The organism is Pseudoalteromonas sp. GW168-MNA-CIBAN-0100, from assembly GCF_040309225.1.
GTDB lineage: Bacteria > Pseudomonadota > Gammaproteobacteria > Enterobacterales > Alteromonadaceae > Pseudoalteromonas > Pseudoalteromonas arctica.
In genome coordinates, this window is record NZ_JBEOOL010000016.1 from 1 (window position 1) to 57,671 (window position 57,671).

Genomic DNA, 57,671 nt, shown 5'->3' on the forward strand with positions numbered 1-57,671 from the left:
ATTATTGACCCCGTAGGTGATACTAACAACACCACCCCAACTATTTCAGGCACCGCAACGGGTGAGCCAGAGGGCACGGTTGTTACTATTACCGTAACTGATGAAGCAGGTAATCCACAAACTATTACCACAGAAGTACAAGCCGATGGCACCTTTAGTGTTGATGTACCAAATGAATTAAGTGAAGGCGAATTTACCGTTGAAGTATCGGTTACCGATACCGCAGGTAATGAAACCACAGCAACAACAACAGGCGAAGTTGATACTGCCGCGCCAACAGTTATTATTGACCCCGTAGGTGATACTAACAACACCACCCCAACTATTTCAGGCACCGCAACGGGTGAGCCAGAGGGCACCGTTGTTACTATTACTGTAACTGATGAAGCAGGTAACCCACAAACTATTACTACTGAAGTACAAGCCGATGGCACCTTTAGTGTGGATGTACCGAACGAATTAAGTGAAGGCGAATTTACTGTTGAAGTATCGATTACTGATACCGCGGGTAATGAAACCACAGCCACAACAACGGGAGAAGTTGATACCACAGCGCCAATAGTTACTATTAATGCACTAGGCGATACGAGTGATACAACACCGACCATTTCAGGCACAGTTAGCGGGGAGCCTGCTGGTTCAACCATAACTTTAACAGTGACCGATGCTAATGGCGCAGTACAAATAATTTCAGCACAAGTAATTGCTGATGGAAGTTGGACTGCAGAAGTATCCGCGGCTTTAGCTGAAGGAAGCTACTCTGTAGATGCAAGTATTAGTGATAGCGCTGGTAATGAAGGCACAGCAAGTGCTTCAGGCACAATTGATACAAGCGCATTGACCATTACCATTGATATTATTGGCGAAACTAACGATCAAACACCTCAAATAAATGGTGATACTTTTAATGCACAAGCTGGCTCTCAAGTTGAAGTTCAGATCACTGACTCAGCGGGTGCAATAATTACTTTAACCACAGTTGTTGATGAAAACGGTCTTTGGAGTGTTACTCCGCCTGCAAATTTAGCTGAGGGCACCATTTTAATTAGTGCAACAGTAACAGACATAGGTGGTGGAACGGCTAATGCAGAGCTTGATGCTGTAATTGATATTACGCCTCCAACCATACAAGTAAATGAACTAGAAACAAGTAATGATACAACACCGGTTATTTCTGGTAACACAACAGACGTAGTTGCAGGCACAGTTATAAATTTAACGGTTACTGATTCTCAAGGGGTTGTTCGCACATTTAGCACTACAACGGATGTAGAAGGTAATTGGAGTGTTGAACTTTCTCAAGAGTTGGCCTCGGGCGATTATTCTGTAGAAGCTGAAGTATCTGATGCTGCAGGAAATAGCGCTTCAGATACGGCTACAGGTAACATAGATACATCAGGACCTAGCTTAACCGTTGACTTTGAAGCTGTAACCAACGACTCAACGCCTACTATTTCAGGCACTAGTGATGCAGACGTTGGTACCAGTATCACGGTTGTTATTACAGATGAAAATGGAGTTGAACAAACACTTAGCACCACAGTAGATGCAAATGGTAACTGGGAAGTAACTCCACAAACAGATTTAAATGAAGGTGATAACACCATCGAAGTGAGTGTATCTGACGAAGCAGGAAATACGACAACAGTTACAGATACAATTACGTTAGACACACAAGCGCCAATACTCACCATTCAAAACGTAGGCGATGTCAGCGATTTAACACCTGAGCTGCAGGGCACTAGTAATGAAATTGGCGGCACCGTAACACTGACCATCACCGACAGCCAAGGCGCTGAGCAAACCTTCACCACCACCGTTGAAAGTGATGGCCACTGGAATATTGAAATTCCAGGTGCCCTTGCACAAGGTGACTTTAGCGTTGTTGCCAGCATTACTGATGCTGCAGGCAACGACACCACGGCCAACAGTAGTGGTAATGTAGATACCATTACACCGGTTATCACCGTTGATGCACTGGGTTTAGGCAACGACAGCACCCCAGTTGTTAGTGGTACCTCAACAGAGCCTGAAGGCACCGTTGTGAATATTGTTATCACAGACAGTAACGGCGATGAAACACCAATTACAGCCACAGTCGATGCGAACGGCAACTGGCAAGCAATCAGCCCTGAATTACCAGAGGGCAGCTACAGTGTGCAAGCCAGCATTACCGATGCCGCAGGTAACACCGATAGTGCCGTGCAATCGGGCACCATTGATAGCCTCGCGCCAACGCTTGTGCTTGATACCGTGGGCGCAACGAACGATAGCACCCCGACTATCAGCGGAAGTACCAATGCGCCAGCGGGGACTGTTATTAGCATCAGCGTGAGTGATGGCACCACAACAGAAACGTTCACCGCGACAGTACAAGCTGATGGCAGCTGGTCAGCGGATGTACCGAATGCACTGAGCGATGGTGAGCTCACCATTGAAGCTAGCGTTAGTGATAACGCCGGTAATACCACTACATTAAGTGAAACCGCAACACTCAACACCACGGCCCCAAGCATTAGTATTAATGCATTGGTTGATACCAACGACACTACCCCAACCATTAATGGTACAAGCGATGCGGCAGATAACACCACCATTAGCTTAACGTTTGAAGACAGTGCAGGGAATATTACGACTGTTGATACGACGGTAACGGGTGGCGTCTGGAGCGTTGATGCACCAACTGATTTAGCCGAAGGTGAATACACGGTGACCGCAGAGGTAGACGATGGCCTAGGTAATATCGGCAGCGCCACCGAAACAGGTCAGATAGACTTAACCGCACCGAGCCTTGTTATTACCGACAACGGCGTAGGCAACGATACCACCCCAACTATTACCGGTACTAGCGATGCACCGCAAGGCAGTACGGTAACGGTTATAGTGACAGATACCAGTGGCACACCACAAACAATGAGCGCCACTGTACTTGCCAATGGCACGTGGTCAATCCCTGTACCGGTAGCACTTGCAGAAGGTGCATACACCATTAGCGCGAGTGTTGAAGACACCGCTGGTAATGAAGCCACCGCCACAGGCACTGGTGAAATAGATACCACCGCACCGACACTTGTACTTACCAGCTCAGGCTCAAGTAACGACATCACCCCGACACTCAGTGGCACAAGCGATGCCGTTGAAGGCACGGTTATTAACTTCACCGTAGTGGACGATCAAGGCAATACACAAACCTTCACCACCACTGTGGGTGCTGATGGCAACTTCTCAGTTGAAGTACCGATTGCACTGGCAGAAGGGCCGTACACGATCACCGCCAACATCAGCGATGTGGCAGGTAACAGCACCAACATTACAGGCATTGGCACCATTGATACCACAGCACCAAGTGTGAGTGTGGATGCGCCAGTACTCACCAACGACACCACACCAACTGTGACTGGCACCAGTGATGCACCTAACAGCACCATTACGGTTACATTTACAGACGCAGCAAATGCCACCCAAAGCATTGATGTACAAACCGATGCAAATGGTAACTGGAGTGCGACACCAACAGGTACATTAGCTGAAGGTAATTACAGCGTCAGCGCCAGCATTACCGATGCCGCAGGCAATACAGGCACGGGTACAGACAGTGGCGAAGTAGATGTTACACCACCAGATTTAGCGTTTACACCTACCTTCTTATTAGGTTCATTGGTGTTATTAAACGGTACCTCTGATTTACCGGCTGGCAGTGAAATTACCATTACCGAGCAACTGGTAGGCGGTGGCGTAGGACTAAGTTACACCACAACCACAGATGCCAATGGTAACTGGTCATTAACTGGTATCGACATCTCATTACTGAACTTAGGCTCCGTGATCGCAACAGCGACCGATGCAGCAGGTAATACCCGTACAATTAGCTCAGATGACTTTGATAATACACCGCCGACACTCACTGTTGATGTTGCAGCACAAAGCGACAGCAACACGCCAATCATAAGCGGTACAAGTGATGCGGGTGAAGGCGCGCAAGTCACTATTGTAGTGACCGATAGCGATGGTAATTCACAAACTATCACCGCCCTTGTGGATGCAAACGGTGATTGGATCGCCACTCCAACCACACCGCTAAGCGAAGGTGAAACGACCATTGAAGTAAGTGTGCGCGACAGTGTCGGCAATGAAACCACCGTGAGTGACACCACGACTATCGACACGCAAGCGCCACTACTCACCATTCAAAACGTAGGCGATGTCAGCGACTTAACACCAGAGCTTCAGGGCACCAGTAATGAAATTGGTGGCACCGTAACACTCACCATCACCGACAGCGAAGGTGCTGTGCAAACCATTGATACGATAGTTGACAGCGATGGCCACTGGGCTATTGAAATTCCAGGTGCCCTTGCACAAGGTGATTTTACTGTAAGCGCGAATATTACTGATGCGGCAGGCAACGACACCACTGCCAACAGCAGTGGTAATGTAGATACTATTACACCCGTTATCACCGTTGATGCACTGGGTTTAGGCAACGACAGCACCCCAGTTGTTAGTGGTACCTCAACAGAGCCTGAAGGCACGGTTATCAACATTATTATTACCGACAGTAACGGTGATGAGCACCCAATCACCGCCACCGTCGGTGCAAACGGTAATTGGCAAGCAACCAGCCCTGAATTACCAGATGGCAGCTACACCGTACAAGCCAGTATCACCGATGATGCAGGCAACACAGGTGGCGCAGTTCAATCAGGCAACCTAGATACCTTAGCGCCGACACTGACGTTAGACACAGTCGGTGCCACGAATAACAGCACGCCAACAATTAGCGGGACATCGAACGCGCCAGCAGGCACGGTTATAACGATTAACGTCACGGATGCAGATAATACAGAAACGTTTACCGCAACAGTACAAGCCGATGGCAGTTGGTCAGCAGATGTACCGAACGCGTTAACTGATGGTCCACTTACTATCGAAGCAAGCGTTAGTGACAGTTCAGGCAACACCACTACATTAAGTGAAACCGCAACACTCAACACTACGGCCCCAAGCATCAGTATTAATGCATTGGTTGACACCAACGACACCACCCCAACCATTAATGGTACAAGCGATGCGGCAGATAACACCACCATTAGCTTAACGTTTGAAGACAGTGCAGGGAATATTACGACAGTTGATACGACCGTAACGGGTGGAGTATGGAGTGTCGATGCACCAACTGACTTAGCCGAAGGCGAATATACTGTCACCGCACAGGTAGACGATGGCCTAGGTAATATCGGCAGTGCCACCGAAACAGGTCAGATAGACCTTACTGGTCCGAGCCTTGTTATTACCGACAACGGTGTAGGCAACGACACCACGCCAACAATTGCAGGTACCAGCGATGCACCGCAAGGCAGTGAAGTAGCCATTGTTGTCACCGACAGCAGCGGCGCAGCGCAAACAATGAGCGCCACCGTACTAGCCAATGGTACGTGGTCAATCCCTGTACCGGTAGCACTAGCAGAAGGTGCATACACCATTAGTGCAAGTGTTGAAGATGCCGCAGGCAACGACACCACCGCCACAGGCACTGGTGAAATAGATACCATTGCACCGACACTTGTACTTACCAGCCCTGGTTCAAGTAATGACATCACCCCGATATTTAGCGGAACAAGCGATGCGGTTGAAGGCACGGTTATTAACTTCACCGTAGTGGATGATTTTGGTAGCTCACAAACGTTCACCACCATTGTGGATGCTGATGGCAACTTCTCAGTGGAAGTACCGACTGCACTGGCAGAAGGGCCGTACACGATCATCGCCAACATCAGCGATGTGGCAGGAAACAGCACCGATATTACCGGTAACGGCACCATTGATACCACAGCACCAAGTGTGAGTGTAGATGCGCCAGTATTAACAAATGACAGCACGCCCACAGTGACAGGCACCAGTGATGCACCTAACAGCACCATCACGGTGACGTTTACAGATGCAGCAAATGCCACTCAAAGCATTGATGTACAAACAGATACTAACGGTAACTGGAGTGCGACACCAACAGGTACATTAGCTGAAGGTAATTACAGTGTCAGCGCCAGCATCACTGATGCAGCGGGCAACACAGGTACAGGTACAGACAGCGGCGAAGTGGATGTAACTCCGCCAACCCTTGCCTTTACACCAACCTTTGAACTTGGTTTATTGGTTACCTTAAGTGGTACGTCTGACTTGCCAGCAGGCAGTGAAATTACGATTACCGAGCAACTGGTAGGCGGTGGTATTGGTGCAACATATACCACTACAACGGATGCGGATGGCAACTGGTCATTAGTCGGGTTGGATGTATCGTTACTTGATGTTGGCTCAGTGATCGCAACAGCGACCGATGCCGCAGGTAACACGCGTACAATTAGCTCAGATGACTTTGATAATACACCGCCGACACTCACTGTTGATGTTGCAGCACAAAGCGACAGCAACACGCCAATCATAAGCGGTACAAGTGATGCGGGTGAAGGCGCGCAAGTCACTATTGTAGTGACCGATAGCGATGGTAATTCACAAACTATCACCGCCCTTGTGGATGCAAACGGTGATTGGATCGCCACACCAGCGACACCATTAAGTGAAGGTCAAAGCACCATTGAAGTAAGTGTGCGCGATAGTGTCGGCAATGAAACCACCGTGAGTGACACCACGACTATCGACACGCAAGCGCCACTACTCACCATTCAAAACGTGGGCGATGTCAGCGATTTAACACCAGAGCTTCAGGGCACCAGTAATGAAATTGGTGGCACTGTTACACTCACCATCACCGATAGCGAAGGCATCAATCAAACCCTTAGCACTGTTGTAGGCAGCGATGGTCACTGGGCAATCGAAGTATCGACAGCCCTTGCACAAGGTGACTTTAGCGTTGTTGCCAGCATTACCGATGCCGCAGGCAACGAGAGTACCGCAAACAGCAGTGGTAATGTGGATACCATTACACCGGTTGTCACCGTTGATGCACTGGGTTTAGGCAACGACAGCACCCCAGTGATTAGTGGTACCTCAGCAGAGCCTGCAGGCACGGTTATAAACATTGTTATTACTGACAGTAACGGTGATGAACACCCAATCACCGCTACTGTGGATGCAAACGGTGATTGGCAAGCAACTAGCCCTGAATTACCAGATGGAAGCTACACCGTACAAGCCAGTATCACCGATGATGCAGGCAATACTGGCGGTGCAGTTCAATCAGGCAACCTAGATACCTTAGCGCCGACACTGACGTTAGACACAGTAGGTGCCACTAATAACAGCACCCCAACAATCAGCGGAAGCAGCAATGCGCCAGCGGGCACAGTGATAAACATCAGTGTAAGCGATGGCACCACAACCGAAACGTTCACCGCGACAGTACAAGCCGACGGCAGTTGGTCAGCAGATGTGCCGACAGCATTAGCTGATGGAGAGCTTACTATTGAAGCCAGCGTGAGCGATAACGCCGGAAACACCACCACATTAAGTGAAACCGCGACACTCAACACCACCGCGCCGAGCATTAGCATTAATGCCTTGGTTGATACCAACGACACCACACCAACCATTAATGGTACAAGCGATGCGGCAGATAACACCACTATCAGCTTAACGTTTGAAGACAGTGCAGGGAATATTACGACTGTTGATACGACCGTAACGGGTGGTGTATGGAGCGTCGATGCACCAAGCGTACTAGCCGAAGGCGAATATACGGTCACCGCAGAGGTAGACGATGGCCTAGGTAATATCGGCAGTGCCACCGAGACAGGTCTGATAGATCTAACAGGTCCGAGCCTTGTTATTACCAACAACGGTGTAGGCAACGACACCACGCCAACGATTGCAGGCAGTAGTGATGCACCGCAAGGCAGTACGGTAACGGTTATAGTGACAGATAGCAGTGGTGCAGCGCAAACAATGAGCGCCACCGTACTTGCTAATGGTACGTGGTCAATTCCTGTACCGGCAGCCATTGCAGAAGGTGGATACACCATCAGCGCAGGCGTGAGCGATGCAGCAGGCAATGACACCACCGCTACAGGCACCGGCGAAGTAGACACCACCGCACCTACACTTGTACTTACCAGCCCAGGTTCAAGCAACGACGTAACCCCGACACTGAGCGGCACAAGCGATGCGGTTGAAGGCACCGTTATTAACTTCACCGTAGTGGATGATTTAGGCAATACACAAACGTTTACTACCACTGTTGATGCCGATGGCACCTTCTCAGTCGAAGTGCCTACAGCACTTGCAGAAGGACCGTATAGTATTGAAGCCAGCATCAGCGATGTTGCCGGTAACAGCACGGACATTACAGGTAACGGCACAATAGACACCGCTGCACCAAGTATTACTGTGGATGCGCCAGTATTAACAAACGACAGCACGCCAACCGTTACTGGCACCAGTGATGCACCTAACAGCACGATTACGGTTACGTTTACAGATGCAGCAAATGCCATCCAAAGCATTGATGTACAAACCGATGTTAATGGTAACTGGAGTGCGACACCAACAGGTACATTAGCTGAAGGTAATTATAGCGTCAGCGCCAGCATCACTGATGCTGCAGGCAATACAGGCACTGGCACAGATAATGGTGAACTAGATGTAACCGCTCCGGAGCTTGAAATTATTCCATCGTTTTTATTAGGAAATTTGGTTTCTCTTTCGGGGGATTCTGATTTACCAGGAGGCTCTGTGATCACTATTACAGAGTACCTAGTTGGTGGGTTAGTTGGTGCAACTTATACAGCAACGACAAATCCTGATGGCACGTGGGGGCTTGCAAACATAACAGTACCTTTACTAAGTCTTGCTTATGTCACAGCCAGTGCTAGTGATGCCGCTGGTAATGTCAGAACAATCAATACGCTTGATTTTGATAACGTAGCGCCAGAACTAACCGTTAGTGTTGATGCACTTTCAAACGATAGTACCCCAGTAATTAGCGGCACCACTGATATGGGGCAAGGCACTGTAATTAATATGACGGTTACCGATAGTGCAGGGCAAAGCCAAGAGTTTACGGCGATTGTTCAAGCCGGTGGCGACTGGTCTGTTGCTGTACCTGCAGAGCTAGCGCAAGGTCAATATACCGTTGTTGCAGAGGTTAGAGACAGTGTTGGTAACTTAACAACGCAGCAGGCTCAAGGTGAAATAGACAGTGTTGATCCTACATTAATTGTGAACGAAGTTAACGCGACAATAGATACAACACCTACAATTTCAGGAACAAGTAATGAGATAGGTGCAGATGTAAGCATTATTATTGGTGGTCAAACACTAACAGCAACTGTGGGTACTGATGGCAATTGGCAAGTAGATGTCCCCGTAGCACTTGTTGATGGTGATTATACGGCGCAAGTAAGTATTACCGATGACGCTAATAATATCAGCAGCACGACTATTGATTTAACAATTGATACCCAAGTACCTGTTATTGTACTTAATGATATAACTGTATTTAACACTAATACACCAATTGTAAGTGGTACTTCAACTGAACCACAGAATACGGTGGTCGATATAGTCATTACAGATAGCAACGGTGATATACATACTTTAACCGCAATAGTTGATGCTAGCGGCGATTGGCAAGTTACAGCGCCAAGCTTGCCAGATGGCGATTATGATGTAGAGGTAAGTATTACCGATGATGCTGGTAATACAGGCTCTGATACAGGTTCGAGTTTTGTTGATACTCAAGCACCAAGTATTACTATAAATGCATTAGGTACAATTAATAACAGCACGCCAACTATTTCAGGCACATCCAATGAACCTGAAAACACGAGTATTACAGTAACTGTGACCGATGGAGATAGTACCGAGACTTACACAACTGTTGTTGGCGCAGGAGGTGCTTGGAGTGTAGATATAACCGACGCACTGACTGATGGTGAAGTTATAGTTTCTGCAACTATTATCGATACCGCAGATAATAGTGCTTCAGCAAATGCTACCGCAACGCTAAATACTAATGCGCCAACAATTAATATTAATACAATGGTTGATACGAACGATCAAACACCAGCAATATCAGGCACAAGTAGTGCAATAGATAACTCGGTGATCACAGTCGTTATAACTGACGTTAATAACGTTTCACATACTGTAACTACGACGGTAGTAGGCGGTATTTGGAGTGTTGATGCGACCGATATTCTACCTGAAGGTGAATTTACTGTTTCGGCAAGTGTAACTGAAGGAAGCTTAACGAGTAATACAACAGGTAGCGGTGTTATCGATTTAACCGCGCCAACGCTTAGTATTACTCCGCTTGTAACTTTAAATGATACAACGCCTACAATTTCAGGCACAACAACCGCACCGCAAGGCGCATTAGTTATTATTTTAATTACTGATAGCTTAGGTGCAGAGCAAACGGTTAATGCTACGGTTGGTGCAAATGGCACATGGTCAGTCGCTGCAAGTACAGAGTTGAGTGAGGGCGCTTACACGGTTTCAGCTTCAACCACAGATACTGCCGGTAACCCTGTAAACACAAGTACTACAGGGGTAGTTGACATAACAGCGCCAGTTGTAACTATTAGCGATATTGTTGGAAGTACTGATCTAACTCCAAGTATTTCTGGAAGTGTGACAGGTGCCAATGTGGGTGATGCTGTTGCAGTGGTATTCACTGATGCACAAGGTAATGAGCATACTGTAAATACAACAGTTCAAACTGGTGGTGTATGGTCTGTAGAGGCAACTAGCTCTCTATCACAAGGAGATTATTCAGTTGAAGTCTCTGTTACTGATAGCGCGGGTAATACCGGGGACGCAACAAATACAGCAACTATTGATACAATTGCTCCCGAAATTAGTATTGATCAAAGTTCATTAATACTTACCCAAGACAGCACGCCATTAATTAATGGCACATCAAACGAGCCAAATACAAACGTTGTAGTTACCTTTACTGATTCTGCTGGAGTTTCTCATCAAATGACCGTTCAAACCGATGGCAATGGAGACTGGCAAGCGGCTGCTAATAATATTTTAGCTGACGGTGTTTACAGTGTTAGTGCAACTATTAGCGATGCTGCGGGCAATACTTCGGTCGACAATAAAACCGGTGGTGAGGTTGATACCGTGGGACCAGAGCTAACAATTGTGCCTTCGTTCCTATTAGGTCAGTTGGTTTCTTTATCTGGCACATCTGATTTAGGTGAAGGTAAAACGGTCACTGTTACTTTAGAGTTAGCTGGCGACTTAGCTGATTTAACTTATGATGTAACCACTGATGCAAATGGCGACTGGGTGCTGGTAGGCTTGGCGGTAAATGTTATTGGCTTATCTGTTATTAAAGCTTCAGCTACTGATGAGGCAGGTAACACAACCACAGTAACCACTGCAGACGTAGATGCTTCAACCCCAGTACTAAATGCGGTAGTCGACTTTGTAACTGGGCAGGGCGATTTACCAATAATTAGTGGTACGACCGACCAAGCACCAGGCACTGAAGTGCTAGTTAGAGTGGTAGATAGCGAAAATGTAGTACAAGAGCTTACGGCTATAGTTCAAGCCGATAATACGTGGGCTGTACAGGTTCCTCAATCATTAGCTGAAGGTACATTTAGCGTAACAGTTGACGTGTTAAGTGAAGTCGGCATTACTACCACGCAACTACTTACCGGAGTGGTGGATACAATATCGCCAACACTTGGCTTACAGGTTATTGGCACAACATCAGACTCCACGCCAATCATCCAAGGTACCAGTGATTTAATTAACGGTGTTGTTGAAATACAACTTGATGGTGGTTCAGTGTTAACAACCACGGTCGATGCGCTAGGGATATTTACACTCGAGGTAGACGCACTTACTGAAGGGCAGCACGTTGCTAATGTGAGTATTACTGATGATGCAGGAAACGTAGTTACCGATACTCTCGAGTTTGTAGTGGATACACTAGTACCAGTGGTTGATATTTTACCATTGACTATTAGCGATACCGATATATTAACTATTTCAGGCAGTTCTGAAGAGCCTGAGGGTACAGACATTGACGTAACTGTTATTGGTAGTAATGGTGATGAAACAGTATTTGATGCTGTAGTTGGAAGTGATGGTACTTGGTCTTTAGTAACAACTAGCTTACCAGATGGTATATACACTGTTTACGCAAATATTACTGATGCTGCGGGCAATGTAGGCGAGTCTGTTACAGAACAAGTAACTATAGATACCATTCCACCAGCGTTAGAAATAGATGCGTTTGGAGTACTTAATACCCTAACACCAACAATTACAGGCTCCAGCGATGAGGAAGTAGGAAGTTTAATTACAGTAAATATCACTGACTCAACAGCCGCAGTACAAACAGTTACTACTACTGTTCTTGGAGATGGTACTTGGTCTGTCATTGCTCCTTTATTACCTGAAGGAGAAATTACAGTTGAGGCCATAAGTACCGATAGCGCTGGCAATACAACCACTGTAAATCAAATAGGTACTGTCAGTACAACCCTGCCAAGTTTGTTGATAAACCCAATAATTGATACAAGCGATACAACACCTACCATTAGCGGCACAACAGATGTATTAAATGGCAATGTAGAAGTCGTTATTACTGATAGCAGTGGTACCACAACAACCTATAACACCACGGCTATAGCAGGTATATGGAGTTTAATACCTACAGTACCGTTAGCAGAGGGTGCTTTTACAGTCGATGCCACTGTAGAAAACTTATCACTTACGAGTAGTACAAGTCTTGATGGCATTGTTGATTTAACACCACCAACAGTTGAAGTTGATCAATTACCTGTAACCAATAACCCGCTACCGACGATAACAGGTATAAGTGATGCACCAGCAGGTACCAATGTGAGTGTTGTTATTACTGATGCTAATAACGATTCACAAACTATTACCGCTCAAGTTGCAGGCAATGGCACATGGTCAGTAACAGCTACTACCGCACTGAGTGAAGGTAGCTTTAGTGCAACAGCATCAATAAGCGATACAGCTGGTAACTCTGCTAGCGATACTATGGGGTCAAGCACAGACTACACAGCGCCAACTGTAGTCATAGATCCAATATTGGTAGGGCAAGATACAACACCTACTGTTACAGGGTCAGTAACTGAAAGTTTTGCAGGCGCGTTAGTAGTCGTTATGTTTACTGATTCAGCTGGTGCCACTCACAATGTTCAAACAACAGTTGGAGCTGATGGGACGTGGAGTGTGACATCAGCAGAAGTACTTCCTGAGGGCAACTACAGCGTAGATGTAAGCATTGCTGATGGTGCAGGTAATATCGGTACGCAATCATCAAGTAGCGCAATTGACTCAGGTATTACAATTGACTCGGGGTTAGAGCTAACCGCAGATCAAACACCGCTTGTTACGGGGACTGCCGCTCCAGGTGAGTCTGTAACTGTTACCTTTAATGGTCCAACTGAAAGTATTGTATTAATAGAAACTGTTAATGCATCGGGTGTATGGAGTGCTACAGCTAATACTGACTTAGCTGATGGGGAGTACACAGTAACAGCCGTAGCAACTGATACATCAGGTAATACAACTTCAAGCGGTAGTATATCTGGATTGGTTATTGATACCACGCCAATAGGTTTTGAGGTTACTGATTTTAGTTCAGGAATATTAGGTATTGTACTCCCATCAGTTGAAGGGACAACAGAGCCAGATACTGAAGTATACATTATTGGCTCTTCGTTATTAGGCATTGACTTACTCGGTCTAGATTTAGATGTATTAGAACTTTCAAGCAGCTTTACTTCAGATAGCAATGGAGATTGGGGAGGGTTTTTAAACTTAGCCAACCTAAACATTGGTGGAGGGGAGCAATATTATTTTGTTACTGTTGATGAAGTCGGAAACTACTTGATTAAAAATACGGGTAACGAGGTAGAGCAGTCCGGCAATATTTACACCTCTGAATCAGGCTCAGGTGCTGGCGACATTATGCCAGCGTCATTTAGCGAAGAGTCAGCATTGGGTGATACGCAAGGTGATGAAGTGTTAAACACCGAAACCATTAATTTAGCAAATGTAGGAACAATAGCAAGCACGCCAGAACAGGTGGTAGGAGTTAGTGAAGCAGAACCACTAAGCATAAACGATGTAATAATTGACTCTGAAACAGAGCAGTTAGTTGCTTTAAATAATCTACTTGATGAAGAAGGCTCTGCAATTGCTTATACTCCAGCTCAAAGTGGGGGAAGCATTGATGCAGCAGCGCCTGCGGTTGATGTACAAAATCAATCGGAAGAGATGATTAAACACTTAATTGAAAGTAGTAATAATCAAACGGATATTTAATATCAATAAAGCCCTCTTAATTATTAAGGGGGCTTACATTATTAAGTAAATTGATATTATTTATAACGAAATTTAAGCATAAAGGACATTAAAAAAGCCTTATTGATAAATCAATAAGGCTTTTTTAATGTGAAATTTTGGGCTTACGCTTTTAAATTACGAACCAGTTTACTCTCGGTATTTACAGACTTACCGGCTTGGTCGTAGGTCATTGACGTTGGTGCGCCAATTAATATCTCTTTTAATTGTTTAACACTAAGTTGCGCTTGACGGGCAGCATGAGCATTCACATTATTTTGTTTTTGGCATTGCGCAAGTTGAGTTTTAACTTGGCTTATTAGCTCAGAGATTTCAGGATTTTGTGTATCGTTACTGGCAATTAGCTTACTTAGCTCTTTATCTAGAGTGCTTAGCTTAGTTAAAAAAGACATTTTTTGTTGGGTAATTTCTTTTAAACCAGCACCACGTCGTGAAGCAATAGCAGTAAGCTCGTCGTTTAATAGCGTATGCAAAGAATCTAAACAACTTACTTGTTGGTTTAGTTTTACGCTAATTAAACTATTATGATCAGCCATACACGTTAAACTCAAAATCAGCTAAGTTTTTAGCAAGCTTTTCACTGTCCACTTGATATTTACCTTCGGTAATTGCTTTTTTAAGCTCAGCAACTTTATCGCTATCAAAGCCAGACGATTGCTGTGCTTTATCTTGAAGCGTTTTTAATTGCTGCGCTTGCGGCGTCAAGCTTACAGAGTCACTTGCTGCTTTAGGCGAAGGAGTCTGCGTCGCTTGTGTATTTGCGTTATCTTTTTTTAAATCAACTTGTTGTTGCTTTGCATTTGTTAACGCATTAGCTTGTTGATTACTGCCATTAACTTGATTAACCATAATAATAAACCCGTATATTACCCAACTTATGCCATGTTATCGGCATATACGTAGGATACTTTAGTATAAATCTAAATTAAATATTCACCTGAACAGACTCTACACCATCTACTCGCGCATTTAAAACTTTACCTGATTTTTTGTTTTTTATTTGTATCTGTTCGCCCAAAGTACCGTCTTCTAAAGCAATACCAGTGGTTTTAATTCTAAGGCCTCTAAGGTTAGCGTAAATATTAACAGAGTCACCTTTACACACCATACAAATTTGGTTTAGTAATACTGGCATACCACTTCTAATATTTCGTTTACTTCTGCTGCCTATTAGCATTGTGGGGTCATCTAAGTACTGTATTCGTACAAAGTGAGTTGGTTTCATTTCAATACTTAAATGCGATTTAGTTATTACTTCACCACGGGTTAAATTAGCAGTAGCAACAACAACTGGAGCCATTTCAACAACTCTTACATGAACGTATTGAGCCCACGTTTGCGCATCATTGCACTTGGCTTGTAAGGTTACTTGGCGGTTAAATGGTGGCTCATCGGATGTTGATAATTCAAGCTCAGTATTACAGACACGATCAGGAATGCGACTATCTAAAGGCAGTGCACTTAATTGAGTATTAGTATTTTGCAATGTACCAATCTGCTTAGCTATATAAGCAACGGCCATGTCTTGTAATAAATCTTTACTAAACACTTTAGCTTGCAAAGGGAATACAAAGCACAAGCTAGTAACAAAATAAAAAACACTGTATCTTCTGATTTTTTTTAACAAACTCATAATGTTTCGACTATGCTTATGGTTTCAAACAGGGTATAAATATTTTGCGTCAAAAAGTAGACGCACCCGCGATGTTATGTAGCTTTATAAATAGAAAGCAATTATCGTTCCGTATTATTTGTTTTCTTTAGGAGATTTGAATGGCAGGCATTTTAGACTCAGTAAACCAACGCACACAGTTGGTTGGGCAGAACCGCCTAGAATTACTTTTATTTAAGCTCAGAGGGCGTCAGCGTTTTGGTATTAATGTATTTAAAGTGAGAGAAGTGCTGCAATGCCCTCCACTAACAAGCATGCCAAAATCTAATCCGTATATTCGTGGTGTTGCACATATTCGTGGTCAAACCATTTCAGTAATTGATTTATCAATGGCTGTAGGTGGGCGCCCAATCGACAACATTAAAGACAGCTTCATAATCATTGCTGAATACAATCGCTCTGTGCAAGGGTTTTTAGTGGGCGGAGTTGAACGTATTGTAAATATGAATTGGGAAAAAATAATGCCACCGCCATCAGGTGCCGGACGTTATTCATATTTAACAGCAGTGACCGAAATCGAAAATGAATTAGTCGAAATTCTCGATGTAGAAAAAATTCTCAACGAAATTTGCCCAGTAAACACAGAAGTAAGTGCTGAAGTTGCACAAAGCGGCGATATTCAAAAAGATTTAGGTGAACGTATCGTATTTATAGCAGACGACTCTGCTGTTGCGCGTAATCAAGTTAAACGGGCCTTAGAGCCGCTAGGTGTTCAAACAGAGCTTGCTAAAAATGGTAAGGAAGCTTTAATTAGGCTTAAAGAAATAGCAGAGCTTGATTGTAAAAATGATATTACAGAGCGAGTAGCATTACTTATCTCAGACGTTGAAATGCCAGAAATGGACGGCTATACCTTAACAGCTGAAATAAAAGCAGATCCCAAACTTGCACCTTTGCATGTTATTTTGCATACCTCTTTGAGTGGTGTTTTTAACCAAGCGATGATTGAAAAAGTAGGGGCAGATGACTTTATTGCTAAATTTAACCCAGATGAATTAGCAACAGCGGTTAAAAAGTGGGTTCATTGTGATTAACAAAAATAGGTGCTACTAACTTGAATAATAAAGATTTGCAGCAAAGTGAATACGACCAGTTTCGTTCGTTTTTAGAGCAGCAATGCGGCATTGTTTTAGGTGAAAATAAACAGTATTTAGTTAAAAGCCGACTTGCTCCGTTAATGACTCGATTTAATGTGGGATCTTTATCGGAATTGGTTAGTAAAACTCTCGGGCCTCATGAGCGGCAATTAAGAGCCGCTGTGGTTGATGCAATGACCACCAACGAAACTTTGTGGTTTAGAGATCAATACCCATTTGAGTTACTCCAAAACAAGCTTTTCCCTGAATTTAAAGATTTAAGAAGACCTTTAAAAATTTGGTCTGCTGCCAGTTCGTCAGGCCAAGAACCTTATTCAATAGCTATGTCGGTTGCTGAATTTAATGCTAAGCAACCAGGTGTGCTTCGTATGGGGGCACAAATTATCGGTACCGACATATCTAATACCATGCTTGATATGTGTAAAAATGCAGAGTATGACGCGCTGGCACTCGCCAGAGGGTTATCTGCAGAGCGTCGTAAAAAGTTTTTTAAAGACAGCGGCAACGGTATGGCACAAGTAAACGATACAATAAAAAAACAAGTTAGTTTTAGGCATTTAAATCTGCTTGATTCTTACGCGTTAATGGGCAAGTTTGATATTATTTTTTGCCGAAATGTACTAATTTATTTTGCGCCTGAAATAAAAGCTAAAATTATTAACCAGTTTGCACAAGCGTTAAATCCAAACGGTTACCTATTTTTAGGCGCGTCAGAGTCCCTAACTGGCCTAAGTACTGAGTTTGATATGGTTAGGTGCAACCCTGGTATTATTTACCAAAAGAAGTAATTAAGCTAACTCCCTTCCCTAAAACGACGCACCTAGCGTCGTTTTTCTATTTAGATACATAGTCTTATAAAAATATAACACTTCCTAATATTAATGGCTTATTTTTTGCTTTATTCATGGGTAAGTCAATTTTTTGGAGAAGGTTATGGCTATCAGTTTTGATAAAGCATTAGGTGTGCATCCGCAAGCCATGTTGATCCGTTCACAGCGAGCTGAATTAATTGCAACTAATATAGCTAACGCTGATACGCCTGGCTATAAAGCAAAAGATATTGATTTTGCCTCTGCATTAAAAGCGGCAAGGTCAACCCAGCAAAGCGGCAATACTATGGTAAGAACTAATGATAAACACATTGGTGGAGGTACTCATAGTATGGGAAGTTCAGAATCATTTCGTTTGCCAAATCAATCAGATACAGGTGATGGTAACTCGGTTGATATACAAGTGGAACGAAACTTGTATACACAGAATGCTATGGAGTATCAGGCCAGCTTGCAATTTTTAAGCGGCAAATTTAAAGGCCTGAATAAAGCTCTCGGTAGTCAAGGATAAAAATTATGAGTTTATATAATGTTTTCGATATTGCAGGTTCGGGTATGAGCGCACAAAACGTTCGCTTAAATACTACAGCTAGTAATATTTCTAATGCTAATACCATTAGTTCATCTCAAGACAAAACGTACCGAGCGCGCCAACCTGTATTTGCGGCTGAACTAACAAAGGCTTCAGCATCAGTAAGTAACCAACAGGGCTCCGCAGTTGGTGTGAAAGTTTTGGGCATTGTTGAAAGTAATGCACCATTACAAATTGAATATAACCCAAACCATCCAAGTGCGGATGAAAATGGCTATATCTATAAACCCAACGTCAATGTTGTAGAGGAGATGGCAAATATGATTTCTGCCTCTCGTTCTTACCAAACAAACGTGCAAGTTGCTGATGCAGCAAAGCAAATGCTAAGTAAAACACTGTTGCTAGGGCAGCGGTAACCGAGGGTAGGTTATGAGTAACGATATTAGTACATCTTCATCCTATTTAGACTCTATACGCTGGCAAGAATCGCAAGTAGCGACCAGTGATAATGAGAGTGATGCGTTAACACAAGAAGACTTTTTCTCTTTGTTAACTCAGCAATTATCGTTTCAAGATCCCAGTAACCCTGCGGATAACGATCAAATGATTGCTCAAATGACTAGTTTCACAATGGCGCAAGGCATCAGCGATTTAAATTCAAATTTTGATAGCTTAGCGTCTTCTATGACATCAAATTCAGCATTGCAAGCATCAACACTTGTTGGCAAGCAAGCTTTACTTGAGTCAAACACCCTGGATTTAAATGAAACGGGTGATGCCAGAGGCTCTGCAGTGGCAGAAGAAGCCGTTGATAACTTAAAAATTAAAGTGACAGATGCATCAGGTCAGCTAGTAAGAACTATTGATATGGGTTCTCAATCAGCAGGTGCAGTACGTTTTGCGTGGGATGGCAAAAATGAAGCCGGTGAGCGTTTACCTGAAGGTGAATACTCAGTAACCGCCGAAGGAAGTACTGACGGCGAATTTTCAAGCTTGCCCATTGCTACATTCAAGAACATTGAAAGCGTTAATATTAATGGCTCAAGTGGCATTATTATTAACACTAAAGAAGGTGCGGTTAGGCTGACAGATGTAGCAGAAATCGCGTAATAAATTTTAGTATTTTTCGCCTGCTAGCAGGCCACAGACTAACAGGTTAGAGGTGAATTATGAGCTTCAATATTGCATTAACCGGCCTTGCTGCCGCGCAAAAAGATTTAGACGTAACGGCAAATAATATTGCAAACGTTAATACCACAGGTTTTAAAGAGTCACGCGCTGAGTTTGCCGATGTTTACGCTTCATCAGTATTTAGCTCTGGTAAGACTAAAAATGGTGACGGTGTGCAAACAACCATGGTTGCGCAGCAGTTTCATCAAGGCTCACTACAATTTACAAATAACTCACTTGATTTAGCAATCACTGGTGAAGGTTATTTTGCGATGACCGACGATTTATCTTCGCAAGATTTAACATATACACGTGCAGGTGCATTTAAGCTTAACCAAGATAACTTTATGGTTGACGCAAAAGGTAACTTTTTACAAGCATTCCCAGTTGATTCATCTACAGGTGATACAACGTCGGTAAGTTTGAGCACAACTGATCCAATTCAAATCCCTGATTCGTCTGGTTCACCTCGCGCAACAGAAAATGTATTTTTGTCGTTTAACTTAGATGCAACGGCGGATCCAACAGGTCTAGATTTTGACCCTGCTTCTAGTGGTACTTATAACTCATCTACGTCAACAACGGTATATGATTCACTAGGTGAACCACATATTTTACAATACTTTTTTGCTAAAGAAGATGATGCCGCAGCAGGTGGTACAGATAACAGTTGGGAAGTATACGCAACACTCGATGGCAAAGTAGTTGATGGCACAACTGGTGGAGAACAAACAACGACACCTTATACACCACTAACTACCCTAGGTTTTAACTCAAGTGGTTTACCATCAACAACAGGTGGTGTGGCAAATACAAATACAACTACTTTTGATGAAATACTGCTACCAGCGGGTTCTGGTGCTGGTTTATCAACATTACTAGACAATGGTGCAACTTTCCCAGGTACTGGTATTGAGCTTAACTGGCGCGATGAAAATAACACGGCAGGACGTATCCCAACTCAGTATTCAAGTGGTTTTGAAGTAAAAGCACTCGATCAAGATGGCTCAACAGTTGGTCGTTTAGCCGGAATTGATATTGGCACAGACGGTAAAATTGTCGCTTCTTACAGTAATGGTGACTCAACATTCCTAGGCCAAGTGGCTATGGTACGTTTTCCAAATTCACAAGGGTTATCACAAGTGGGTGATACAAGCTGGAAGCAAAGTATTGATTCAGGTGAACCTGTAGCGGGTGAAGCTGGTTCGGGTACATTTGGTGGAATTAACTCATCAGCGCTTGAGCAATCAAATACAAACCTTACTAATGAACTAGTAGACTTAATTACTGCACAGCGTAATTACCAAGCAAACTCACGTGCGCTTGAAGTTAACTCAACTATTCAGCAAAGTATTTTGCAGATTCGATAAGCTAAACCTCATTAAATATATTAGGCTGCATTTTTGCAGCCTTTTTTATAAGTCCTCTTTGTAAGCCCTTCTAAATACCTCTCAATGTTGCGTCAAATTTAATCTGGCACCTATTTTGCATTTATAAGTTCAGAGATTTTTTATGTGAGTCGATACTATGGACAAAATGGTCTACATTGCGGCCTCTGGCGCTAAGCAAAGCCTACAAGGGCTTGCTTTAAAAGCCAATAATTTGGCAAATGCAAATACAACGGGTTTTAAAGCTGACTTTGCGCAGGCGCGTTCTATGCAAGCGTTTGGCGAAGGTTTGCCTACACGTGTATTTTCAATGCAAGAGCGTCCGGGTTCAAACATGGTATCGGGTGGCATTGTTCAAACCGGGCGAGACTTAGATATTGCGATGAGCGATAACGCATGGCTTGCTGTGCAAGATGCCTCCGGTAATGAAGCTTACACAAAAGTGGGTACGTTAAACGTTACAGCTCAAGGCATGCTCGTAACCAGCCACGGTCGTCAAGTTATTGGCGAAGGGGGACCTGTTATATTACCCGTCCCAGTCGAAAAAATAGGGTTTAGCCAAGATGGCGCTATTCAAGTTCGACCACAAGGCGCCCCCGCTAACTTTTTAGAAGAAATAGACACGCTTAGAGTGGTAGAAGCAAATAGCTCACAGCTCGAAAAAGGTAACGATGGTTTATTTAGACCAAAAGCAAATGTAACAGTAGATACCTCTGCCAATGTAAAAGTTTTAAGTGGTTCGCTTGAAATGTCAAATGTGAACCCTGTTCACGAAATGGTCGACATGATAAGCCACCAGCGCCAATTTGAATTACAAGTGAAATTAATGAAAACAGCTGAAGAAATTGACGAGCGTCAAGATCAGTTATTACGCATAGTTTAACTTTAAAATGAGGACACGATTATGAATCCAGCATTGTGGATCAGTAAAACTGGGCTAGACGCTCAACAAACCGATATATCGGTTATCTCAAATAACTTAGCGAATGCGAGTACTGTAGGTTACAAAAAAAGCCGCGCTATATTTGAAGATTTACTTTATCAAAATATTAATCAACCAGGTGGTCGTTCATCGCAAGATACCGAAATGCCATCGGGCCTAATGCTAGGTGCGGGTGCTAAAGTTGTAGCTAACCAAAAAGAGTTTACGCAAGGCAACATGTTGACCACCGAAAACTCACTAGATTGGATGATTTCTGGTGAAGGTTTTTTTGAAGTACTGCAACCAGATGGCAATATTGCTTACTCGCGCAACGGTCAGTTTACTACTGATGGCGATGGCCGAATTGTAACATCGGGCGCTGGTTATGTTATTCAGCCAGAAATGAATGTACCTGATGATGCGCAATCAATTACGGTTTCGCAAGACGGCGAAGTATCTGTGCGTGTTGCAGGTCAAGCCGATAACGTGGTCATTGGTCAGCTGACTATTAGTGACTTTATTAATCCGTCGGGTCTTGAGCCAATCGGTCAAAATCTTTATACCGAAACCGCTGTAAGTGGTGCGCCGGTACAAGGTAACCCGGGTGTTGAAGGGTTAGGTAGCATTATTCAAGGCTCACTCGAAACTTCAAACGTAAATGTAACTGAAGAGCTAGTAAATCTAATAGAAACTCAGCGTATTTACGAAATGAACTCAAAAGTAATTTCGGCCGTTGACGAAATGATGAGTTATATCAATCAACAGCTTTAATAGAGTAGGGGGAATTATGCGTAATATTATTTTATTTACAGCGGGCACATTATTTTTAAGTGGCTGTATGTCTACGCAAAATAGTGAAGTAGTGCAGGACGACCCTTACTACGCACCTATGTACCCCGAGCCTATTTTAGAGCCGCTGGTAGCCACAGGTTCATTGTTTAATACTCATACATCAAACGACTTATATTCTGATAAAAAAGCGCTACGTACTGGCGATATAATTACGGTTAAATTGCAAGAGTCTACTCAAGCAACAAAAGCCGCTAAAACAGAAACAGACAAAGAAACCGACGCAAGCTTAGACCCCGTTATTGGATTAGGTGGTCTACCTGTAAATATAGGTGGCGATAGTATTCAGTTTGGTATTGGCAGTGATTCGTCGTTTACAGGCGATTCAAAATCAAACCAATCAAACAGCTTAGTGGGCGATATTTCGGTTAATGTAATGCGCGTTTTACCTAACGGTAATTTAGTTATACGCGGCGAAAAATGGCTAACGCTTAATACCGGCGAAGAGTTTATTCGTTTAGAAGGGCTAGTACGCCCTCAAGACGTAAGCGCCGATAATACGGTTGAATCAAATCGTATTGCTAATGCACGTATTCAATACTCAGGTAAAGGGCAAACGCAAGAAGCGCAAAGTCCTGGTTGGCTTACACGTTTCTTTAGCAGTTCGCTGTTTCCATTTTAGAGGGTAACAACATGAATAGCCTTAAAGCTTTATGTTTAGTTGTGTTATTAGGTTGGCAGTTTACTGCCAGTGCTGAGCGCATAAAAGATGTGTCTATGGTTGAAGGCGTACGCTCTAACCAATTAGTTGGTTATGGCTTAGTGGTTGGTTTACCAGGCACTGGCGAGCAAAACTCATATACACAACAAAGTTTTAGAGGCATGTTGAACAGCTTTGGTATTACGCTACCTTCAACTCAAAGTCCTAAAATTAAAAATGTTGCCGCTGTTGCTGTGCATGCAGAATTACCCGCATTTAGAAAGCCCGGGCAAACAATAGATATTACGGTTTCTTCCATTGGTAGTGCAGGCAGTTTACGTGGTGGTACTTTACTACAAACTTTTTTAAAGGGTGTAGACGGTAACGTGTATGCAATTGCACAAGGTAGTTTAATTGTGGGAGGCCTAGGCGTAGAGGGCCTTGATGGAAGTAGAGTCGTAATTAATACTCCTACAGTTGGACGAATTCCCAATGGCGCAACAGTTGAACGCACCGTAGAAAGCCCGTTTATGCAAGGCGATTACATTACCTTCAACTTAAACCGCCCAGACTTTACAACGGCAAAACGCCTAGAAAAAACAATTAATGACTTAGTTGGCCCAAATAGTGCGCAGGCAATTGATTCTGTTTCTATTCGTGTCATAGCACCACGCGATGCATCCCAGCGTGTATCGTACTTATCAACACTCGAAAACTTAGAATTTAAGCCAGCTGACATGGCCGCTAAAATTATAGTTAACTCGCGTACAGGTACTATTGTTATTGGTAAAAATGTAACCCTACAGCCTGCTGCAGTGACCCATGGCGGTTTAACAGTCACCATTGCTGAGCAGCAAAATGTAGTGCAGCCAAATCCGCTAGCAAACGGTGATACAGTTGTCACACAGCAAAGCATTATTGATGTGAACCAAGACGACTCTCGTGCTTTTGTATTTAACCCAGGGGTAAGTCTTGACGATTTAGTTCGCGCAATTAACGAAGTAGGCGCAGCGCCTGGTGACTTAATGGCTATTTTAGAAGCGTTAAAAGAAGCGGGCGCAATTAATGGTCAGTTGATCGTTATTTAAAAACTCAAGCAAGTAACGTGTCACTCAAAGCTCTATATCTATTAAACAAAGATCTAGAGCTCTTTTATTTACAGCAACTTAAGTTTATTATTTTTATCTTCCTTGTTTTATCGGTAGTGGCTCAATTTTTGCATTTTTAACTGCATTATTCATTTTGTGTCAAAAAGCCGATGGAAACTAATCACCTCGATAAACAAAACTTTTTTGATTTAGGCAACTTAGATTCACTTCGTAAAGAAGCCTTAACGAGTGGCGATGCATCAACTGATGCTTCCAAAGCTGCGCTCAAAAAAGCGGCCGCACAATTTGAAGCTATTTTTACGCAAATGTTGCTCAAAGGAATGCGCAAAGCTAACGAAGCATTTGAAGATAAAGACAGTCCATTTAATTCAAGTGGCGTAAAGTTTTTTGAAGAAATGCACGATCAGCAACTTTCAACAGAGCTTTCATCAAATGGCTCGTTAGGCCTTGCCGATTTAATTGTTCAGCAGTTATCGCCTGAGTCTAAAAACTTTATGCCAGGCTCTGTACTTAGAACAACCAACGATATTTTTAGCGATACGCAAGTCGGATCCGCTCTTCCTCATGAGCAAAAAAATAAGCAATCCGATCTTATCGTTAAGAGTACTAAAGCCGATATTGCTGAGCCTAAGGTTAATACTGCAGAGTCTAAAACCGATAGCCCAACATTTAAAAATGCAGAAGAGTTTGTAAGTTCAGTGTGGGAACACGCTAAAACTGCAGCGCAAAAAATTGGTTTAAACCCAGCGGTAATGGTTGCTCAAGCGGCACTTGAAACCGGTTGGGGTAAACACATTATTAATAAAAGTGACGGTGGCAGCTCAAATAACTTATTTAATATTAAGTCAGATAAAAGCTGGGAAGGCGATAAAGCAAGCAAAGTAACGCTTGAGTTTGAACAAGGCACACCCGTTAAAAAACAAGCCAGCTTTAGAGCCTACGATTCAATTAAAGATAGCGTGAACGACTTCGTTGATTTTTTAACGCAAAACCCACGCTACAAAGAAGCATTACAAAATACAGCAAAACCAAACGACTTTTTAGATTCATTACAAAAAGCAGGTTATGCAACCGATCCAAATTATGCCAGCAAAATAAAAAAAGTGCTCAATAGCAGTCAGTTAAAAGACATTGCGGCAAACGTGATCCGCCAAGGAGTAGAGTAACATGTCGTTTAATTTATTAAACATTGCCAGTTCTGGGGTTAGAGCAAGCTCGGAGCTACTGCAAACGACAAGTAAAAATATCGCCAATGTTAATACCGTAGGTTACGTACGTGAGCGTACTGAATTTACCACTATGGTTGATAACCAAGTGGGGCGAGGTGAAACATATAGATTACTCAACGAGTTTGCTCAGTCACAGCTAAATCGTGACACCTCTAATAAATCGTTTTTCGATCAGTTTATTACTGAGGCAAATAGAGTTGATACTATTTTTTCTGAAGAGTCGAATAATCTATCAACTGGTATTAACTCTTTATTTAATAACGTGCAAGAAGCGCTAAATCAACCGTCATCTACCGTTGCCCGCTCATTAGTAATGACAGATGCGCAAAGCTTAATTGATCAAATGGATAGGCTTTCAGGCATCGTGCTTGATCAAAAAAGTGTAGTGAACGAGCAGCTCGAAATATTTTCAGATGAAGCAAACTCACTCATTCAAAGTATTAGTACGCTAAATCAAAATATTGCAGCAGTTAATGGTACTAATAATGCCGCAGATGCAAGCTCTACCTATAACGAACGCGATAAAGCAATACGCGACTTATCAGAGCTAATAGACATAGAAACGCTTGATGGTCCAAATGGCGAAAAACTCGTTTTTATGGGCACAGGTGAAGCGGTTGTTATGCAAAATGGTGCATTTAACTTATTTTCGATGACAGGCGACCCCGATCCTAATTTTAAAGAATTCACGCTTGACGTTAATGGTGGCAAAGCTGTGCCGCTTGAAGTTGATGTAAGTAAGCTTAAAGGCAAAATTGGCGGCTTACTTGCTTTTAGAGATGACATATTAGTCCCTGCGCAAAACCAAATTGGTCAAATGGGCTTAGCGATAGCTGATGCATTTAACGAACAAAACAAATTGGGTATGGATGCAACAGGTCAGCTAGGGGGTAATATTTTTAATATTCCTACCGTTGGCGCTTATGCGTATCAAGCTAACACAGGTACTGCCGGTATGACTGCAACGGTAGAGCCAGGTAAGGGCAGTGAACTTCCTGCCAGTGACTTTATTATTACTTATACAGCTAATGCTAATGAAGTAAGTATTCAGCCTATAGATAACAAAGGCGATCCGTTAGGGCAGCCTTCACTTGCTGATATATCGACAGGTGTTATTGATTCATCGACTATTACTACCGGAGAATCATTTGGTCTTCAAGTAAATGTATCTGGGGCAGGTGTTGAAGGCGATCAATTTCAAATAAAGCTTAATTCAGATGCTGCTTCAAGTATTACACTTGCAACAGGGCGCGCAGAAGATTTAGCACTAGCATCGCCAATCCGTACTGCTAACGATTTAAATAATATAGGCACCGCTACTATTTCAGCGGGAGAAGTAACAAGTGTTACCTCCGGTGGATTTACTTCAACACCAAGCTTAACGAATGGCGAAATAACGCTTGTTAAAACAGGTAATGCTAACGAATATCAAATTACAGATAATAGCGGAACGAATACTTTTACTATTACGCCTCCTGCAAAAGGCATGTTATCGCAAGCGGGTGCTCCATTTGATACCTACGGATTCGATTTTGATATAGAAGGTACACCAGCAACAGGCGACACTTTTACACTTGAGTTTAACGAAGGCGGCTTTGATGATAACCGTAATGGTTTAAAATTAGCTGATTTACAAAATGGTGAGTTAGTCCGTTTAAATGTAGAAACAACAGCAACGGCCGACAACCATAAAACGTTCAACCAAGCTTATTCAGGATTAGTGAGTGATATAGGTGTTATAACTGGCCAAGCAATCACAAGTGGGGCTGCATTTGATGCTCTAGCACAGCAATCTGAGGCATGGTACGAGTCGTTATCGGGTGTGAACCTTGATGAAGAGGCTGCAAATTTACTGCGTTTTCAGCAATCATATTCAGCATCAGCACAAGTTTTAGCAGCAGCTCAAGAAATTTTTGACACCTTATTAAATGCGGCGAGGTAATTATGCGTTTATCAAATAATTTAATGTACCAAAACAACATAAATAAAATACTCGACAACCAACAAGGTGTTGCAAATGCTCAAGAGCGAGTAACAACAGGTGAAAAGTATTTAACCACCTCAGAAGCGCCAGCTGCTATTTCGCAAGCTATGCTGTATTCAAATAAAATACAAACGAATGAGCAATACACTAAAAATATCGACCAGCTTACCGGCAGGCTAGAAACTGAAGAAAGCGTATTACAAAGCATAAATAGTAATATACAACAAGCGCAAGAGCTCACTATTCAGGCTGGTAATGGTGTTTACACCAAAGACGATTTAAAATCGATTGCATCAGAGCTTAGTGGCATTCAACAAACGTTAGCTAATTTAATGAACACCCGATCAGAAGACGGAAAATTCATATTTTCAGGATACCAAGACAGCACGCAGCCGTATCAGTTTGATTCTGCAGCGGGTGAGTACACCTATAATGGCGACCAGGGCCAGCACCAGATAACTATAGCTGAAGGTGTATCAATTAAAGCGAGTGATAACGGCTTTGATACGTTTGAAAAAACTAACGCGCGATTAAATGTAGAATCTAACACGGCAAGTGTTTCAGGCTCTATTACAGCGGCAAGTGTATATGTTGACGGCCAAGCTGAGTTTGATAAGTTTCATCAAGCAAATTACAACGCAGACCCTACAGCTCTAGCAACTGCAAATACATATAGTGTATTAGTAAGCTCAGGTGCTACAGCAACAGACCCACAAACCTACGAAATATACCGAGACGGCGCAGCACTAACCCCCGCAGTAACTGGCGAAGTTAACGATGATACAATTGAATACGCTGGTATGACGATTGAATTTGAAGGCACAGCACCTGGTCAACTCGATTTTAGCCTTGAAAAACCGGGCAAAGAAAACGTACTTAATACACTACAGACACTTATTACCGGCCTTAACGATGGCACACTTGAAGGTGAAGGCTTTCAGCAAGTACTTGCTGATGGCTTAGTGCAATTACAAAACGCGAGTGAGCAAGTAGTATTTACCCAAGCAAGTTTAGGTGGGCGTATGAATGCACTTGAAAGAGTAAGCGATTCAAACTTAGCGCTCGATATTCAAAATAAAAGTAATCGCTCTAACTTAGTTGAAGTTGATATGGCAGAAGCTATTAGCGAACTAACCAAACAAGAAACTGCACTGCAAGCATCGCAAGCTACTTTTGGCCGTTTAACTAACCTTTCATTATTCGATTACTTATAAGCAAGTTATAAGCAGAAATACCTTGCCGCTTTACCCACTTTAAAGCGGCAATACTTTGCGGCAAAAAAATGTCACTTCCTTCTAAACAACTTCACTCTTTATTTACAATTCAACAAATTATATATTTTCATTTAATAACAACCACTTAAAAACAAATTAAAGTTGGCACAGTAAATGCTTTTCTTATTGTAAGAAATTATCGAACAGTGGTTCCTGTTAAATCGTGTTGAACCACACTCTGTTTAAACCTAGGAGATGGTAAAATGGCATTAACAGTAAATACTAATGTGTCGTCACTAAACGCACAACGTAACTTAACTAAATCTGGCGAAGGCTTAGCAACTTCGATGGAGCGTTTGTCATCAGGTATGCGTATTAATAGCGCAAAAGATGATGCCGCCGGCCTACAAATTTCAAACCGCTTAACCTCACAGGTAAATGGACTAGCAGTTGCTCAGAGAAATGCTAATGATGGTATTTCAATGGCGCAAACGGCTGAAGGTGCAATGCAAGCTTCGACTGATATATTACAACGTATGCGAGAACTGGCATTGCAATCTGCGAATGGTTCTAATTCAGATTCTGATAGAGAAGCGTTGCAGAAAGAGGTAAGCGCTTTACAAACCGAGTTAACTCGTATCTCAGATACAACATCATTTGGTTCTCAAAAGCTATTAGATGGCTCGTTTGGGACTAAAAGCTTTCAAGTTGGTGCTAATGCAAATGAGACTATTTCAATGAGCTTAAGTAGTATTGCATCCACTGATATAGGAACAAATCAATTAACTCTAGCAGGGACCGGTTTAGGTGCTGCTGTTACTGGTACTGGTAATAATGGAGTAACTACATTAAGCCCAGCTGTAACTATAACAGGTAAAGACGGGCAAGCTAAAGCATTTGCCACTACAGCAAACGATGGAGCAGATACTCTCGCTACCTTAATTAACTCAAAGACTACGGATACAGGCGTAACAGCAGATGCAAGAACCGTAGTCGCAATAGATACATTAAGTGCATCTGGAGCTACTTCGTTTACATTGAATGGATCATCAATTACAGCAACAACATCTAGTCAGACTGATTATATTTCTATTGCAGAAGCTGTAAATGAAAAATCAGGTGCGCATGGCGTTACAGCTACTGTTGATGAAACGTTAGGTCTTGTATTGACCGATGAAAGTGGAAAAGACATTACAATTGGATCATTAACTGGTGCTACAGCATCTATTCGCGCCGTTGAGCATGACGGTAAAACAGCGAGTGCCACTGTGTTGGCTGCAGCTAGCTCAGCAACAGTCTCTGGTTCTATTAAATTGAATTCTACTGAATCATTTGCAGTTGCTAGTGCTAATGCTTTAATCGAGCCTACAGGGGCACAAGTATCCGCGAGCGTTGACGTTGGTACTATTAATTTAGGAACAACAAAAGGGGCGCAAGATGCGCTGGATATTATTGACGGAGCTCTTTCACAAATAGACTCTCAACGAGCTAGCTTAGGTGCAATTCAAAACAGATTTGGCCATACAATTAGTAATCTTGCAAATATTCAAGAAAATGTATCAGCGTCGCGTAGTAGAATCCAAGATACTGATTTTGCTACTGAAACAGCACAAATGACAAAAAATCAGATATTACAACAGGCCGGTACTTCAATTCTTTCTCAAGCTAACCAAATACCACAAGCTGCAATTAGCTTATTAGGTGGTTAGAGTTTAGTTTATTATTTGATGTGAGAAGAAGGCTCCAATATAGAGCCTTCTTTTTTATATGGAGAAGTTATGGGGATTAAAGAAAAGCTAAATAAGGCTGCTATACTTTATAAGCAAGAAGATTTTGATTTGGCGAGTGAAATTTTAAAAAAAGTATTAAAAAAAAATCCTAAACTATTTGATGCTTTACAATTAATGGCACTTACACTTCATGGAATGAAAAGGTTTGATGAAGCTATCGAATTATTTAATAAAGTTATAGCTAAGAATCCACAGCATGCTGCGAGTGTTAACAATTTAGCCAATGTTTATAGTGATATAGGTCAATTGAAATTAGCTGAAAGTACTTATTTAAAAGCAATTAATATTGATAATGCTTATGGCGACGCGTTAAATAATCTAGCAAACGTACAACGTAAACTAGGCAACTACATTAGCGCGGAAAAGAATTACAACAAGGCAGTCTTATGTGAACCAAGTAAAGCAGAGTACTATTTAAATTTAGGAGTGCTATTCAGCGAACGAGGACTATTTGAATTAGCCCTTAATGTACAATTAAAAGTTTTAGAATTAGATCCAAGCCAGTCAATCATATATTTTCATATATTTAATAACTTTATGTTTTTACACCGTTATCAAGATGCTCTGGAGTTCGCCGATTTAGGTTTGATAAATCATCAGCTAAATGACTTTCAGTTATGTGAGCTATTGATAGGGAAAGCTATTTTGTTTTGGCTTTCCGATAATGATGATGAAGGGCTAGAAGCGCTCGCTTTGAGTGAAATGATCCATCAGATAAATTCAGAGAACATAAATTTGAAAAACCATCGAGTGTTTCATAACTTACTCAAGTATTTATACCGATATAGGCACACAAACCGACAAGTCTATGAGGCTAATGAATTACCCACTATTTATTTTATTTCTGAAAGCCATGGTTTTTCAGCAAATGGTATTACAGTTGAACACGAAAATGAAAAGCACAAAATAAAGTCTCTTTTTATTACTGGCGCTAAAATATTCCACTTCACTAAAAGTGATGAACATAAATGCAAGGCTAGCCTAAATGTTCTGTTGAGCAATTTGCCCAAAGGAAGTACCTTAGCACTTGGGTTTGGTGAGATTGACTGTAGAATAAATGAAGGAGTTTTAAAATACAGTGTTAAATATAATAAAAACCCGCTCTCTATTATTGATGATATGTTGGAAAAATACATAACTATACTTAATAATGCAGCAAGCCTTAGAGAATATTCACTCATTATATATGGTGTTCCTTCACCGCATCCCTTAGTTTTCGAAGGGCTAACAAAAGAGCAAGCGGAGGAGTTCAAAAATTTAGTTTATCATTTTAATCATCTGCTTTATTTACAGTGTAAGAAAAGTGAAATTACATTCTTGGATGTATACAAGCTTACGAATGACAATGGTGTTAGTAACTTGAAATACCACAGCGATTATGTGCATGTTAAGCCTGAAACTTTACCAAAGCTTTTTGAATTGTTAAGCGAAGTATAAAAAAATAAAAAAAATATTAAAGTAATTCTTCAGACTGCCGTTAACTTAATCAGTACGGAGCTTGAACATATAATTGTGACAGCTCTTGGTTAAATCAAAACAGCAATATTACGAAAGTAATCAGGAGTTTTATTATGATTTCAGTAAACACAAATGTATCTTCATTAAACGCTCAGCGTAACCTATCGCAATCAGGCTCTGACCTAGCAACGTCAATGGAGCGTTTATCATCAGGTATGCGTATAAATAGTGCAAAAGATGATGCGGCAGGCCTGCAAATTTCAAACCGTTTAACATCACAAGTAAATGGTTTGGGTGTAGCACAACGAAATGCGAACGATGGCATATCAATGGCACAAACTGCTGAAGGTGCAATGTCAGCATCAACGGATATATTGCAACGTATGAGAGAGCTTGCATTACAATCGGCTAATGGCTCAAACTCAGATTCAGATAGAGAAGCTTTACAAAAGGAAGTTAGTGCTTTGCAAACTGAATTGACACGTATTTCAGATACAACATCATTTGGCTCTCAAAATCTTTTAGATGGTACTTTTGGTACTAAAAGTTTTCAAGTTGGCGCTAATGCTAATGAGACTATTTCGATGAGCTTAGGTAGTATTGCAGCTAGTGATATTGGCACTAATCAAGTTCTTTTAGGTGGCTCTGGTTTAGGTGCTGCAGTAGCTGGTCCTGCTAATGGTGTAGGCGCTGTAACTGGTGCTATTTCCATTACAGGCAAAGATGGTTTGGCGACAGCATTTGATACAACGGCAGGTGTCGAAGCTGATAGTTTAGCAACTAATATAAACGCTAAAACATCAAGTACAGGTGTAAGCGCAGATGCGAGAACAGTGGCATCAATATCAGGGCTATCAGCGGCTGGAGCAACTTCATTCTCTCTTAATGGATCAACTATATCTGCAACAACTTCTTCTACGTCGGATTATGCCTCGCTTGCAACTGCTATAAATGAAAAATCTGGTACACACGGAGTAACCGCTACTGTTGATGATACATTAGGATTGGTACTAACAGATGAAAGTGGCAAAGACATTGAAATTCTTGGTATGACAGGTGCTACTGCGACTATACAAGGTGTTGAACATGATGGTAAAACTCTGAATGCTACTACAGCATTGACAACTGCTGCAGCTGCAACTATTGGTGGCTCAATAAAGCTTAATTCTACAGAGTCATTTGCAGTGACTGCCGACGCTACCGCTGATACAACTACAGCTGCACAAGTTTCAGACAGTGTAAATGTAAGCTCTGTTGACTTAGGTACAGCTACTGGTGCTCAAAATGCTTTAGATATTATAGATGGTGCTTTAGCTGATATTGATTCGCAGAGAGCTAGTCTAGGTGCAATTCAAAATCGCTTTGACTACACTATAAGTAATTTAGCTAACATTGAAGAAAACGTGTCGGCTTCGCGTAGTCGTATTCAAGACACTGATTTTGCGACTGAAACTGCAGAAATGACGAAAAACCAAATATTGCAACAAGCGGGTACGTCAATTTTATCGCAAGCCAACCAGTTACCGCAAGCAGCACTTAGCTTATTAGGTTAATAAGTTAAAGTAGTAGCTTACTAGCTAGTACATAAAGTCAGTATTAGTTTTATAAAAAAAGGAGGTGGCTTTAGCTACCTCCTTTTGTGGTTTAAGAATATAAACTAAGCTATTGCTAGTTTAATTAAGTGAAAAATAGGAATCTGTTATGAATACAATTACTTCAAACGCAGAAATTACAACATTACCGACCTCCGTTGCTGGTGATGATAAGCAAGTAGGACAAGCTGCTCAAACTTTAACTGAGCGAGCAATTGATGATGTAAAGCAGGTGGATGCACAAAATCAACAAAAATTACAGCAAAACCAATACAACAATAATAATCAAGATGAAAAAGCTCAGCCGTTAGAGCGCGAACAACTAGAACAAATGGCGCAACAATTGCAGGATTTTATGGGTGAAATGAATCGCAGTTTACAATTTAAAGTTGATGAAGATTCAGGTCGCGATGTAATTAAAGTGCTTGATAAAAACAGTGGCGAAGTAATTAAGCAATATCCTTCTGAGGAAGTATTAAGCCTAGTTTCTAAACTGTCTGAATCTGCTGGTATTTTGATTGATCAAACAGTTTAGTAAGCACCTATAAGTGTTAACTTATAAAAGTTAGCTGGTTTATTTTTAAGTATTGAAGAGGTGAAGTATGGCTATTTCGTTTACTGGTTTAGGTTCTGGGTTAGCAGTATCAGATATTGTTGATGCACTAGTAAATGCAGAACAAGCACCTGCTGAAGCTCGATTAAATACAAGAGAAGGCAAGTTAACAACTGATATTTCAGCTGTAGGCGCACTAAAGTCAGCACTTGAAAAAGTGCAAACATCAATGGAAGCATTGGGCGATAGTGATAACTATCAAAAGCGAACTGCATCTGGCAACGATGATTTTATATCAATTAGTTCAGATAAAGATGCTCAGCCTGGTAGTTACAATGTAAAAGTAGATGCATTAGCGCAAGCGCATAAATTGTCATCCCCCGCATTTGCATCAGACGAGGCAATAGGTGCAGGTGTAATCACGATAGGCTCTGGCGCAAATAGTTTTTCTACGGTTTTATCGGCTACAAACACCTTAGAAGATTTACGAGACCAAATTAATAACGGACCTTTTACTGGCAGTGATAGTAATGACTCTGTTACCGCCACTATAGTTACCAGTGATACCGGCCAGCATTTAGTGCTTACTAGTAAAGAAACTGGCGAAGACAACGCAATTACAATAACCGTACAAGACGATGACGGTAATAATACTGATACAGGTGGCCTATCTCGGTTAGCTTATGATGTGTCAGACGCAGACCCAGCCAATCACACTACTAACCTTACTGAAGTAAACGCTGCGCAAAACGCACAAATAACGATTGATGGCACGCTAACTGTATCAAGTAATACTAATGAATTTAGTAATGTAATTGATGGCGTGGATATAACAGCTAAAAAATTACATGATGTTGATGACGATATTAGTGATATATCGGTTACCGAAAATAACAATAATATAAAATCTGGGCTAGAGAATTTTATTGAAAGTTACAATGATCTGCTTGAACTTAGTAAAAATTTAGGTGCGTCTAGTACTGATGGTGTAGGTGTTATGGCTGGTGACTCACTACTTCGTGGTGTTATGTCAAAGTTACGTAGTGAAATCACTGAGTCAGTTGATTTAGGAGATGGTAACTCATTATCACTTTCGCAATTAGGTGTAGAAACAGACCGCTACGGTGTTTTAACCCTAAATACAGAAACACTCGACGAGCAAATAGACGCTAATGTAAATTTAGTGCAGCAGTTTTTTGTAGGTGATGACGATGATGGCTTTGCACAGTCGTTTGATGAGCTAATGAGCTTTTATACAGATTCTGACGGCATTATTCAAAATCGAATCGACAGTAAAACGAACCAACTTGATGATTTAGATGATCAGCGCGTGAGCCTTGCCAGTAAAATGGAGTCGCTATCATCTCGACTATATGCTCAGTATAATGCGATGGATTTATTAGTAGCGAGCCTTAATAACACCAGCAGCTATGTCCAAGCTCAATTAGAGAACATGCCAGGCGTAGTTAGGCAATCAAATTAAGAGCTGAGTTAAAGGTATTACGAATCAATAAAAAACCGCTAAGTTTAAATTTAGCGGTTTTTTGTGTATTATTCTTTGATTCAAATAGTAAGCTATAGCCATGTATTTAGTTAGAATAAAGGTCGTTTATTAGGTCTGTTTACTAGGTGTTTTTATAAGCTTTAATGGCCTTACCAGACTTTTTATGTTTAATAATAGCTTTAGATGATTCGTTTTTTGCACTATTTGCTTTTACTAAAATAGTATTTATACGAAACTGAATTAATTCTAATTGCTCTGCGCTTGGACCTTCACTACTTTCGCACCATTGCTTTAGTTTAGTATTTAAAGTGTCTAAAAAAGGCTGAGTTTCGTCTGCATTATTATCATTTACTAACACTTCAATTTTACTAAGCAACGTTTGTATGAGCTCAGAGTAGTTAGTTAGTGGCTCTGAAGATGTTTGCGAGTCCATAATTTAAATTAAACCGCAGGGTTTCGTTGATCTAGCGGAATGTTATCCCAGCCTTCTTTAATTTCTTTAACAATACTTGATACTTCAATAATGGCTTCAATATCGTTGTTTAAGTTAGCTTGCGTTAAACGGCGTTGGCAGTAATCGTAAAGTGCCAATAAATTGTTAGAAATACTAGGGTCTTGTTCTACTTCTAAATTAAGTGCGTCTTGTAGGGCACCAAATAATAAAACACAGGCTGAAATGTTTTCACCTTTTTTTTGTATTTCTTTGCGCTCAATAAACCCTTTTGTTGCTGCTAAGCGACCGATAATATTACTGAATATAAGGTTTATTTGTTCGTAAGGAGCCATTTCGGCAATACTACTGGCACGAACTTGACCGTATTTTTTTACTGAGACATGAGCCATGGGAAAATCCTAAAATTTAAAACGATAAAATTATGTGAAAGCGATTATAAAAACTTATATAAAAAATCAATAAAGCTTTTATACTTTTATAAGAACAAAGCAATATTAATGCCAAGCATTTTCACTTATCTATGTATCGGCATTTGTAACTTCAACTTAAATTTATAATTGAGTTTATTTACTAACAATAGCATTTTTATTGCCGAGTAAATTAATTTTTAAGGCTAAGTTGTATTTAGGTAATCGTTAAGTAATCGCTGAGTAATAACTAAGTTAAAACTACAACTCATACTTAATGATTAACTATTAAGTATGATTGACTTAACTAGCCCGCCTGTTTTTTGGCGTTTATGTCAAAAAACTGCCGCTACCACTTGCATCCATGCTGAACTGGCTTACAATTTAACTAATTATACAAATTAGTGAAAGTACGGCTCGCTAAATATGATCTTGATTTTAGATAATAATAACAACCGCGCAATAGGATTAAATGCTTCACTTGGCTTTATTGGTGAAGCTGCTCAACTATTAAGCGAAGACTGCTTTGAACAAGAATGCAAAAAATATCAGCAGCAAGAATGCATGATTATTTTAGGAGCGTTGCAATCACTTGACCACGAAAGCTTAATTAAACGCTATCCAACATTACCGTTTTTATTAATTGGCGAAACGCTAAAACCACTATTAAGTATAGCTAATGTGGTGGGGCTTATTTGCGAGCCATTTAATCACGAAGTGACAACTCAGTTACTTCACGATTGCCAGCAGTATCAGCGTATGCTGCCTAATGAGCATAAGCATACTAAACCGCATAAAATTTTTGATGGGCTAGTTGGTGAAACAGATGCCGTAAAAGATGTTCGCTTTTTAATTGAACAAGTGGCAAAAACCGACGCTAATGTTTTAATTTTAGGCGAATCAGGCACAGGTAAAGAAGTGGTTGCCCGTAATGTACACCTGCTTTCAAAGCGTATTAATGGACCGTTTGTACCAGTTAACTGTGGTGCTATACCGGCAGAACTGCTCGAAAGTGAACTATTTGGCCACGAAAAAGGCGCGTTTACTGGTGCTATATCGGCTCGTAAAGGGCGGTTTGAACTAGCTCAAGGCGGGACGCTATTTTTAGATGAAATAGGCGATATGCCACTGCAAATGCAAGTTAAGTTGCTGCGAGTATTGCAAGAGCGAAGTTACGAACGTGTTGGTGGTACAAAGGCTATCCAAGCTGATGTACGCGTTATTGCAGCCACGCATCGTAACCTAGAAACAATGATTGAAGAGGGGAGTTTTAGGGAAGATTTATATTACCGCTTAAATGTATTTCCTATCGAAAACCCATCGCTTAGTGAACGTGCTGATGATATTCCGCTGCTTTTAAAAGAGTTAATGCGCCGTGTTAACGACCAAACAGGTTCTACCGCTAAGTTTACCGAGCGCGCTGTTGAGAGCTTAAAAGAACATGCTTGGCCTGGTAATATTCGTGAGCTTGCTAACTTAGTGGAACGTATGGTTATTATGTTTCCTGAAAAAGTGGTTGATATTCCCGATTTACCTAATAAATATCGTTACATTGAAGTTGAAGCCTACGAACCAGAATACCCTGAAGAGTTAATGGAAAAAGACGCTTTTAACGACATATTTAGCACCGGTTTTAGCGATTACGAAAGTGAGCCAGACGCTGAGTTTAGCCAAACGGGTAGTGGGCTATTGCCAGATGATGGTATTGAACTTAAAGATTATTTAGCCGAACTTGAAATTAGCTTAATAACCCAAGCGTTAGAGCGCTATGATTACGTTGTAGCTCGCGCTGCAGAAATACTAGGTGTACGCAGAACAACACTCGTTGAGAAAATGAAAAAGTATAATCTTTCAAGAGATTAAGGTTTAAAAGCAGCTGTCAGTGTTTAGTTATAAATTGGCCAAACACAGTAGATAAATAACCCCTCGTTTTGTAGGTGCGGTTTTATACCGCACTTTACTTAAAAATATTAGCAAGAGCGCGAAGTAAATTCGCACCTACACGGTTTTTACTTTTGTTGTAGACGCTAGACTGCTCGCGTGAAAAACGAAGGTAAATGAGAAACCATAGTCAACTTACGCTTTACTTCTCTAAAGCGCAGCGTCTCTTAACCTCTTTGTGAACAAATCACTTTTATGGTTTTTAATCACTTACCGCTTAAAGCCTTAATAATTTCTTCTTTTCTAAAACACTCATTACTGTGATCGTTAACCATGCCGCAGGCCTGCATGTGAGCATAAACTGTTGTAGGCCCTAAAAACTTAAAGCCGCGTTTTTTTAAATCTTTAGCAAATGCGGTTGATGCCTCTGTAATTGCAGGATAATCCTCAACGTTATTCAAATTACTTATAATCGGCTTATTATCCACAAACTGCCATTGGTAGTTACTAAAGCTACCAAATTCTTTTTGTATTTCTATAAAGCACTTTGCGTTGTTAACAGTTGCCGCAATTTTTAAGCGATTGCGCACAATACCCTCATTAAGCATTAATCTCTCAATATCATCTTGTGTGAATTGTGCCACTTTATTTACATCAAAATTAGCAAATGCTTTTTTATAACCGCTGCGTTTTTTTAAAATTGTATACCAGCTTAAACCCGCTTGCGCTGATTCAAGCGTAATAAATTCAAACAGCTTTGTATCATCATAAAGAGGGACGCCCCATTCTTCATCGTGGTAAATAACGTAGTCGGGTTTAGTGGTGTCGAGCCACGGGCAACGGCACTTTATTTGCTCACTCATTATTATTCCTTTTTGTGTGCGTCATTTTAATGTCGCTCAAATTATTGATGTAACTTAATGATAAGTATGTAAATAAATTTTGGTATAAATCGTGCATTTAGACATATATCTACATCAATTCGAGATTTGATTATGGCCCTTGCTAGCGTGCTAAAACCACAGTTTTTTTCTGCAAATCAGTATAACCCATGTTTACTTCAAGAGGAGTACATTGGTGAATTAAGCGATCTGCGCAAGCAAGCAAGTTGGCTTTCGCACTTGGTTGATACCATGCCAGCAGGCGTGGTTGTACTTGATGGCAAAGGCTTGATTGCAAAAGCGAATCAAATAGCGATTGATATGCTTGGCGAGCCACTTGAAGGCGAACGCTGGTTTAATGTTATTCAGCGCTCTTTTAGGCCGCATCAAGATGATGGCCACGAAGTGTCTTTAAAAGACGGGCGCCTAATAAAGCTTGATATTACCGCTTTAGCACCAGAGCCTGGGCAACTTATTTTAATGACGGATTTAACCGAAACTCGCCGCTTACAAAAACGTGTTGCACATATGCAGCGATTAAGCGCGCTGGGTAAAATGGTTGCGTCACTGGCGCATCAAGTCCGTACGCCGCTCTCAGCCGCTATGCTTTACGCCGCTAATTTAGGGTCAAAGCGCTTACCCGAAGCATCTCGCGATAACTTTCAAACAAAGTTAATGTCGCGTTTAAAAGATTTAGAAACTCAAGTAAACGACATGCTGTTATTTGCTAAAAGTGGCGATCAGCAGGTTGTTGAGCAAGTTTCAATGCAGCAGCTTTTAACAGAAGTTAAAGCGGGCGCTGATGCGATGGTCGCACTTAATGAAAGTGAACTGGATGTAAGCTTACCAGAGCCAGATATACAAATAGTCGGTAATAAAACGGCATTGGCCAGTGCTATTCAAAATCTTGTGCACAATAGTATTCAAGTTATCGGCGGCGGTGCAAAAGTAAAAATTAGCGCACAAAGAGATTTAAAAGATTTAGATATGGTTCGTATTAGTGTGAGCGACAATGGCCCAGGTGTTGATTTAAGCCAAAGCGATAAAATTTTTGAACCATTTTTTACTACAAAAAGTCAGGGCACAGGTTTAGGACTTGCTGTAGTGAGTTCGGTAGCTAGTGCGCACCAAGGCCGTGTTGATGTGACCAATAATACGCAGGGTGGTGCCTGCTTTAGCTTGTTACTGCCTATTAAGACAACATCTAAACTAGAGGGTTCATTATGAGTAACACTATTTTAGTTGTCGAAGATGACGCTGGGCTTCGTGAAGCCTTAATAGATACCCTTGAAATGTCGGGTATTGAATGTGTTGCAGCCAACAGTGCTGAGCAAGCAATGTTACTGCTTAAAAAAGATCAATTTTCGCTTGTTGTAAGCGACGTGCAAATGGGCGCAATGAGTGGCCTTGATTTACTACGCAGTATTAAATTAAACCACCCTGATTTACCTGTATTGATGATGACGGCGTACGCCACAATCGACGATGCGGTAGAAGCCATGCGCCTAGGTGCAATTGACTACATGGCTAAACCATTTGCACCTGAAGTGCTGTTAAATATGGTGAGTCGTTATTTGCCTGAAAAAGCAAAAGAAACCGATGGCCCCATTGTTGCCGACCCAACTAGTATTCAATTATTGGAGCTTGCGAGTAAAGTAGCACGCTCTGATGCAAGTGTAATGGTACTTGGCCCAAGTGGTTCGGGTAAGGAAGTACTTGCGCGTTATATTCATGATAAGTCGAGCCGGTGTAATGAGCCATTTGTGGCAATTAACTGTGCGGCCATACCTGAAAATATGCTCGAAGCCACGTTATTTGGTTATGAAAAAGGGGCTTTTACGGGCGCGATTCAAGCATGTCCGGGTAAGTTTGAGCAAGCACAGGGCGGGACTATTTTACTTGATGAAATTACTGAGATGGACTTAGGGCTACAAGCTAAACTTTTACGCGTACTGCAAGAACGTGAAGTAGAGCGTTTAGGGGGTCGTAAAACAATCCAGCTCGATGTACGTATTTTGGCAACCAGTAATCGTGATTTAAAAGAAGCCGTGTCTGAAAATCAGTTTAGAGAAGATTTATATTACAGGCTTAATGTTTTTCCACTAATGTGGCGACCATTGTGCCAACGCCCTGGCGATATTATTGTATTGGCTAAGCATTTAATTGAGCGCCATATAAGTAAAAGCAAAGAGCCTATGGCGTACTTAGATAAAGCTGCCGAGCAAAAGTTACTGGCTCACGCGTGGCCTGGTAATGTGCGCGAGCTTGATAACGTTATACAGCGTGCACTTATATTGCGCACGGGTAACACAATAAACGAGCATGCTATTTTTATCGAAAACTTAGTATCTAATAACTTTGTTATGGAGCCATCATTGGCACCAGCGCAAACAGTATCGCCAACAGAATTAGCTCATGCAGATAAAGGTGTTGATAAAAGCACGTTAAGCTCTGCATATTATGATGAAAAATTGCATGCTGAGGATGAGCCTAATCAAGGTTTACTAGCGGCAGATACCGGTAGCTATAAAGATGAGCTTAAAGACAAAGAGCATCGTATTATTTTAGAAACCCTTGCGCGTTGCCAAGGCAAGCGTAAAGACGTTGCCGAAACGTTGGGCATAAGCCCACGAACTTTACGTTATAAACTAGCGCAAATGCGCGATTTAGGTATTTCACTTCCTGCATAACCTCCTATAAACCCTAAGTTTGCGCTGCGAACTTAGGGTTGTCAAAACTCTGACTAACACAAATTGAAGTTAACCTATTGTATTTTAATGATTAATTATTTGGCATGTTTTGTGCTTTATTACTTGTAAGAGTTCACTGCGTGTCAGAGATAAATTATGAAAATTCAAAACAGTGCTGTATTTCAAGAAATGCAATCAATGGCTTTAGAAGCCGGCCGTAATAATCAAATAAATAAATTGCCGACTCAAGTTCAACCTACTTCTACTTCCCAGTTTGGCGACATGCTAAGTGATGCACTAAATTCAGTGCATGGATTACAACAAGATGCCGCTCAAAAAGTAACAGCAGTTGAGATGGGTGATCGAAGTGTATCGCTTGCTGAAGCGATGATTGCTTCTCAAAAATCGTCAGTTGCTTTTGAGGCTACAGTACAGGTTCGTAATAAACTTGTTGAAGCTTATAAAGAAATCATGAACATGCCTGTTTAATTAGGTAGTGGAGAATTATTGTGGCGCAATCTAACCAATCTACAGACCTAGCACTTGCTGGTGGCGGTATTGACCAAAGTGGTGGTGATGATCAACAAGAACAAAAGTCAGGCTACTTAAGTGCTTTAAATGGTGTTGATGTATTGCGCCAAGTAACATTGGTTATAGCATTGGCTATTTGTTTAGCTATCGCGATTTTCATTATTATTTGGGCTCGTCAGCCAGATATGCGCCCGTTAGGCAAAATGCAAACTGAAGAGCTTATTCAAACGCTCGACTTTTTAGATGCGCAACAAATTGAATATCAACTAGATGGCAACGTTGTATCGGTTGATGAAAGCGAATACCAAAACATTAAATTGTTAATGACCCGCGAAGGGTTAGATCAAGGCCCTGCATCAGGCTCTGATATAATTATGCAAGATATGGGCTTTGGTGTAAGCCAACGCTTAGAGCGCGAACGCCTAAAACATGGCCGTGAACAGCAATTAGCACGCACCATTGAAGAGCTTAATAATATTACTCGCGCTAAAGTATTGTTAGCCATTCCTAAAGAAAACGTATTTGCGCGTAGAGAGAAAAAACCATCAGCAACTGTTGTATTAACGCTTAAGCGTGGTCGCTCACTCGACCGTGAAGAAGTAGATTCTGTTGTTGATATGATTGCCTCGGCAGTACAGGGTTTAGAGCCTATGCGAGTTACTGTTACCGATCAAAATGGTCGATTACTAAATTCAGGTTCGCAAAGCTCATTAGCAGCACGCTCTCGTAAAGAATACGACTTAGAACGTAAGCGCGAACAAGAGTACCTTGAAAAAATAGACAGTATTTTAATACCGGTTGTAGGGCTTGCAAACTATACAGCCCAAGTTGATTTGAGCATGGACTTTAGCTCGATTGAGGAAACTCAAAAGCGTTATAACCCAGACCTACCAGCGGTTAGAAGCGAAACCACATTTGAAGAAAATAACATTGGCGGCCTAGCTGTTGGTATTCCAGGTGCGCTTACAAATCAGCCACCGTTAAATTCGAACATTCCTGAGGTTGCGGGGCAAGGTGGTGCAGGCACAGCTACGTCACCAACACGCAGCCACAAAGAAGCCACACGTAATTATGAACTCGATACTACAATTTCTCATAAGCGCCAGCAAAGTGGTGTAATACGTAGGATAAGCGTATCAGTTGCTGTTGACTACATTGCTAAAGTGGGAGAAAACGGTGAAACAACCATGACTCCACGCTCGGTAGAGGCATTGTCAAATATTCGTCGCTTACTACAAGGTGGTGTAGGTTTTGATATGCAACGTGGTGATGCACTTGAAGTCGTAACAGTGCCGTTTGTACGTGAAGAAACAAATTTAGCAATAGAAGTGCCACTGTGGGAACAAGACTGGTTTATGAAAATAGCCCGCCTTGTATTAGGCGCCTTAGTTATCATTGTATTGATAATGGCAGTAGTAAAACCAATGCTTAAACGCTTAATTTACCCAGACGATACACTAGAAGAATACGACGAAGATGCATTAAGTTCAGGCGTAGATATTGGCGACAACACGCTTGATATGCTAAATAAAGACTTTGATTCTGCTTCGGTTGGTTTCTCAAGTGATGGTACACTGCAGTTACCGGATTTACATGGCGACGAAGATTTACTTAAAGCAATTCGTGCCCTTGTAGCTAACGAACCAGAACTATCATCACAAGTAGTCAAAGCGTGGTTAACAGAAGATGACTGATCAAGAACAAAAACAACTCCCGCCAGCCTTTGATGTTGATAAGCTAGATGGGGTAGATAAAGCCGCTATATTACTTTTGAGTTTATCAGAAGAAGATGCCGCGCAAATCCTTAAACACTTAGAACCTAAACAGGTGCAAAAAGTGGGTATGGCGATGGCCGGGTTACAGGACTTATCACAAGCTAAGATTAGCGCTGTACACAACTTGTTTATAGAACAAATTCAAAGCTTTAGTACCATTGGTTTTCAGTCAGAAGACTTTATTAAAAAAGCGCTTACAGCAGCACTTGGTGAAGACAAAGCCGCTAGCCTTATTGACCAAATTGTTATGGGCTCAGGCGCTAAAGGCTTGGATTCATTAAAATGGATGGACTCTAAGCAGGTAGCAAACATTATTCGTAATGAGCATCCACAAATTCAAACCATTGTATTATCGTATTTAGAGCCAGAGCAGTCAGCTGAGATTATTGCTCAGTTCCCTGAAAAAGTGCGCTTAGATTTAACCATGCGTATTGCAAACCTTGAAGAAGTTCAGCCAGCAGCACTGCAAGAGCTAAACGAAATCATGGAAAAACAATTTGCCGGCCAAGCAGGTGCACAAGCCGCTAAAATGGGTGGCTTAAAAGCTGCTGCAGATATTATGAACTACCTAGATACCAATGTAGAAGGGCAGTTAATGGACTCTATTCGTGAACATGACGAAGAGATGTCGCAGCAAATTCAAGACTTAATGTTTGTGTTTGAAAACTTAATGGATGTTGAAGACCGTGGTATTCAAGCAATCCTACGAGAAGTACAACAAGACGTATTAATGAAAGCAATTAAGGGCACCGACGATGCGCTTAAAGACAAAATACTGGGCAATATGTCTAAACGTGCAGCCGAAATGCTTGCTGATGATTTAGAAGCTATGGCCCCGGTACGTATAAGCGAAGTAGAAGCGGCGCAAAAAGAGATTTTATCAACAGCGCGTCGTTTATCTGACTCAGGTGAAATTCAGCTGGGCGGCGGCGGTGGCGAGGAGTTCCTGTAAACCATGAGCAAACTCAAAGGACGCACACTTCGGGCTGATGAAGCAGATGAATTATTAAAAAACTGGGCTATTCCGGATGTAGCACCAGATGAGAGCAGCTTTGGCAATCGCTCTACGGCTTACGGCACACCGCTTAGTGAGTTGTACAAAAAAGAATTAGCCGAAGAAATGCCTATTGATGAGCCACAAGAACCAGAACTCCCTGCGCTTACCATGGTTGAGCTTGAACGCATTAGACAAGACGCGTACGAAGAAGGCCTTAAACAAGGTCATGAGCAAGGCTACATAGACGGCTTTGAAAAAGGCGTTGGCGAAGGTAAAGAAGCAGGCTACAAAGAAGGCTTAGAGCAAGGTAAGACACAAGGCCTTGAAGATGTAAAACCATTAATTGAAGAGCAGTTAACAAGTTTAAAAGCCATTTTAGAGGGGCTAACTGCACCGCTAGATAAAGTGGACGAACAAGCTGAAAAGCAATTAGTGCAACTTGCTAGCATGTTGGCGGAAGCTGTTATTTATCAAGAAGTAAAAACATCGCCTGAAGTGATTTTACATACTTTAAAGCAAAGTATTGATTCACTTAATGCGGAGCAAGAAAAAGTACGAATCCATTTAAACCCCGAAGACTTAGAACTCATAAAAGAGAGCTACGGCGAACAAACCATTATTGATAATAACTGGCAATTAATGGCAGAGCCCACTCTTGAGCGCGGTGGCTGTGAAGTTAAAACAGCGCAATCTTCACTCGACATGACCCTTAAAACACGTGTCAAAGAAACGTTGGATAGTTTTTTGCATAATAGTGGTATCTAACTATTTTATTGGCGTGTTATGTCAACTCAACGTGCACCTTTAAGCGAACGCTTATCTCAATATCAACAACATATTAAAACCCCGGCGCCTGCTGTGGCAGGTATTTTAACGCGTGTTGTTGGCCTTACCCTTGAGGCTAGAGGCTTACGTGCACCCGTTGGTAGCCAATGTAAAATAGAAACTATGAACGGCTTTGTAGACGCTGAAATAGTCGGTTTTAACGATCAAACTTTGTACTTAATGCCTAACGACCACATCTCTGGTGTATTACCTGGTGCGCGTGTTATTCCTCAAGTTAATAATTTAGGTTTGCCTGTAGGGATGAGTTTATTAGGCCGCGTGGTTGATGGCTTAGGGCGACCGCTAGATGGCTTGGGTAAAATTAATGCTGAGCATCATTTAAAGTTTGCGCAAAATACTATAAACCCGCTTTCAAGAAGACCAATCACTAAGCCTATGGATGTAGGTGTGCGCGCCATTAACTCGGTTATCACAGTAGGGCAAGGCCAGCGTATGGGCTTGTTTGCAGGCTCTGGTGTCGGTAAATCAGTACTACTGGGTATGATGACCCGAGGTAGCGAAGCCGATGTAATTGTTGTTGGTTTGGTGGGGGAGCGTGGGCGCGAAGTAAAAGAATTTATTGAAGAAATACTCGGTGTAGAAGGGCGCAAACGTTCAGTTGTTGTCGCAGCGCCTGCTGATTCATCACCACTTATGCGTTTAAAAGGCTGTGAGAGCGCCGTAACTATTGCAGAGTATTTTAGAGATCAGGGTTTAAACGTATTATTGTTACTCGATTCGGTAACGCGTTATGCAATGGCACAACGTGAAATTGCACTTGCTGTTGGCGAGCCGCCCGCTACAAAGGGTTATCCGCCTTCGGTGTTTGCTAAATTACCTGCGCTGGTGGAGCGTGCTGGTAATGGCGGTGAAGGGCAAGGTTCAATTACTGGCTTTTTTACGGTGTTGAGTGAAGGCGATGATATGCAAGACCCTATTGCTGATGCAGCGCGAGCTATATTAGATGGCCACATTGTACTATCGCGTGATTTAGCTGACAGTGGGCACTATCCCGCTATAGATATTGAAAAGTCGATTTCGCGTGTTATGCCTCAAGTTGTTTCTGAGCCGCATATGCAACAAGCCCGAGTGCTTAAACAAGTGTATTCAATGTATCAACAAAACAAAGACATGATTACTTTAGGCGCTTATCAAAAAGGGACCGATCAAATGCTCGACCAAGCTATAAATATGATGCCAAGAGTGAATGCATTCTTACAACAAGGTATGCGAGATGTCATTAGTTACGATGATGGTCTGCAAGGTCTTGCTCAGTTACTAGGACAAGCATAATGGCTAAAAACAAACTCGATTTATTGCTCAAAATTGAAAATGATAAAGAAGAAAATTTGCGCATGAGTTACTTACAAGCTAATCAAAACTTGCAATCGAATCAACAAAAGCTACAAGGTTTAAACAATTTTAGACTTGAATACTCTCAGCAGTTACACCTAAAAGGTAAGTCGGGTTTATCTAGTGCAGGGTTTGGTCAGTACCATGCTTTTATAGCTAAAATTGAAGAGGCAATTCGCCAACAAGCAAGTACCGTAAATACAGCTAAGCAAGTTGTTACTCAACGTAAAACTCTATGGCTTAAGCAGCAAATTAAAGCTAAAGCAGTTGCCAAACTAATCGAAAATCAAAAACTTAAAGCAAATGCGTTAATGGCTAAAAATGAGCAAAAAATGTTAGATGAATTTTCAGCTAATCAGTTTTTTCAACGTCGTAAAGCTTTGTAATTCAGGCACGTTAATTGCTTTGTTACTTAGTGGGATTCAACTTTTGGCGGTATGCGGTGGCATATTGCCGTAATGGTATTAGGTGATTTATGGCGATGAATAACATTTCGTTTTTAGTTTCTTCTGAAAAAGATTCACTGTTAGCTTTTAAAGACAATAGCTTAGCTAATGGCGGAGAAAATTTAGGCGATGAATTTTTAAGTCAGCTAAACGAAGCGCATAACTCTATGGAGCCTTTGCTTAAAGGCAATAAAAATCCCGATGCCGAAAACTCGATTGCCATACCTAAGCATAAACAGCCAGAAGAAAATGAAAATCTGAGCGTAAAGCTAGATGAAGTAATAACTGACGAAGTTACTTTTGTGTCTGTTGAGATGCTTGATCAAATTAATTCAGCACAAGCAATGAGCACTTCGGTCAATAAGCCGTTCGATGCAACTAACAGTTTAGAATCAGAAAATGCAGAGCTAGAAGCTACACTAGTAGAGAATACAGAATTACAAAGCACACCAATAATTGCATCCACCAATACAAGTGATGAAGTATCGGCTAAAGAAGCGAATACAGCGAGTGTAGTGCAAAATCCAATTGCCACTAATGTAGACTCTAAAACGGCTAAATTAACTGATTCAAAAAGCGATAACTTTAGCTCACCACCTTTGAATTCGTTACCATTAAATGAAGGTAAACATCGTAAAAGTGGTGTTGCTGAAGCTATTGAAGGGCCATTAAATTCTATAAATAAGAAGCCCGATGACAGCATTGGCCCTATATTAGAAAAACCTGAATTTGCATCAACAATGATTTCTAAAGAGCAACTGGGACAAAATAAGTCTGCTGATGAAAATAATATAGTTTTGCCAACACCCACCGACAAAGCGGGCGTTACTCAGTCTTCTTTAGCCGCAACTGAAGCTGATAATAATGCAGCAATAGATACGTTAATGACTAAAGATGAGAGCTTAATTAAAGCTAATGATGTTATTGCTAGTTTAACGCCTGAGCAGCGCTCACAACTTAACGCGCAAGTTAAGGTATTAGAAAATACTGATTCAACAAGTAACGCAACTAGTAGCACTTCAAATCTTAAGCAAATGCTTGCGCAATTTATTACTGATAACGAAAAAACGCAGAGCACGAGCACAAAACAATCTTTTAGCGCAGAAATCAATTCACTTAATACAACTGAAAAACAAAGCTTATTAACGCAGTTAAACGCTTATATTAAAACAGAGCAGCCTAAAGGCGAGCAATTGGCAGTGCTTAAGCAAACAGTTAATGAATTAAAAGCTTCAATTGAAATAGGACTTGCCGATACCGCTAAGACAGACTCAAAAACGTTTGTAGCGTCAGAGACTCCTAACACAGTATATAATCCACAAAAGTTAAGCTTAAAGACATCAACAAACGAAGAGGCTGATTTAAATAAAGCCGTAACAACCTCAACTAAGCGTGATGATTTATTAAAATCACTTGAAGAATTACAAAAAGATGGCCTTAAAAAAATAACTGCTGAACAAACTCCTGCACGCGTAGCACAAGTATTTACGCAAATTACAGCAGCTCTAAATACTCAGCAAGTGAGCACATTAAGCCAATACGACTCATTAAGTTACGAGCAGAGCTTACTTGATACCCAAATAATACAAACTCAACAATTACAAAGTACATCGCAAGTTAAGCAAGTAAGTATTGATCCTGGTGTAATGCAGGCAATTAATATTGTTAAAAGTGATGCAGCTAAATTACTGCAAGAGCGCGTTAGCTCAATGCTGAGCATTAATAATAAAGAAGCAGAAATTCGCCTAGATCCTCCCGAAATGGGCAGTATGCAAATACGTATTCGCAGCGATGCAGAACAAGCACATATAAACTTTGTAGTACAAAACCAGCAAGCCAAAGAAGCACTTGAACAATCAATGCCGCGCTTACGTGAAATGTTAGCGCAACAAGGATTAGAGCTTGGTGAAAGTACTATTTCTTATGGGCAATCAGGTGGTGAAACTGCCGAGCAGAGTGAGAGTGGACCTCAAGGTAATTTGGCTAATAATAAGTCAGTTAATGATGAAAACGACGAGCAAGCAAATAACACTGCACAAAGTTCTCGACAACAAACTTCATCATCAATAGATTACTATGCCTAAGTGCTGCTATTATAATAACTAAAACAAGCAAGTACCTTTGCGATTAAAGGAATCATGATGGCTGAAGAAACAAGTTTAGAAATTGAAGAAACCGGTAAAAGTAAAAAGAAACTAATAATAATCATAGTAGCTGTACTACTTATTGTAGGCGGTGCTGCAGGTTACTTTTTTATGTCGGGTTCGGATGCGCCAGTTGAAACCTTAGATGAAGAGACTGCGATGTCAGCAGATGCACCTTCTGCTGCAGTTGGTGATTCAGCTGAAATAGGCAGTGCTTTATATGTGTCAATGCCACGCCCATTTGTATTTAACGTGCCCGGTTCAAGTCGCGACAGAATTGTGCAAATTAAAGTACAGTTACTGGTACGTGGCGAAGTAAATGAAGAAACAGCTAAAAAACACATTCCATTAATAGAAGGTACGCTACTAAGCGTGTTTTCTACTACAACTGCTGATGAGTTAAGTACGAGCTCTGGTAAAGAAACACTTCGTTTTTCTGCACTTGAAAAGGTACAAAAAGCCTTAATGGATGTTGAAGGCAGCAAAGTAATTGAGCGGGTATTGTTTACCGGCTTTGTGATGCAATAAGGGGTTAGCGTGAGCGATTTATTATCCCAAGACGAAATTGATGCGCTATTACATGGCGTTGATGACGTTGAAGAGGAAGATATACACGAAGGTGAAGATGGCGGAGGAGGTACGCTTCAGTACGATTTTTCTTCGCAAGATCGGATCGTGCGTGGTCGTATGCCGACGCTGGAAATTGTTAATGAACGCTTTGCTCGTCATATGCGAATTAGCCTATTTAACATGATGCGCCGCACCGCAGAGGTGTCTATAAACGGCGTGCAAATGATTAAGTTTGGCGAGTATATTCATACTTTATTTGTTCCAACCAGCTTAAATATGGTCCGTTTTAGACCTTTAAAAGGCACTGGCCTGATTACCATGGAAGCACGACTTGTGTTTATTTTGGTAGATAACTTTTTTGGTGGTGACGGGCGTTATCATGCAAAAATCGAAGGCCGAGAATTTACGCCTACAGAGCGTCGTATTGTGCAAATGCTCCTTAAGATCATCTTTGAAGATTATAAAGAAGCATGGGCACCGGTTATGGATGTATCGTTTGAATACCTCGATTCTGAAGTAAACCCAGCTATGGCTAATATTGTAAGCCCAACTGAGGTTGTGGTTATTAGTTCTTTCCATATTGAGCTTGATGGTGGCGGTGGCGATTTTCATATTGCTTTACCTTACTCTATGCTTGAGCCAATTCGAGAGCTGTTAGATGCGGGTGTTCAGTCTGATACTGAAGATACCGATTTACGTTGGAGCAAAGCACTTCGAGACGAAATAATGGATGTAGAGGTTGATATGTCGACTCAGTTACTTGAAGTTGATTTAACCTTAAGGCAGATTATGGAACTCAAAGCCGGTGATATTATTCCGGTTGAAATGCCTGAGCATATAACCGTGTTTGTTGAAGAACTCCCTACATTTAGAGCTAAAATGGGTCGCTCTCGCGATAATGTTGCACTTCAAATTAGTGAAAAAATTAAACGACCTGATTCAGTTAAATCTGAGCTGCATGTATTTACCAAAGGCGGCAAGAAAATTGACTCAGATGCAGAATTAGCAGAACTAGAAGATGATTTACACCTCTCTGACGGTGTAGACTTAGACTGGTAATTGATTAAAAGGTTAAAAGTATGAGCGATGATCAAGACACAATGGATGAATGGGCAGCAGCATTAGCAGAAGCCGAAGCTCCAGATGATAGTAGCGAAGCACATGTTGCAGAGCTTGATGAGTTAAGTGATTCAAAACACGAAATGAGTGGCGATGAAAAACGAAAACTCGACACTATTTTAGATATCCCCGTTACTATTTCAATGGAAGTAGGACGCTCTAAAATTAATATTCGTAACTTATTGCAACTTAACCAAGGCTCTGTTGTTGAGCTTGACCGTGTTGCGGGCGAGCCGCTAGACGTGCTAGTTAATGGTACTTTGATAGCCCATGGTGAAGTAGTTGTAGTAAACGACAAGTTTGGTATTCGCTTAACTGACGTGATAAGCCAAGTAGAGCGGATCAAAAAACTACGATGAGCTTATTAGTTGCTTTAACGAGTTCCGTTTTTTCAAAAGCAGATGTGGCAACACCCACTGGAGATATACTCTCTATGGTGCTGTCGCTTGCTATGGTGCTAGTACTAATTATTGTGCTGGCATTTTTTGTTAAAAAGCTTAATCCAAATTTAGCAAACAGCGATGAATTTAAAGTAGTCAGAAGTCTACCTTTGGGTTCTCGCGAGCGTTTAATGGTTGTTGAGATAGATAATGCTCAGCATTTACTTGGTGTAACTCCCCACAGTATTAATTACTTACACAAGTTAGAAACCCCATTAAGTGAAAAAGAACTACCTGAACTCGCTAAACGATTTGGTAAACTTTTAAACCCGCAATCAAACCAAAATAAAAAGAATTAAACCTATGACAAAGTGGCTGCTTATTATTTTTGCCATGGTGTTTGTACCAAGTGTAAGCGCAGAAGGAATTGATGCGCTTACTATTACAACAAACGCTGATGGCACACAGGATTACTCAGTAACGTTACAAGTTTTAGCAATTATGACGGCGCTGAGTTTTATACCGGCTGCCATAATTATGATGACCTCCTTTACACGAATAATTGTTGTACTCGCCATTTTGCGCCAAGCAATTGGTTTGCAGCAAACACCGTCAAACCAAGTGTTATTAGGGATGTCGCTTTTTCTAAGTATTTTTATAATGTCGCCTATTTATCAGCAGGTAAACGAGCGAGCTATAGAACCTTACTTAAATGAGCAGGTTACTTCAGTACAAGCTTTAGAGCTGGCTAAAGAGCCAATGAAAGCATTTATGCTTTCACAAGTGCGTTTAAAAGATTTAGAAACGTTTGCTAAAATTGCCGGTTACGATCAGCTAGATTCGCCACAAGATACACCGTTAATAGTGCTTATACCCGCCTTTGTAACCAGCGAATTGCAAACCGCATTTATTATAGGGTTTATGTTTTTTATCCCATTTTTAATTGTTGATTTAGTGGTCGCCTCGGTATTAATGGCGATGGGTATGATGATGCTTTCACCCATGATTGTGTCCTTACCGTTTAAAATTATGTTATTTGTACTTGTAGACGGCTGGAGCTTAGTGATGGGTACCTTAGCCAAAAGCTTTGGTTTAGGGACTTAGTATGCAAAGCATTAACATGACCCAACAATAGGAGTACAACATGGAACCGGAAATTTTTGTTGATATCCTAAGTGACGCTCTTTTTTTAGTTATTAAGCTGGTGTCTGCAATTGTAGTCCCAGGCTTAATTATTGGTTTAGTTGTTGCCGTGTTTCAGGCTGCAACGTCTATCAATGAACAAACATTGAGCTTTTTACCTCGTTTATTAATTACCATTAGTGCGCTTATTGTGGGTGGGCATTGGCTTACTCAAGAGCTAATGGACTTTTTTACTCGCCTAGTATTACTTATTCCTGAAATTGCAGGTTAAGCGTGGAATACCCCTTTGCTGTCGTTATTCAATGGTTGAGCGATTTTTTGTTGCCGCTGGTACGCATTAGCTCAATGATTATGATTATGGCTGGTTTGGGGGCTAAAAATGTTCCTACACGTATAAAAATGGGTTTATCGGTTGTTGTAACTTTTGTTGTAGTTCCTGTTTTGCCCCCAGCTACATTCACTAATTTATTTTCGTTTGAGATGATTTTAGTCGTTATTCAACAAATGCTGATTGGTGTTGCTATTGGTTTTGCATCTATACTTTTATTAAATACTTTTGTGTTAGCAGGGCAAATACTCGCGATGCAAACCGGTTTAGGTTTTGCTTCGGTTATTGATCCTTCTAATGGCGCAAGCGTCCCAGCGGTTGGCCAGTTTTTCCTTATTTTGGCCACCTTGTTATTTTTTGCTTTTAACGGGCATTTAATGATGATTCAAATGGTAGTGCATAGTTTTCAAGTGCTACCCATTGATGGCACATGGTGGTCTGTAGATCATTACTGGGACATAGTGACCTGGGGCGGCTGGATGTTTACTACAGCACTTGTACTCTCACTTGCACCGCTTACCGCTATGCTCGTTATTAATATGTCGTTTGGTATTATGACGCGTGCAGCACCGCAATTAAATATTTTCTCTATTGGTTTTCCGTTTACCTTGGTAGCGGGACTTATTATTATTTGGGCGACACTAGGTAACTTTGTTTCTCAGTTTGAGTTTCAATGGTTAAAAATGGTTGAGCTAATGTGTACTTTAGTTGGTTGCTCACCTTAGGAGAAAGTCATGTCTGAAGACTCAGGACAAGAAAAAACAGAAGAACCCACATCCAAAAAGCTTGAAGAATCTAAAAAGAAAGGCCAAATAGCGCGCTCAAAAGAGCTAGGTACTATGTTTGTACTTATTTTTTCGGCTATATCGCTTTTGATGTATGGGCCAGAAATTGGCAAAGGTTTATACAATGTAATGGGCCGAACCCTTAGCTTAAACCGCAACGAAGCCTTTGATACCACTAAAATGTTTGCCGTATGGGGAGAGGTTGCAGATGCTTTAATGTTTCCTATGGCTATGTTTGTATTAATTATAGTTTTGGCTGCATTTATTGGTAATACGTTACTAGGTGGTTTTAATTTTAGCTGGGAAGCCGCTGCACCTAAAGCAAGTAAAATGTCGCCAATGAAAGGCTTTAAACGTATGTTTGGCCCGCAAGCGGCTATTGAGCTTGTAAAGTCACTTTTAAAATTTGGTTTGGTTGCAAGTTTTGCTATATTTTTAATTAATACCTATTTTGATGAAATACTGCATTTAAGTTTAGAAAGTGCACCAGGTAATATTATCCATGCCTTAGAGATTTTAGGCTGGATGTTTTTAGGCCTTTCATGCACTTTAATTATTATTGCGGCTATTGATGCGCCATTTCAAAGTTATAACCATAACAAACAACTTAAAATGACCATGCAAGAGATTAAAGATGAGTATAAAAACTCTGAAGGTGACCCACAAATAAAAGCGCGTATTAGGCAAACACAAAGGCAAATGTCGCAAAACCGTATGATGCAAGATGTCCCTGACGCTGATGTTATTGTTACCAACCCAACTCACTACTCAGTAGCATTAAAATACGATACAGAGCGCGCAGGAGCGCCAATAGTGCTTGCTAAGGGTATTGATGAAATGGCGATGCAAATTAGAAAAGTAGCAATAGGGAATGAAGTACCTATTTTAGAATCCCCTATGCTGACCCGAGCGCTTTATCATACGGCTGAAGTAGGAGAGCAAATACCCGATCAGCTATTTACTGCAGTAGCGCAAGTTTTAGCGTATGTATTTCAGCTTAAGCGCTTTAATAAAGGGCGCGGTAAACGTCCAACTAAGCTCAATAACAAGCTCCCAATCCCCGATGCCTACAAGTATTAAACCGTTAACTTAGTAACTTGGAATAGTTATTGCAAATTCTACGTAGTGTCAATTTTTTGAAATTGTAGAATTATGAGTTTTAAAGCGGTATTACAACAACTTAACAGAGACAAAAAAGACTATGCCAAAGGGGTAGGTACTCCTTTGCTTGTGCTTGCAGCCTTGGGAATGGTGATCTTACCGTTACCGCCATTTTTACTCGATATCCTTTTCTCGTTTAATATTGCCCTCGCATTAGTGGTTTTACTCGTGACTGTTTACACGATGAAGCCGGTTGAGTTTGGTATATTCCCCTCTGTATTACTAATCGCTACGATTATGCGCTTAGCGCTTAACGTTGCCAGCACTCGAGTTGTATTACTTGAAGGTCATAATGGTGGTGATTCTGCCGGTAAAGTAATTGAAGCGTTTGGCTCAGTTGTTATTGGTGGTAACTACGCTGTTGGTTTGGTCGTATTTTTAATTCTGATCATTATTAACTTTGTGGTAATTACTAAAGGTGCTGGGCGTATTTCTGAGGTATCTGCACGTTTCACCCTTGATGCAATGCCGGGTAAACAAATGGCAATTGACGCCGATTTAAACGCTGGTTTTATCAGTGCTGAGCAAGCGCGTGACCGCCGCGAGGAAGTAACTCGCGAAGCTGATTTTTACGGCTCAATGGATGGTGCGAGTAAATTTGTAAAAGGCGATGCCATTGCAGGTATTGTTATATTAATCATCAATATTGTTGGTGGTTTATTTGTCGGTATGATTCAACATAATTTGAGTTTTGGCAACGCAATGGAAGTATATACATTACTTACCATTGGTGATGGCTTAGTTGCTCAACTCCCTTCTTTACTGCTTTCAATTGGTACCGCGATTGTTGTAACACGTCAAAATGAGTCGCTCAATATGGGTGACCAATTTAAGAAACAACTAGGTAACGAAAAATCACTCTTTATTGCTTCAGGTATTTTGATCATCATGGGTTTAGTGCCTGGTATGCCGCATTTTGCTTTTTTAAGTTTAGGTGCGTTACTGGGTTATTTAGCTTACTACACACAGCAAACTAAGTTAAAAGCCGCTGCAGCAGAAGCCGAAGAGGCCGCCAGTGGCGGAAGCGCTGCAACAGGTATTGCCAATAAACAAGAGCAAAAAGAACTTGGTTGGGATGATGTTCAGCAGGTTGACGTAATTGGCCTAGAAGTAGGTTACAGATTAATTCCGTTGGTAGATCAATCTCAAGGTGGTGAGCTACTTAATCGTATTAAAGGTGTACGTAAAAAGCTTTCTCAAGAACTTGGTTTTTTAGTACCACCTGTTCATATTCGCGATAATTTAGAGCTTGATCCAAATGCTTACAGAATAACGCTAATGGGTGTTTCAACCGGTGAAAGCGAACTTAAACATGGCGACGAGCTAGCGATTAACCCAGGGCAAGTATTTGGTCCTATTAAAGGGGTTGAAACTAAAGATCCTGCGTTTGGCCTTGATGCAGTATGGATCAAGCCTGATCAAAAAGATGAAGCGCAATCACTAGGTTATACCGTTGTAGATTCAGCCACGGTAGTCGCCACTCATATTAGCCAGTTATTAACTAACAGTGCGGCGTTGCTACTAGGGCATGAAGAAGTTCAAAACCTGCTTGATATGCTTGCTAAAAGCCATCCTCGCTTAGTAGAAGGACTAGTACCTGATGTGTTGCCATTAACTGCAATTGTAAAAGTACTGCAAAATTTATTGAATGAAGGTGTAGCTATTCGCGATATGCGCTCAATTGTTCAAACCCTTGTTGAGTATGGTCCACGTAGCCAAGACCCTGATGTATTAACGGCTGCAGTGCGTATTTCTCTGCGTAGGTTAATTGTTCAAGATGCGGTTGGTATGTCATCAGAAATCCCTGTCATAACCTTGGCACCTGAGTTGGAACAGATGTTGCATCAGTCATTACAAAATGCAGGCGATGAAGGTGCCGGTATTGAGCCTGGACTTGCAGAGCGACTTCAAGTGTCATTGACACAAGCGCATCAAAATCAAGAAATGGC

At 41.4% G+C, this 57,671-nt stretch carries 44 protein-coding genes (1 of these 44 running past the window's edge); 38 read left to right on the forward strand and 6 right to left on the reverse strand.

Going from position 1 to position 57,671, the window contains the following annotated elements; genetic code table 11:
* Positions 1-14,280 (forward strand): beta strand repeat-containing protein (locus AAEY62_RS11170; protein WP_350634951.1); only part of this gene is annotated, 14,280 nt, incomplete at its 5' end.
* Positions 14,281-14,423: 143 nt separating this feature from the next.
* Here AAEY62_RS11170 and flgN read toward each other — a convergent pair.
* The 3 genes from flgN to flgA all read right to left on the reverse strand — a co-directional run bounded on the left by flgN (position 14,424) and on the right by flgA (position 15,952).
* Positions 14,424-14,855, reverse strand: coding sequence for a flagellar protein FlgN (gene flgN / locus AAEY62_RS11175; protein WP_024589967.1), 432 nt, complete (start codon positions 14,853-14,855; stop codon positions 14,424-14,426).
* Positions 14,848-15,168, reverse strand: a complete 321-nt coding sequence (gene flgM, locus AAEY62_RS11180) for a flagellar biosynthesis anti-sigma factor FlgM (protein WP_007581856.1) — start codon at positions 15,166-15,168, stop codon at positions 14,848-14,850. Before flgM ends, flgN begins: the two co-directional genes overlap by 8 nt.
* A 76-nt stretch (positions 15,169-15,244) precedes the next feature.
* A complete protein-coding gene (gene flgA, locus AAEY62_RS11185; protein ID WP_007581857.1) occupies positions 15,245-15,952 on the reverse strand; it encodes a flagellar basal body P-ring formation chaperone FlgA in 708 nt (235 codons plus the stop codon).
* A gap of 140 nt (positions 15,953-16,092) precedes the next feature.
* Between flgA and AAEY62_RS11190 the strand changes: the two genes are divergently transcribed.
* From AAEY62_RS11190 to fliD, 18 genes are all read left to right on the forward strand, one after another.
* Positions 16,093-17,025: a chemotaxis protein CheV gene (locus AAEY62_RS11190; RefSeq protein ID WP_007581858.1), complete on the forward strand. Its 933-nt coding sequence runs from the start codon at positions 16,093-16,095 to the stop codon at positions 17,023-17,025.
* Between the two features lie 20 nt (positions 17,026-17,045).
* The gene (locus AAEY62_RS11195) at positions 17,046-17,876 is read left to right on the forward strand and encodes a CheR family methyltransferase (protein ID WP_138488696.1); all 831 of its coding nucleotides are present in this window, start codon (positions 17,046-17,048) and stop codon (positions 17,874-17,876) included.
* 145 nt (positions 17,877-18,021) lie between these two features.
* Positions 18,022-18,429, forward strand: a complete 408-nt coding sequence (flgB, locus tag AAEY62_RS11200) for a flagellar basal body rod protein FlgB (RefSeq protein WP_002959431.1) — start codon at positions 18,022-18,024, stop codon at positions 18,427-18,429.
* 5 nt (positions 18,430-18,434) lie between these two features.
* Positions 18,435-18,866 carry a flagellar basal body rod protein FlgC gene (gene flgC, locus AAEY62_RS11205; RefSeq protein WP_007581860.1) on the forward strand — a complete coding sequence of 144 codons (432 nt, stop codon included), beginning with the start codon at positions 18,435-18,437 and terminating at the stop codon, positions 18,864-18,866.
* Positions 18,867-18,879: 13 nt separating this feature from the next.
* A complete protein-coding gene (locus AAEY62_RS11210; RefSeq protein WP_007581861.1) occupies positions 18,880-19,560 on the forward strand; it encodes a flagellar hook assembly protein FlgD in 681 nt (226 codons plus the stop codon).
* Between the two features lie 59 nt (positions 19,561-19,619).
* A complete protein-coding gene (flgE, locus tag AAEY62_RS11215; protein WP_024589965.1) occupies positions 19,620-20,990 on the forward strand; it encodes a flagellar hook protein FlgE in 1,371 nt (456 codons plus the stop codon).
* Positions 20,991-21,147: 157 nt separating this feature from the next.
* Positions 21,148-21,891, forward strand: a complete 744-nt coding sequence (locus tag AAEY62_RS11220) for a flagellar basal body rod protein FlgF (RefSeq protein ID WP_007581863.1) — start codon at positions 21,148-21,150, stop codon at positions 21,889-21,891.
* Between the two features lie 21 nt (positions 21,892-21,912).
* On the forward strand, positions 21,913-22,701 hold the full coding sequence (gene flgG, locus AAEY62_RS11225) for a flagellar basal-body rod protein FlgG (RefSeq protein ID WP_002959420.1): 789 nt from the start codon (positions 21,913-21,915) through the stop codon (positions 22,699-22,701).
* A gap of 16 nt (positions 22,702-22,717) precedes the next feature.
* Positions 22,718-23,401, forward strand: coding sequence for a flagellar basal body L-ring protein FlgH (flgH, locus tag AAEY62_RS11230; RefSeq protein ID WP_010553251.1), 684 nt, complete (start codon positions 22,718-22,720; stop codon positions 23,399-23,401).
* 11 nt (positions 23,402-23,412) lie between these two features.
* Entirely contained in the window at positions 23,413-24,507 is a 1,095-nt protein-coding gene (locus tag AAEY62_RS11235; protein ID WP_024589963.1) for a flagellar basal body P-ring protein FlgI, read from the forward strand.
* A gap of 170 nt (positions 24,508-24,677) precedes the next feature.
* A complete protein-coding gene (gene flgJ / locus AAEY62_RS11240) occupies positions 24,678-25,694 on the forward strand; it encodes a flagellar assembly peptidoglycan hydrolase FlgJ (protein WP_290293277.1) in 1,017 nt (338 codons plus the stop codon).
* 1 nt (position 25,695) lies between these two features.
* Positions 25,696-27,699, forward strand: coding sequence for a flagellar hook-associated protein FlgK (flgK, locus tag AAEY62_RS11245; protein ID WP_350634952.1), 2,004 nt, complete (start codon positions 25,696-25,698; stop codon positions 27,697-27,699).
* Positions 27,700-27,701: 2 nt separating this feature from the next.
* Positions 27,702-28,955, forward strand: coding sequence for a flagellar hook-associated protein FlgL (flgL, locus tag AAEY62_RS11250; protein WP_350634953.1), 1,254 nt, complete (start codon positions 27,702-27,704; stop codon positions 28,953-28,955).
* 263 nt (positions 28,956-29,218) lie between these two features.
* On the forward strand, positions 29,219-30,664 hold the full coding sequence (locus tag AAEY62_RS11255; protein ID WP_350634954.1) for a flagellin: 1,446 nt from the start codon (positions 29,219-29,221) through the stop codon (positions 30,662-30,664).
* 69 nt (positions 30,665-30,733) lie between these two features.
* The gene (locus AAEY62_RS11260; protein WP_350634955.1) at positions 30,734-32,182 is read left to right on the forward strand and encodes a tetratricopeptide repeat protein; all 1,449 of its coding nucleotides are present in this window, start codon (positions 30,734-30,736) and stop codon (positions 32,180-32,182) included.
* Positions 32,183-32,316: 134 nt separating this feature from the next.
* The gene (locus AAEY62_RS11265) at positions 32,317-33,756 is read left to right on the forward strand and encodes a flagellin (RefSeq protein WP_350634956.1); all 1,440 of its coding nucleotides are present in this window, start codon (positions 32,317-32,319) and stop codon (positions 33,754-33,756) included.
* 148 nt (positions 33,757-33,904) lie between these two features.
* A complete protein-coding gene (locus tag AAEY62_RS11270) occupies positions 33,905-34,330 on the forward strand; it encodes a flagellar protein FlaG (protein WP_350634957.1) in 426 nt (141 codons plus the stop codon).
* 67 nt (positions 34,331-34,397) lie between these two features.
* Complete coding sequence (fliD, locus tag AAEY62_RS11275) at positions 34,398-35,831, forward strand: flagellar filament capping protein FliD (RefSeq protein WP_350634958.1); 1,434 nt, start codon at positions 34,398-34,400, stop codon at positions 35,829-35,831.
* A 142-nt stretch (positions 35,832-35,973) separates the two neighbouring features.
* Here the strand turns inward: fliD and AAEY62_RS11280 are convergent, their stop codons facing one another.
* Both AAEY62_RS11280 and fliS read right to left on the reverse strand, forming a co-directional pair.
* Entirely contained in the window at positions 35,974-36,285 is a 312-nt protein-coding gene (locus AAEY62_RS11280) for a hypothetical protein (protein ID WP_350634959.1), read from the reverse strand.
* 8 nt (positions 36,286-36,293) lie between these two features.
* A complete protein-coding gene (gene fliS, locus AAEY62_RS11285) occupies positions 36,294-36,695 on the reverse strand; it encodes a flagellar export chaperone FliS (protein WP_350634960.1) in 402 nt (133 codons plus the stop codon).
* Between the two features lie 444 nt (positions 36,696-37,139).
* Between fliS and AAEY62_RS11290 the strand changes: the two genes are divergently transcribed.
* Positions 37,140-38,576 carry a sigma-54 dependent transcriptional regulator gene (locus tag AAEY62_RS11290; protein ID WP_101216692.1) on the forward strand — a complete coding sequence of 479 codons (1,437 nt, stop codon included), beginning with the start codon at positions 37,140-37,142 and terminating at the stop codon, positions 38,574-38,576.
* Between the two features lie 284 nt (positions 38,577-38,860).
* Here the strand turns inward: AAEY62_RS11290 and AAEY62_RS11295 are convergent, their stop codons facing one another.
* Positions 38,861-39,457, reverse strand: coding sequence for a DNA-3-methyladenine glycosylase I (locus AAEY62_RS11295; RefSeq protein ID WP_350634961.1), 597 nt, complete (start codon positions 39,455-39,457; stop codon positions 38,861-38,863).
* 132 nt (positions 39,458-39,589) lie between these two features.
* Here AAEY62_RS11295 and AAEY62_RS11300 point away from each other — a divergent pair, with 132 nt between their 5' ends.
* The 18 genes from AAEY62_RS11300 to flhA all read left to right on the forward strand — a co-directional run.
* Positions 39,590-40,702: a sensor histidine kinase gene (locus tag AAEY62_RS11300; RefSeq protein WP_350634962.1), complete on the forward strand. Its 1,113-nt coding sequence runs from the start codon at positions 39,590-39,592 to the stop codon at positions 40,700-40,702.
* Positions 40,699-42,165: a sigma-54-dependent transcriptional regulator gene (locus AAEY62_RS11305; RefSeq protein ID WP_350634963.1), complete on the forward strand. Its 1,467-nt coding sequence runs from the start codon at positions 40,699-40,701 to the stop codon at positions 42,163-42,165. The genes AAEY62_RS11300 and AAEY62_RS11305 overlap by 4 nt, the downstream gene beginning before the upstream one ends.
* 156 nt (positions 42,166-42,321) lie before the next feature.
* The gene (gene fliE, locus AAEY62_RS11310; RefSeq protein ID WP_007581879.1) at positions 42,322-42,654 is read left to right on the forward strand and encodes a flagellar hook-basal body complex protein FliE; all 333 of its coding nucleotides are present in this window, start codon (positions 42,322-42,324) and stop codon (positions 42,652-42,654) included.
* A gap of 20 nt (positions 42,655-42,674) precedes the next feature.
* Positions 42,675-44,390, forward strand: a complete 1,716-nt coding sequence (gene fliF / locus AAEY62_RS11315; RefSeq protein WP_350585747.1) for a flagellar basal-body MS-ring/collar protein FliF — start codon at positions 42,675-42,677, stop codon at positions 44,388-44,390.
* Positions 44,383-45,423 (forward strand): flagellar motor switch protein FliG, encoded by a 1,041-nt coding sequence (fliG, locus tag AAEY62_RS11320; protein WP_007581881.1) that lies wholly within the window; start codon positions 44,383-44,385, stop codon positions 45,421-45,423. The genes fliF and fliG overlap by 8 nt, the downstream gene beginning before the upstream one ends.
* 3 nt (positions 45,424-45,426) lie before the next feature.
* Complete coding sequence (gene fliH, locus AAEY62_RS11325) at positions 45,427-46,233, forward strand: flagellar assembly protein FliH (protein WP_024592741.1); 807 nt, start codon at positions 45,427-45,429, stop codon at positions 46,231-46,233.
* Positions 46,234-46,251: 18 nt separating this feature from the next.
* Positions 46,252-47,586: a flagellar protein export ATPase FliI gene (fliI, locus tag AAEY62_RS11330; RefSeq protein ID WP_024589949.1), complete on the forward strand. Its 1,335-nt coding sequence runs from the start codon at positions 46,252-46,254 to the stop codon at positions 47,584-47,586.
* Positions 47,586-48,032, forward strand: a complete 447-nt coding sequence (gene fliJ / locus AAEY62_RS11335; protein ID WP_024589948.1) for a flagellar export protein FliJ — start codon at positions 47,586-47,588, stop codon at positions 48,030-48,032. The genes fliI and fliJ overlap by 1 nt, the downstream gene beginning before the upstream one ends.
* A gap of 89 nt (positions 48,033-48,121) precedes the next feature.
* A complete protein-coding gene (locus tag AAEY62_RS11340; protein WP_350634964.1) occupies positions 48,122-50,176 on the forward strand; it encodes a flagellar hook-length control protein FliK in 2,055 nt (684 codons plus the stop codon).
* A gap of 57 nt (positions 50,177-50,233) precedes the next feature.
* Positions 50,234-50,764 (forward strand): flagellar basal body-associated protein FliL, encoded by a 531-nt coding sequence (gene fliL, locus AAEY62_RS11345; protein ID WP_007585800.1) that lies wholly within the window; start codon positions 50,234-50,236, stop codon positions 50,762-50,764.
* Positions 50,765-50,773: 9 nt separating this feature from the next.
* Entirely contained in the window at positions 50,774-51,865 is a 1,092-nt protein-coding gene (gene fliM / locus AAEY62_RS11350; protein WP_101163315.1) for a flagellar motor switch protein FliM, read from the forward strand.
* Positions 51,866-51,885: 20 nt separating this feature from the next.
* A complete protein-coding gene (gene fliN, locus AAEY62_RS11355) occupies positions 51,886-52,284 on the forward strand; it encodes a flagellar motor switch protein FliN (RefSeq protein WP_007585803.1) in 399 nt (132 codons plus the stop codon).
* Positions 52,281-52,664 (forward strand): flagellar biosynthetic protein FliO, encoded by a 384-nt coding sequence (gene fliO / locus AAEY62_RS11360; RefSeq protein WP_024589944.1) that lies wholly within the window; start codon positions 52,281-52,283, stop codon positions 52,662-52,664. The genes fliN and fliO overlap by 4 nt, the downstream gene beginning before the upstream one ends.
* 4 nt (positions 52,665-52,668) lie before the next feature.
* A complete protein-coding gene (gene fliP / locus AAEY62_RS11365; protein ID WP_007585804.1) occupies positions 52,669-53,409 on the forward strand; it encodes a flagellar type III secretion system pore protein FliP in 741 nt (246 codons plus the stop codon).
* A 40-nt stretch (positions 53,410-53,449) separates the two neighbouring features.
* A complete protein-coding gene (gene fliQ, locus AAEY62_RS11370; protein ID WP_002959325.1) occupies positions 53,450-53,719 on the forward strand; it encodes a flagellar biosynthesis protein FliQ in 270 nt (89 codons plus the stop codon).
* Positions 53,720-53,721: 2 nt separating this feature from the next.
* A complete protein-coding gene (gene fliR / locus AAEY62_RS11375) occupies positions 53,722-54,501 on the forward strand; it encodes a flagellar biosynthetic protein FliR (RefSeq protein ID WP_024589943.1) in 780 nt (259 codons plus the stop codon).
* Positions 54,502-54,510: 9 nt separating this feature from the next.
* Entirely contained in the window at positions 54,511-55,641 is a 1,131-nt protein-coding gene (gene flhB, locus AAEY62_RS11380; RefSeq protein WP_007585806.1) for a flagellar biosynthesis protein FlhB, read from the forward strand.
* Between the two features lie 72 nt (positions 55,642-55,713).
* Positions 55,714-57,671 carry the 5' portion of a flagellar biosynthesis protein FlhA gene (gene flhA, locus AAEY62_RS11385; protein ID WP_010553901.1) on the forward strand. Its footprint extends 154 nt past the window's final position, so only the first 1,958 of its 2,112 coding nucleotides appear in the window; it begins with the start codon at positions 55,714-55,716; the stop codon falls past the right edge of the window.

What these genes read in the sequence shown, in the direction of transcription:
- flgB (WP_002959431.1), top strand. Translation starts at nt 18,022, where the DNA reads ATGGCTATCAGTTTTGATAAAGCATTAGGTGTGCATCCGCAAGCCATG.
- fliO (WP_024589944.1), top strand. Translation starts at nt 52,281, where the DNA reads ATGAGCTTATTAGTTGCTTTAACGAGTTCCGTTTTTTCAAAAGCAGAT.
- AAEY62_RS11280 (WP_350634959.1), bottom strand. Translation starts at nt 36,285, where the DNA reads ATGGACTCGCAAACATCTTCAGAGCCACTAACTAACTACTCTGAGCTC.
- AAEY62_RS11340 (WP_350634964.1), top strand. Translation starts at nt 48,122, where the DNA reads ATGGCGATGAATAACATTTCGTTTTTAGTTTCTTCTGAAAAAGATTCA.
- flgN (WP_024589967.1), bottom strand. Translation starts at nt 14,855, where the DNA reads ATGGCTGATCATAATAGTTTAATTAGCGTAAAACTAAACCAACAAGTA.
- fliH (WP_024592741.1), top strand. Translation starts at nt 45,427, where the DNA reads ATGAGCAAACTCAAAGGACGCACACTTCGGGCTGATGAAGCAGATGAA.
- fliJ (WP_024589948.1), top strand. Translation starts at nt 47,586, where the DNA reads ATGGCTAAAAACAAACTCGATTTATTGCTCAAAATTGAAAATGATAAA.
- flgC (WP_007581860.1), top strand. Translation starts at nt 18,435, where the DNA reads ATGAGTTTATATAATGTTTTCGATATTGCAGGTTCGGGTATGAGCGCA.
- flgH (WP_010553251.1), top strand. Translation starts at nt 22,718, where the DNA reads ATGCGTAATATTATTTTATTTACAGCGGGCACATTATTTTTAAGTGGC.
- flgA (WP_007581857.1), bottom strand. Translation starts at nt 15,952, where the DNA reads ATGAGTTTGTTAAAAAAAATCAGAAGATACAGTGTTTTTTATTTTGTT.
- fliE (WP_007581879.1), top strand. Translation starts at nt 42,322, where the DNA reads ATGAAAATTCAAAACAGTGCTGTATTTCAAGAAATGCAATCAATGGCT.
- AAEY62_RS11295 (WP_350634961.1), bottom strand. Translation starts at nt 39,457, where the DNA reads ATGAGTGAGCAAATAAAGTGCCGTTGCCCGTGGCTCGACACCACTAAA.
- AAEY62_RS11255 (WP_350634954.1), top strand. Translation starts at nt 29,219, where the DNA reads ATGGCATTAACAGTAAATACTAATGTGTCGTCACTAAACGCACAACGT.
- fliG (WP_007581881.1), top strand. Translation starts at nt 44,383, where the DNA reads ATGACTGATCAAGAACAAAAACAACTCCCGCCAGCCTTTGATGTTGAT.
- fliI (WP_024589949.1), top strand. Translation starts at nt 46,252, where the DNA reads ATGTCAACTCAACGTGCACCTTTAAGCGAACGCTTATCTCAATATCAA.
- AAEY62_RS11235 (WP_024589963.1), top strand. Translation starts at nt 23,413, where the DNA reads ATGAATAGCCTTAAAGCTTTATGTTTAGTTGTGTTATTAGGTTGGCAG.
- AAEY62_RS11260 (WP_350634955.1), top strand. Translation starts at nt 30,734, where the DNA reads ATGGGGATTAAAGAAAAGCTAAATAAGGCTGCTATACTTTATAAGCAA.
- AAEY62_RS11270 (WP_350634957.1), top strand. Translation starts at nt 33,905, where the DNA reads ATGAATACAATTACTTCAAACGCAGAAATTACAACATTACCGACCTCC.
- flgK (WP_350634952.1), top strand. Translation starts at nt 25,696, where the DNA reads ATGTCGTTTAATTTATTAAACATTGCCAGTTCTGGGGTTAGAGCAAGC.
- AAEY62_RS11190 (WP_007581858.1), top strand. Translation starts at nt 16,093, where the DNA reads ATGGCAGGCATTTTAGACTCAGTAAACCAACGCACACAGTTGGTTGGG.
- flgM (WP_007581856.1), bottom strand. Translation starts at nt 15,168, where the DNA reads ATGGTTAATCAAGTTAATGGCAGTAATCAACAAGCTAATGCGTTAACA.
- fliL (WP_007585800.1), top strand. Translation starts at nt 50,234, where the DNA reads ATGGCTGAAGAAACAAGTTTAGAAATTGAAGAAACCGGTAAAAGTAAA.
- AAEY62_RS11290 (WP_101216692.1), top strand. Translation starts at nt 37,140, where the DNA reads ATGATCTTGATTTTAGATAATAATAACAACCGCGCAATAGGATTAAAT.
- AAEY62_RS11210 (WP_007581861.1), top strand. Translation starts at nt 18,880, where the DNA reads ATGAGTAACGATATTAGTACATCTTCATCCTATTTAGACTCTATACGC.
- flgE (WP_024589965.1), top strand. Translation starts at nt 19,620, where the DNA reads ATGAGCTTCAATATTGCATTAACCGGCCTTGCTGCCGCGCAAAAAGAT.
- flgG (WP_002959420.1), top strand. Translation starts at nt 21,913, where the DNA reads ATGAATCCAGCATTGTGGATCAGTAAAACTGGGCTAGACGCTCAACAA.
- AAEY62_RS11265 (WP_350634956.1), top strand. Translation starts at nt 32,317, where the DNA reads ATGATTTCAGTAAACACAAATGTATCTTCATTAAACGCTCAGCGTAAC.
- AAEY62_RS11300 (WP_350634962.1), top strand. Translation starts at nt 39,590, where the DNA reads ATGGCCCTTGCTAGCGTGCTAAAACCACAGTTTTTTTCTGCAAATCAG.
- fliQ (WP_002959325.1), top strand. Translation starts at nt 53,450, where the DNA reads ATGGAACCGGAAATTTTTGTTGATATCCTAAGTGACGCTCTTTTTTTA.
- AAEY62_RS11305 (WP_350634963.1), top strand. Translation starts at nt 40,699, where the DNA reads ATGAGTAACACTATTTTAGTTGTCGAAGATGACGCTGGGCTTCGTGAA.
- AAEY62_RS11220 (WP_007581863.1), top strand. Translation starts at nt 21,148, where the DNA reads ATGGACAAAATGGTCTACATTGCGGCCTCTGGCGCTAAGCAAAGCCTA.
- fliD (WP_350634958.1), top strand. Translation starts at nt 34,398, where the DNA reads ATGGCTATTTCGTTTACTGGTTTAGGTTCTGGGTTAGCAGTATCAGAT.
- fliP (WP_007585804.1), top strand. Translation starts at nt 52,669, where the DNA reads ATGACAAAGTGGCTGCTTATTATTTTTGCCATGGTGTTTGTACCAAGT.
- flgL (WP_350634953.1), top strand. Translation starts at nt 27,702, where the DNA reads ATGCGTTTATCAAATAATTTAATGTACCAAAACAACATAAATAAAATA.
- fliS (WP_350634960.1), bottom strand. Translation starts at nt 36,695, where the DNA reads ATGGCTCATGTCTCAGTAAAAAAATACGGTCAAGTTCGTGCCAGTAGT.
- flgJ (WP_290293277.1), top strand. Translation starts at nt 24,678, where the DNA reads ATGGAAACTAATCACCTCGATAAACAAAACTTTTTTGATTTAGGCAAC.
- flhB (WP_007585806.1), top strand. Translation starts at nt 54,511, where the DNA reads ATGTCTGAAGACTCAGGACAAGAAAAAACAGAAGAACCCACATCCAAA.
- fliN (WP_007585803.1), top strand. Translation starts at nt 51,886, where the DNA reads ATGAGCGATGATCAAGACACAATGGATGAATGGGCAGCAGCATTAGCA.